Origin of the sequence: Paenibacillus sp. D9, assembly GCF_001188365.1 — a bacterium.
Taxonomy (GTDB): domain Bacteria; phylum Bacillota; class Bacilli; order Paenibacillales; family Paenibacillaceae; genus Paenibacillus_O; species Paenibacillus_O humicus.
The window spans coordinates 4830514-4888184 of sequence record NZ_JZEJ01000001.1 but is presented as its reverse complement, the minus strand read 5'-3'; the positions used below and the strand labels follow the sequence as shown (position 1 = coordinate 4888184).

General features: G+C 58.4%; 48 protein-coding genes (2 of these 48 only partly in view). 6 read left to right on the top strand and 42 right to left on the bottom strand.

Annotated features, from left to right (window positions below):
• From VE23_RS21865 to VE23_RS21850, 4 genes are all read right to left on the bottom strand, one after another.
• Positions 1-587, bottom strand: partial view of a HupE/UreJ family protein gene (locus tag VE23_RS21865; RefSeq protein WP_048749640.1) — the 5' end (the start) only. 631 nt of this gene lie to the left of the window's left edge; the window shows 587 of its 1218 coding nt (coding positions 1-587); it begins with the start codon at positions 585-587; the stop codon falls past the left edge of the window.
• A gap of 85 nt (positions 588-672) precedes the next feature.
• Positions 673-8673 carry an S-layer homology domain-containing protein gene (locus tag VE23_RS21860; protein ID WP_049869107.1) on the bottom strand — a complete coding sequence of 2667 codons (8001 nt, stop codon included), beginning with the start codon at positions 8671-8673 and terminating at the stop codon, positions 673-675.
• A gap of 465 nt (positions 8674-9138) precedes the next feature.
• Positions 9139-10350: an MFS transporter gene (locus VE23_RS21855; protein ID WP_021880590.1), complete on the bottom strand. Its 1212-nt coding sequence runs from the start codon at positions 10348-10350 to the stop codon at positions 9139-9141.
• Positions 10347-10823 carry a MarR family winged helix-turn-helix transcriptional regulator gene (locus VE23_RS21850; protein ID WP_048749129.1) on the bottom strand — a complete coding sequence of 159 codons (477 nt, stop codon included), beginning with the start codon at positions 10821-10823 and terminating at the stop codon, positions 10347-10349. The genes VE23_RS21855 and VE23_RS21850 overlap by 4 nt, the downstream gene beginning before the upstream one ends.
• A 152-nt stretch (positions 10824-10975) precedes the next feature.
• Between VE23_RS21850 and VE23_RS21845 the strand changes: the two genes are divergently transcribed.
• A complete protein-coding gene (locus tag VE23_RS21845) occupies positions 10976-11641 on the top strand; it encodes a DUF2306 domain-containing protein (protein ID WP_048749127.1) in 666 nt (221 codons plus the stop codon).
• A gap of 132 nt (positions 11642-11773) precedes the next feature.
• On the opposite strand, the gene VE23_RS21840 is transcribed toward VE23_RS21845, so the two are convergent.
• The 15 genes from VE23_RS21840 to VE23_RS21770 all read right to left on the bottom strand — a co-directional run bounded on the left by VE23_RS21840 (position 11774) and on the right by VE23_RS21770 (position 27649).
• Positions 11774-12412 (bottom strand): ThuA domain-containing protein, encoded by a 639-nt coding sequence (locus VE23_RS21840; protein ID WP_021880593.1) that lies wholly within the window; start codon positions 12410-12412, stop codon positions 11774-11776.
• 42 nt (positions 12413-12454) lie between these two features.
• On the bottom strand, positions 12455-13180 hold the full coding sequence (locus VE23_RS21835; RefSeq protein WP_049869106.1) for an SDR family oxidoreductase: 726 nt from the start codon (positions 13178-13180) through the stop codon (positions 12455-12457).
• Positions 13181-13383: 203 nt separating this feature from the next.
• Positions 13384-14187: an alpha/beta hydrolase gene (locus VE23_RS21830; protein ID WP_021880595.1), complete on the bottom strand. Its 804-nt coding sequence runs from the start codon at positions 14185-14187 to the stop codon at positions 13384-13386.
• Positions 14188-14288: 101 nt separating this feature from the next.
• Entirely contained in the window at positions 14289-15167 is an 879-nt protein-coding gene (locus tag VE23_RS21825) for a carbohydrate ABC transporter permease (RefSeq protein WP_048749124.1), read from the bottom strand.
• A gap of 13 nt (positions 15168-15180) precedes the next feature.
• The gene (locus VE23_RS21820) at positions 15181-16137 is read right to left on the bottom strand and encodes an ABC transporter permease (RefSeq protein ID WP_084781621.1); all 957 of its coding nucleotides are present in this window, start codon (positions 16135-16137) and stop codon (positions 15181-15183) included.
• Positions 16138-16161: 24 nt separating this feature from the next.
• A complete protein-coding gene (locus VE23_RS21815; protein WP_049869104.1) occupies positions 16162-17799 on the bottom strand; it encodes an extracellular solute-binding protein in 1638 nt (545 codons plus the stop codon).
• A 541-nt stretch (positions 17800-18340) separates the two neighbouring features.
• Complete coding sequence (locus VE23_RS21810) at positions 18341-19300, bottom strand: acetylxylan esterase (protein WP_049869102.1); 960 nt, start codon at positions 19298-19300, stop codon at positions 18341-18343.
• A gap of 125 nt (positions 19301-19425) precedes the next feature.
• Positions 19426-19785: a YidH family protein gene (locus VE23_RS21805; protein ID WP_049869100.1), complete on the bottom strand. Its 360-nt coding sequence runs from the start codon at positions 19783-19785 to the stop codon at positions 19426-19428.
• 77 nt (positions 19786-19862) lie between these two features.
• The gene (locus tag VE23_RS21800) at positions 19863-20723 is read right to left on the bottom strand and encodes a hypothetical protein (protein ID WP_021882170.1); all 861 of its coding nucleotides are present in this window, start codon (positions 20721-20723) and stop codon (positions 19863-19865) included.
• 128 nt (positions 20724-20851) lie between these two features.
• Complete coding sequence (locus VE23_RS21795) at positions 20852-21745, bottom strand: LysR substrate-binding domain-containing protein (protein WP_049869099.1); 894 nt, start codon at positions 21743-21745, stop codon at positions 20852-20854.
• A gap of 76 nt (positions 21746-21821) precedes the next feature.
• Positions 21822-22514 (bottom strand): metallophosphoesterase, encoded by a 693-nt coding sequence (locus tag VE23_RS21790; protein WP_049869097.1) that lies wholly within the window; start codon positions 22512-22514, stop codon positions 21822-21824.
• 5 nt (positions 22515-22519) lie between these two features.
• Complete coding sequence (locus VE23_RS21785) at positions 22520-23653, bottom strand: ABC transporter ATP-binding protein (protein ID WP_049869096.1); 1134 nt, start codon at positions 23651-23653, stop codon at positions 22520-22522.
• On the bottom strand, positions 23650-25341 hold the full coding sequence (locus tag VE23_RS21780) for an ABC transporter permease (protein WP_049869095.1): 1692 nt from the start codon (positions 25339-25341) through the stop codon (positions 23650-23652). The genes VE23_RS21785 and VE23_RS21780 overlap by 4 nt, the downstream gene beginning before the upstream one ends.
• A gap of 4 nt (positions 25342-25345) precedes the next feature.
• Positions 25346-26461: an extracellular solute-binding protein gene (locus tag VE23_RS21775; protein ID WP_049869094.1), complete on the bottom strand. Its 1116-nt coding sequence runs from the start codon at positions 26459-26461 to the stop codon at positions 25346-25348.
• Between the two features lie 267 nt (positions 26462-26728).
• Positions 26729-27649 carry a M15 family metallopeptidase gene (locus VE23_RS21770; RefSeq protein WP_084781620.1) on the bottom strand — a complete coding sequence of 307 codons (921 nt, stop codon included), beginning with the start codon at positions 27647-27649 and terminating at the stop codon, positions 26729-26731.
• Positions 27650-27835: 186 nt separating this feature from the next.
• Between VE23_RS21770 and VE23_RS21765 the strand changes: the two genes are divergently transcribed.
• From VE23_RS21765 to VE23_RS27135, 3 genes are all read left to right on the top strand, one after another.
• The gene (locus VE23_RS21765; RefSeq protein WP_049869093.1) at positions 27836-28321 is read left to right on the top strand and encodes a tetratricopeptide repeat protein; all 486 of its coding nucleotides are present in this window, start codon (positions 27836-27838) and stop codon (positions 28319-28321) included.
• A 36-nt stretch (positions 28322-28357) separates the two neighbouring features.
• Complete coding sequence (locus tag VE23_RS21760; RefSeq protein WP_021880132.1) at positions 28358-28768, top strand: GNAT family N-acetyltransferase; 411 nt, start codon at positions 28358-28360, stop codon at positions 28766-28768.
• Between the two features lie 98 nt (positions 28769-28866).
• Entirely contained in the window at positions 28867-29019 is a 153-nt protein-coding gene (locus VE23_RS27135) for a hypothetical protein (RefSeq protein WP_021880133.1), read from the top strand.
• Positions 29020-29304: 285 nt separating this feature from the next.
• On the opposite strand, the gene VE23_RS21755 is transcribed toward VE23_RS27135, so the two are convergent.
• From VE23_RS21755 to VE23_RS21710, 10 genes are all read right to left on the bottom strand, one after another.
• Positions 29305-29793, bottom strand: a complete 489-nt coding sequence (locus VE23_RS21755; RefSeq protein WP_048745261.1) for a TlpA family protein disulfide reductase — start codon at positions 29791-29793, stop codon at positions 29305-29307.
• A gap of 31 nt (positions 29794-29824) precedes the next feature.
• Positions 29825-30157: a hypothetical protein gene (locus tag VE23_RS21750; protein ID WP_048745262.1), complete on the bottom strand. Its 333-nt coding sequence runs from the start codon at positions 30155-30157 to the stop codon at positions 29825-29827.
• Between the two features lie 85 nt (positions 30158-30242).
• On the bottom strand, positions 30243-31244 hold the full coding sequence (locus VE23_RS21745) for a hypothetical protein (RefSeq protein ID WP_048745263.1): 1002 nt from the start codon (positions 31242-31244) through the stop codon (positions 30243-30245).
• A 16-nt stretch (positions 31245-31260) separates the two neighbouring features.
• Entirely contained in the window at positions 31261-31938 is a 678-nt protein-coding gene (locus tag VE23_RS21740) for a DUF6345 domain-containing protein (RefSeq protein WP_198156200.1), read from the bottom strand.
• 437 nt (positions 31939-32375) lie between these two features.
• Positions 32376-33359: a 3-oxoacyl-[acyl-carrier-protein] synthase III C-terminal domain-containing protein gene (locus VE23_RS21735; RefSeq protein WP_049869092.1), complete on the bottom strand. Its 984-nt coding sequence runs from the start codon at positions 33357-33359 to the stop codon at positions 32376-32378.
• A 25-nt stretch (positions 33360-33384) separates the two neighbouring features.
• Complete coding sequence (locus tag VE23_RS21730) at positions 33385-33726, bottom strand: hypothetical protein (RefSeq protein WP_048745265.1); 342 nt, start codon at positions 33724-33726, stop codon at positions 33385-33387.
• Between the two features lie 36 nt (positions 33727-33762).
• On the bottom strand, positions 33763-35391 hold the full coding sequence (locus VE23_RS21725; protein WP_049869091.1) for a thiamine pyrophosphate-binding protein: 1629 nt from the start codon (positions 35389-35391) through the stop codon (positions 33763-33765).
• Positions 35392-35575: 184 nt separating this feature from the next.
• Positions 35576-36808 (bottom strand): methyl-accepting chemotaxis protein, encoded by a 1233-nt coding sequence (locus VE23_RS21720; protein ID WP_198156199.1) that lies wholly within the window; start codon positions 36806-36808, stop codon positions 35576-35578.
• Between the two features lie 297 nt (positions 36809-37105).
• Positions 37106-38047: an iron-hydroxamate ABC transporter substrate-binding protein gene (locus tag VE23_RS21715; RefSeq protein WP_049869089.1), complete on the bottom strand. Its 942-nt coding sequence runs from the start codon at positions 38045-38047 to the stop codon at positions 37106-37108.
• A gap of 168 nt (positions 38048-38215) precedes the next feature.
• A complete protein-coding gene (locus tag VE23_RS21710) occupies positions 38216-39859 on the bottom strand; it encodes an AraC family transcriptional regulator (protein WP_232317016.1) in 1644 nt (547 codons plus the stop codon).
• 337 nt (positions 39860-40196) lie between these two features.
• Here VE23_RS21710 and VE23_RS21705 point away from each other — a divergent pair, with 337 nt between their 5' ends.
• Entirely contained in the window at positions 40197-41828 is a 1632-nt protein-coding gene (locus VE23_RS21705; protein ID WP_049869087.1) for a sensor domain-containing diguanylate cyclase, read from the top strand.
• 145 nt (positions 41829-41973) lie between these two features.
• Here VE23_RS21705 and VE23_RS21700 read toward each other — a convergent pair whose 3' ends face one another.
• The 7 genes from VE23_RS21700 to VE23_RS21670 form a co-directional block, all read right to left on the bottom strand.
• The gene (locus VE23_RS21700; protein ID WP_049869085.1) at positions 41974-45069 is read right to left on the bottom strand and encodes an S-layer homology domain-containing protein; all 3096 of its coding nucleotides are present in this window, start codon (positions 45067-45069) and stop codon (positions 41974-41976) included.
• A gap of 452 nt (positions 45070-45521) precedes the next feature.
• Complete coding sequence (locus VE23_RS21695; protein WP_021878475.1) at positions 45522-45734, bottom strand: hypothetical protein; 213 nt, start codon at positions 45732-45734, stop codon at positions 45522-45524.
• 35 nt (positions 45735-45769) lie between these two features.
• Positions 45770-47089: an ABC transporter permease gene (locus tag VE23_RS21690; RefSeq protein ID WP_049869084.1), complete on the bottom strand. Its 1320-nt coding sequence runs from the start codon at positions 47087-47089 to the stop codon at positions 45770-45772.
• Positions 47082-47984: an ABC transporter ATP-binding protein gene (locus VE23_RS21685; protein WP_021878473.1), complete on the bottom strand. Its 903-nt coding sequence runs from the start codon at positions 47982-47984 to the stop codon at positions 47082-47084. The genes VE23_RS21690 and VE23_RS21685 overlap by 8 nt, the downstream gene beginning before the upstream one ends.
• Positions 47985-48119: 135 nt before the next feature.
• Positions 48120-49121, bottom strand: coding sequence for an ABC transporter ATP-binding protein (locus VE23_RS21680; RefSeq protein ID WP_084781619.1), 1002 nt, complete (start codon positions 49119-49121; stop codon positions 48120-48122).
• A complete protein-coding gene (locus VE23_RS21675) occupies positions 49118-49507 on the bottom strand; it encodes a GntR family transcriptional regulator (RefSeq protein ID WP_021878471.1) in 390 nt (129 codons plus the stop codon). Before VE23_RS21675 ends, VE23_RS21680 begins: the two co-directional genes overlap by 4 nt.
• 38 nt (positions 49508-49545) lie before the next feature.
• Positions 49546-50262 (bottom strand): hypothetical protein, encoded by a 717-nt coding sequence (locus VE23_RS21670; RefSeq protein WP_049869083.1) that lies wholly within the window; start codon positions 50260-50262, stop codon positions 49546-49548.
• 219 nt (positions 50263-50481) lie between these two features.
• Here VE23_RS21670 and VE23_RS21665 point away from each other — a divergent pair, with 219 nt between their 5' ends.
• Positions 50482-52143, top strand: coding sequence for an alpha-keto acid decarboxylase family protein (locus tag VE23_RS21665; protein ID WP_049869082.1), 1662 nt, complete (start codon positions 50482-50484; stop codon positions 52141-52143).
• Positions 52144-52285: 142 nt separating this feature from the next.
• Here VE23_RS21665 and VE23_RS21660 read toward each other — a convergent pair whose 3' ends face one another.
• The 6 genes from VE23_RS21660 to ctaD form a co-directional block, all read right to left on the bottom strand.
• Entirely contained in the window at positions 52286-53245 is a 960-nt protein-coding gene (locus VE23_RS21660) for a carbohydrate kinase family protein (RefSeq protein WP_049869081.1), read from the bottom strand.
• Positions 53246-53269: 24 nt separating this feature from the next.
• A complete protein-coding gene (locus VE23_RS21655) occupies positions 53270-53734 on the bottom strand; it encodes a DUF420 domain-containing protein (RefSeq protein WP_048745272.1) in 465 nt (154 codons plus the stop codon).
• Positions 53735-53782: 48 nt separating this feature from the next.
• A complete protein-coding gene (gene ctaG, locus VE23_RS21650; protein WP_049869079.1) occupies positions 53783-54688 on the bottom strand; it encodes a cytochrome c oxidase assembly factor CtaG in 906 nt (301 codons plus the stop codon).
• 237 nt (positions 54689-54925) lie between these two features.
• On the bottom strand, positions 54926-55243 hold the full coding sequence (locus VE23_RS21645; RefSeq protein WP_021878465.1) for a cytochrome C oxidase subunit IV family protein: 318 nt from the start codon (positions 55241-55243) through the stop codon (positions 54926-54928).
• A gap of 3 nt (positions 55244-55246) precedes the next feature.
• Positions 55247-55867, bottom strand: a complete 621-nt coding sequence (locus VE23_RS21640) for a cytochrome (ubi)quinol oxidase subunit III (RefSeq protein WP_021878464.1) — start codon at positions 55865-55867, stop codon at positions 55247-55249.
• On the bottom strand, positions 55864-57671 hold the 3' portion of the coding sequence (ctaD, locus tag VE23_RS21635) for a cytochrome c oxidase subunit I (protein ID WP_048745274.1). Its footprint extends 82 nt past the window's final position; 1808 of the gene's 1890 nt are visible here — the last part of the coding sequence; its start codon lies beyond the right edge, outside the window; its stop codon occupies positions 55864-55866. The genes VE23_RS21640 and ctaD overlap by 4 nt, the downstream gene beginning before the upstream one ends.

Sequence of the window (57671 nt, the reverse complement as noted above, 5' to 3'; positions counted from 1 at the left end):
GATCCGTCGTCTGCGGGCGGATGGTCGGGAAGAGAGGCATAATCCGCTTCCGTCAGAAGGAGCGTCCACAGGCGGTCGCCCCCAGACAGCGCGGAGGTGCTCGTCTGCTTGCCGTACTTGATCGTAACCAGGTTCACGTAGTTGGACTTGGTGTCGTTCAGATACAGCTGATCGTCGAGCGAAGCCGGCTGTCCCGAGACCGGAGCCGGGTAGGAGGCGCGGTAGACCGCTTGGGTTCCGCTTCCCTTCCTGTCCAGGGTTAAGACGGCGGGAGCTGCCGGCTTTTGAGCTTCTCCGGCTATTTTCAATGTGATTTTGCTCTCAAGCACTTCCCCGAGCCGAGACTTGACGCTCTCGAATTCGGCCTCGTCCAGCATGCCGTTCTTGTCCTCGTCCCCTCCCGCCAATTCCATGACGGACAGCTCGTCGATGGCGTAGGTGAGAGCAGTCTCCGACTTGCTCAGCTCCAGGGTCGTGTAGCTGGCGCTGTACGCATGGGCGGATACGCCGCCGACCGATGCCAGGCTGACCAGCAGCAAGGCGATAAGGACAAATGGAAGGCGGCGGCGCCTAATGGCTCTTTTCAATGTGGATTCAACTCCCGGAGTCATGGTGTGAATGAAAGAAATGCGATGCTCTTCAGGGAAGAGCATCGCAGATCAAAGGCAGCTGCTACTTCAGCATCAGGTTGTAAAGAAGCTGCGCGGCTTCCGCACGCGTCGAGATTCCCTTCGGCACGAATTGTCCCGAGGATCTTCCCTGGATCAGGCCGAGCGATGCGGCCTGCTTCACCGGGATGACCGCCCATGGAGCCACCTTAGCCAGGTCGGTGAATTCCGCGCCAGCTTGCGGGGACGGAGCCGCAGCCGCTCCATGAAGGATCTCATACGCTTTGATCAGCATCGAGACCATCTCCTCCCGGGTAATCAGGCCGTTCGGATCGAAGACAGCCGCGCTGCGTCCCGAAATGATGCCTGCGGCATAGGCTTTTCCAACCGCATCGGCATACCAGGCGGAGGACGAAACATCCTTGAACGCCGTCTCCTTCGTTGCTTCGAGCTTAAGGGCGTTCACGAGCAGCGAAGCGAACTCCGCACGCGTGATGGAACGTTTCGGCTCGAAGGCCGAGCTGCTCGTTCCTTTGACGATTCCCTTGGCCGCAAGCTCGGCAATCAGGTCATGCGCCCAATAGGACGGCGCCACGTCGGCGAACGACTTCTTCACTTCAAGCACCGCATATTTGCTGAAATGCTTGATTTGAGCGGTGATTTCCCCGTTCTCCGTCTTGCCGCCGATGTACTCCAGCCTGCCGTCGTCCGCTACATAGTAGATGCCGTACAGCTTGCTTCCATCGGTGGCGGGAAGCTTGAAGCGCAGCGTGACCGGCACGTTGAAGCTCGACAATACGGCCGCTTCGCCGTTCGCTGTCCAAGCCGAGAGCGTGAATTCATACATATCGCTGAGTGCCTTGACGTCGGCAGCGGAGTTAACCCCGGCTTTTGCCGCAAGGGCTGCCGCTTCCGAGCCGCTCAGCTTGTTCATTTTCAAGGAAAGGTAGGCCGTCTGGCTGTCCGATGCCTTGATCTTGCTCTCCAGCTGCTTGAGCAGCTCGGCCGGAATCACGAGCTCGAATGCATGTCCGGCTCCTTCAATCGTAAGGCCCTCTGCCTTCAGCTTGGAGGATGAATCCGCCGGAAGCCTGATTTCGGTTGTGTCCGAAGCGACCTGTACGGCAGCCGTGCCGGATGCCAGCTGTTCCGGCTTGACAACGATGATTCCGCTAGGGCTGGCGGTAGGCGCAGGCGTCGCTGTTGGTGCCGTTGTCGGCGTCGCTGTTGGTTTTGGCGTCGGCGTCGCTGACGGTGTTGGCGTCTCTTCCGGCGCCGGCGTTGGTTTTGCCGTCGGTGTCGGCGTCTGCGTTGCCGGCGGCTCCGTCGTCGGCGGCTCCGTCGTTGGCGGCTCCGTCGTTGGCGGCTCCGTCGTCGGCGGCTCTGTCGTTGGCGGCTCCGTCGTCGGCGGCTCTGTCGTCGGCGGCTCTGTCGTTGGCGGCTCCGTCGTCGGCGGCTCCGTCGTCGGCGGCTCCGTCGTGGCCGCATTGACCTTGATCATAGCCGTGGCCTTAAACCCGCCATCGTAAGTCGTAGCCGTAACTGTCGCTTCACCGGCTTTGCGGGCTTGAACGACGCCGTCGTTCACTTCTGCAACCAGATTGTTGCTTGATGTCCATGATACTCCCTGATTCGATGCATCGGCAGGAGCAATGATGGCATGAAGGGTGGCTGTCTCCCCTTCCGTCAGCTCAAGGACGCTCGGCTCCAGCGTTATGCTTGTGACCGGCTGAACGATTTCGACCTCTGTCACGGCGGACAATCCTGAGTCGACCGAGAGCGCGCTGATTGCAACCTTGCCCGCTTTGAGTCCAGTGACGACTCCGTAAGTCACCGTTGCGATCGTTTCATCCGCCGATGACCATTGCAGCTCTTTGTTGGTCGCTTGGACAGGAACGAAGTTCACGGCGAGCTTGCCTGTTTCTCCCGCCCTGATCTTCAAGCCCGGATTTGCGAAATGAATTTCGACTAGCGGTACCGATTCTGCCTTCTTCAATTCCTTGGTATCGCGCACCCGGATCCGGTCGCCCTCGGCATATCGGCCGGACAAGCCCGCAGCTTCAAGGATATCGCCCGGAGCGAGATCCGGAACCGGACCGCTTTGGGTCGCGATGTATCCGTCTACGAAGACGAGCACCGGACCGCTGCCGTCGTCGATGATGAAGGAATTCGCATCCGGCTTGGACAGCACCTTGCCGGTCACCTTCACAAGCTGGCCCTGGTAGCTGTCCGACACGGACTCCGCCGTTCCGACAGCCTTGGGTTCAAGCGGCACGCCGCTTGAAACCTTGACGACGCTCTGCGCGAATGTGCCGAACTCAAGCTCGGTGTTGTTCTCGAAAATTTTGACATGCCCGTATACCCGGACCTTGTCTCCGACGGCCAGCGATCCCGCCGGAACGTCGTTGAAGGCCATAATGCCGCCGGTAGCGTCCTGGACATAGAAGGCATCGAAGAATACTCCCGCTGCAGTCGTAACGGTGCCCTCGACCATAATCGGCGTCTCCTCCGGCAGCGTCCTTGCCGCGCCGATCGGAATCGCCTTCGTCTCGAGACCGGCAAGCCAATTCATGACGGAGACGGAGAGCGGCGCATTGCCTTTCGCATTGTACGTCTCATCCATCTGCTTATCGTTGAATACGTTCATGCCCGATACGACGACCCGGCCTTTGCCGAGCTGTTCGGAGGCGATGAGCGGGATGCTGGAGCCCCCGGTCACATCCGCCAATGCCGGGCCGTTTTTGCCGTTGGACGTCCTTTGGTTGTAGATGACCGTGTCGCTCTTGATGCTGCTCGTATCCTGGAAGGTCGTCTCGTTGCCGCGGACGAGGACCGTGACGCCGTTTCCGTCCGTCAGAGCCTCTTTGCCGGCCTTGGCCAAGCTCGAGCCGCTATAGTAATCCAGCGTCGAGATGAAATCCGTCAGGTAATTGCTTACCGGCGCAGGATGAGCGCGCACGGAGAAGTTGGACGTGAGCGGATTGCTCCAGAAGTTGCCCTCCGGCGTCTCGTCGAAGACGCCGTCGTTGTTCACCCTGACGGCGGAGCTGATTCCCGCCAGGACATCGTTGAGATTCTGGTTCGAGCCGCCGTAGTTGCTCTTCTCCGACAGCCAGACCGATCCCCCGCCGCTTACATAGCGGTTGATGGCGGCAATCTCCGAGCTGCTGTAAGCGGATGCCGGGTGGGAAATATACAGAACGGCCGCATCCTTGAGCACCTCATCGGTGATCGCGGCTGCATTTTCCGCTACCGTATAGCCCTGCTGCCTCATCTTCACGGAGAACAGCTTCATGTTGTCCTTGTACGTGCCGGCGTCCTTCGTCGTGTTCTCGTTGTTCTTGGACGCGTCGATCAGAATCGTCTTGCCGAGCGGGGCCTTGATGGAGAAAATCTGCTCGTACTTGTTCTCTCCCAGATCCCTATCCGTCGACGAGAGGACGACGATGATCTTGTGCTCTCCGGCGACCGGATTGCTCCAGACGACGCTGGCCGTCGTTGAAGCATTGGCCGCAAGCGAGTCGATGCCGGCCTCGCCGATCAGATGGGCGGCATCCGCCTGGTCATAGTAGAACTTCGCCGTGATGTTCTTCACGTCGACCGTGCCCAGGTTGCTGATTCCCGCCTGCAGGTTCGCCGCGTAGCCTCCGATGATGGCGCCGTCGGTCGTCGAGACGCTGTTGACCTTGACGGCTACAGGCTCAACCGGTGTCCAGATCGGGGAGGAATAGATGCGGTCCCCGTCCTTCTGCGTCACGCGAACGACGAACCACTGCTGGCCGCCGACGACATTGATCGTTTTCGGCTTCCAATTGTAGTCGGTCGTGTCGGAAGTCGGCGTATAGGTTTCAAGAACCCGGCCGCCGTTCGTGACCAGCTCGATTTTGGCGATATTGTCGTTGGACTGCGATTTCAGGTAGCTGAATTTCGGATCCTCTTTTTTCTCGAGCAGCGGATCGCTAACCTTGATGTCGAAGTTGAGCGTCTTCGTGTCGGTCGTGGAGCCCATATACCAGCCGCTTGCGGATACATCCAGCTTGGCGCTCGGGTCCTCCGTGAAGTAGACGCGCATCTTCTTCATCGCATCGAGCAGCGATTCCTGGCTCAAGTCCTTGGAGACGATGACCGTCCGCTGCTTGGTCTGGCCCCAGGTCGCGTCATGGTTGTCCTCGCCGTACGTCGGCGCGACATGCCATCCGATATCGAGCGCGCTGAAGAACTTGTTCTCCGCGTTCGCATACGAGTAGTTGCCGGATCCGTTGCCCACTTCGAGCATCGTGAACAGCTTGTCTACTTTTTTGTCGTAAGGAATGAAGTTGTTGAAGGCGTTGGAGCCCATCGCAGGATGGTTGAACTGAGCGACGATGTCGTCATAGCTCACGATCCAGGCGTAATAGTTTTGCAGGCTCTGATATTTGCCGCCGCTGACGACACGGTCGATGAAGTTTGTCGTCCCGAAAACGTTGGAGTGGCCCCAGGTGGTAGCGGTCATCTCGAACGCAGGGAATACGACGAACTGGCCGTCCTTGGTGTACTGGGTAGCCAAATCCTTGGTCAGCTGCCAGTCCGAGCCGCCGGTGCGCTCCGGCATGCCGTTGTGGTCGACCGTATCCTTGCCTACCTGCGAGGCGTCGATATCATGGGAATGGTCGGAGAAGGCGAAGAAATCATAGCCGTACTTCTCGGCGGCTTTGAGTGCGTCTTCCGGTGTTCCGGCCGCGTCATGCGAAATATTGGTATGGTTGTGCGTCGTTCCGTAGTAGTGGTTGCCGCCCGTAAAGCGCTCCGCAACCCGGAACGACCAGCTGGCATCCGAAGGATTGCCCAGCTTGTCCTTGGCGGTTACTCGCACTTCATGGACGCCTTGAGCGAGATCGTCGTCGGGAGTCAGCGCGAGCTTGATCGATCCCTCGGTGAGGGCTGCCTTGGCCGTAAGGTCTTTGCCGTCGATGGCGATCGTCAGGGAGGACAAGTCCACGCCGTTCGGATCCTCCAGCTCAACGGACACGATCGGATGCATCGTCTCGACTTCCTCGTTTTCGCCCGGAACCGGATTGAAGAACGCAGGACCGTCCGTATCCGTACCGACTTCGACCGTGTAAGGCTTGTCTGCGCTTCCTGCGGAAGTCGTATCTCCTCCTCCAGCCGCTTCCATATAGTATTGGAAGCTGTTCGGAGGAACGTTTTCCTTGGCGATCCGGCCGTTGTAGTTGAGTCCGTCAGCCGAGTTCAGTTGGACCGGCGTGAAGGCCTGGCCCTCCGCCGCGCGATAGAATACCGTCACCGACTCTGCGTATTTGGCGGAAGCCTTGAACGTGACGTCGACTCCGGTGTAAGCCTTCAGCAAAGGCGTGTGCTGAAGCTGCAGATCTCCGCGGACGTCTGCCGCGCTGCGGGGCATGAGGTAGTAGCCGCTCGTATAAGGAGAGCCTGCCTTGCTCTGGCCCACGATGCCGGTGAAGGAGTAGGTTTCGCCCAGCTCCACCGTCGTACCGGTCATGTCGATGCCGGATTGGGCCAGGATGCGGACGATCGACGCATTGCCTTCGCCGTCGACGACCGTGACGTTGTAGTCCGGACCCGTTGCCGGGATGTTCGATACTTTGGCTTTGATGCGGACGAGCTTGCCCTCGAGCGGCTCAGCTGCTGCGAAGGAACCGAGGTCCGACGAACGGACCAGCTCGGCGCCTGGAAGCGTGCCGCTTCCTTGATCCGTCATCGACACGGGCACGAATGCGGAAGTGCCCGCCGCGAAGACCAGATAACCGCTGAGCTTCACCTTTTGTCCCGGCACGATCGGGAATGCCGGCGTATCCTTGCCGATGACATTGATGCCGCCGGTGGCATCCTGAATGTAGAAGCTTGTATTTTCCGATCCCAGCGCCTTGTTGGCCGTCGTCACCGTTCCTTGGATCGTCGTGCGGTAGCCGATATGAAGCGGGAGCCCCTTGGCATCGACCGTGCGCGCTGTGCCGATCGGGAGAACGGCAGCGCTTTGATCCGCCGAATCCAGGCGTGTGTAGGCGCTTGAGCTCCCCGCGCCGGCAAATGCCACGTATACCGTGGAAGCCGGGCTCGGCAAGCTCACCGTAAACGAACCGTCAGCCGCGCTTGTAGCTTGTCCCGCTGCAGCCAGGTCGCTGCCGTTCAGCGCATAGACGCTGACAGCCGCCGCTGCCGGCACCGAGCCGGCCGTTCCTTGGACCGACGAGGCGGAAAGGGTCAGCTTGGAGGCATCCGGCGCAGCCATCCATTTCGAGTTGCGGACGGAAATCTCTTCCGGAGCTGCCGTGCTGTTCGGAACGTTCATGACAAAATCGTTGGCATTGTTCCGGGTCCAGTATCCGTTGCCGAGGCCGATCGCGGATCGAGGGTCGGAGCCCGCGTCCGTCTTGCGGAGGACCGTGCCGCTTCCTACGTTGGAAGTAAAGAACGGCGATCCCCAGTTCGGGGTCTTGATGTTGAAGCTCGTCGTGGTGCCGTTGCCGTAAGCGAGCAGATCGACCAGATCGTTGTCCGTATCGCCCGAGACGGCTGTCGTCTTCTGAGCCAGGGCAAGAATGCCGCCCGTGGAGCCGCTCGGATTGAGCGACGACGTCTGATCGGCATCGACCGGCAATGCCGCTCCGGCCGTTCCTGTATTGCCGGCTACGAGATAGTAGCCGTGCGCTTTGATGATTCCCGTCAGCTTCGTAATCGTGCCGAATGCCGTCGAGGAGGACCCTCCGTACATCAAAGCCCATTGGTTGTTGAAGTTGATGTCCTTGTCGGTCGTATTGTACAGCTCGAAAAATTTCGTCTTGTAGAAGGCGCCGCTGTTGCCGCCGTTCAGGTAAGCCTGGCTGATGACGACGTCGCCCGGCTTGTAGCCGAGAGCGCCTCCGGAGCCTTGAATCACGGCTGTGGCAGCGTCGCTCTTCAGCTTGCCCTGCTCCTTGGCCGCGACGAGCACCTTCGTCTTGGAGGATGGATTGGACAGAGTCATGGCGAAGGAGCCGTCCTGGCCTGCCGTTGCCGTACCCGCCTGCGTGCCGTCCTCGAACGCCGCTGTTACGGCGGAGCCGCCCGCCACCGAGCCTGCGGCTCCCGTGAGCGTCGTCGGATTGGCGAAGATGAGCTTGGCGGCATCAGGCGTCGCCGACTTGGCGACCGATACCGCCGTCTTGGCGCTTTCCTGCTTGCCGCTTTCCTGGGCGGTCACCCATACTTTGCTCTTGCCGTCCGCCGTATCGACCGCCGTGCCGAAGGAGCCGTCCCCGGCAGCCTGCAGCTTGATCTGAGGAGTCGATGCCGCCTCATTGTAGTATACATACACATACGAAGTTACAGGTACCGAACCGGGAGCGCCGGTCAGAATGCCTGCATCCGTCAGGCTGATTCCAGAGGCGGAAGGCGCCGCCGTGACCGGAACGCCTGGATTTCCGCCGGAGCCGATCGGCGTGCCGGTGACGCTGACGGCCGCGATCTGGCTTGTTCCCGCCGCCCCTATCGTTGCCCCTCCAACGGAAGCATTCGTCGCCAGTGTCCAGCGAAGATACAACTGGCTCTGATTGTCCGCGCTTGAAGGCAGGGGTACTCCATTCAGAACGCCCTGGGTCCAGTTGTTCGCGACAACTACATCTCCTTGCGCCACGTCGTTCCATGCGGTTTTGTCCAAGCTGTACTGGAGCTTGAAGTCGCGTGGGCCGGTACCTGAGCCGCGCTGAAGAGAGGATACCGAAATGTTGGAGTAGCCTGTCGTTTGCAGGGCAGCCTCCCAATATGCTCCGGGGCCGCTCCACGCATTAGCCGAAACCACTCCGCTGATGCCTGTCGGACCTCCGCTAAAGCCCGTAATTGTCGCGCCGGATAATTGAAGAGCGCTAGTATTCTGAGGCAGGCCGCTTGTAACGGGGATTACGGCGCTGCTGCCAGCCCCGCTTCCTGTTCCCGCCCAATAAGCCAGCGTAACGGCGTCCGCCGCGGCGGCCCGCCCGATCCATCCCGTCGGGACGGCCAGGGAAATGACCATCAGGACAGCAAGCGATTTCGCAATCCATCTACGAAGCTCTCTTGATATTCGCATTCAACTTTCCTCCATTTCGTTATTCAAGCCAGAGATCCCACTATGTACATGAAAGAAAATTCGTCCCCACGCTCCTCCTTATTTCCGAACATTGAACATTTGTAAAATATGGAATGGACGTTTTTTCACCGATAAATCCACTATAAAAGACCTATGTTTCTTTGTAAATAAGTTCTTTAGAACGAAAATATTTATATTGTGTAAAGAAATTTGTCGAACCTAGATTAACAAATGGGAGCGTATGTCAAGGAAAGGATTCTAAATTTTCTGATTTTGACGAAAATAGAACGCAGGATGCTTCATCGCGTCTGCGCAGCTGCGGAAAAATAAATCCATCGTTCGGGCCGCTCCAGCACCTTCATTGCTGAATGACAAGCATTTTGTCTCCAAAAACCGCATGAATGCCTAAAAAAAGCCGGCTCCAGAGAGCCGGCCGGTTCAAATTCATGTTCATTTAAACGATGGCTATTTTGCTGACGCCAATGCGGCGCCCTTTTTCGAGGCCGTCCAATAGATCAGATAGACAATGAGGAAAAGGCCCATGACTCCAGCCGAACAACGATACATCGCCGCATAGCCGAGTGAAGATGCAGCCGCTCCAAGCACCATCGATCCGCATGCGACGCCGAAATCGGTGGAATTATAAAACAGGCTGTTCGCCGAGGCATGCCGCTCGCGGGGAGTCGAGCGCAGCATCCATGCTTGCGCCGATGGCTGAATGGAACCGAAACCGAGTCCGTACAGCAAAGCCGATACGATCAGCAGCCCCATATGCTGCGAGTAGGACAGGAGAGTCAAGCTGGCCATAAGGACGACGGCGCCGGGAATCAGAACGACGGCCGGCCCGTGCCGGTCGAACATCCGCCCCGAGATCGGCCGCACAAGCAGCACGGTCACCGCATTGAAAAGGAAGAACAAGCCAACGTTCGCCAGATGGCGCTCCTCGCCGAAGAGAACGATGTAGCTGAGCACGGATCCGTACGTGACGGCCATGAGCGCATTGAGCGCGGCCGGCATCCAGATGCTTCCGGAGCGCCGCCTGGCGGCCATAGGATCTGGAGCTGCGGAGAGCGCAGCCTTGGCCTTGGACGGCAAGGGCGGAATCGCCCGGAGAGCCAGCAGCAGCGGAATGATAAGCAGCGCGGCAGCGCCCCCGGTCAACGAAAGCGCTCCGAATCCGAAAGATCCCATGACGGACAGCCCGATCATCGGGCCGAGCGACATGGCGATGCTGGTGGACAGGCCGAAATAACCGACGCCCTCGCCAAGCCGGGACGGGGGAATGATCTGCGTCACGATCGTCGGCAGCACCGTGCTCGCCATGCCGAATCCGATTCCGAACAATACACGCAGCAGCAGCAGCATTCCGATGCTGGCAGCTTCGCCGTAGAGAGCGGTCGATGCTGCGGCCAGACCGAGGCCGAAGAATAGAATCGCGTTCCGGCCTACGTGCCGCAGCAGCCATGCCGTACCGAAGCGGGAGGCGATCGCCGCCAGGGCGAACAGGCTCGTCACCAGGCTGATGATGAAGGAGCCTGGATCGAACCGGTCTTTCACATAGGACGGCAAAGGCGAAAGCAGCATTTGAAGGCTGAGGAACAGCAGGAAAGCTCCAAGCGTAAGAACAATAAAAGAGCGGGTCCATAATCGGCCCGCGTTGCCGGCATCTTTCGTCATGAGGTTACCTCCAGTTGTGAATTCGCGTTGCGGATAAGCTGACGGATCAAGCGGCGCAGCATCTCCTGCTCCTCGGCTCGCATCCCTGCCGTAATCCCGGCAACCGCTTCAGCCTCTACGGCAGCCGTCTCGCCGATGAGACGGCGGCCTGCATCGCTCGCATGGATTCTCAAGGAACGGCGATCCCTGTCGTCCGGACGTCTCTCGATAAGGCCCTTGGCTTCGAGATTGTCCAGAATCCGCGTCGTCGTCGGCTTATCCTTGGCGGACCAATCGGCCAGCTCCTTCTGGATCAGCCCTTCCCGCTCGCATACGCGGAACAGCATCGACCACTGCTCGCTCGTAATCTCCCAAGGCTTCAGCCGCTGCTGCAGGAGCAGGCTGATTCTGCGATAAGCGACCCCCATCAGAAAGCCGACGGACTGATCCAATTGTCCTGCTTCTTCCTTATCGTTGAATACCGGGTCCGACATATTAAGCCTCCGCTTCGCAAAAGTAGTTGTTATGACAACTATATGCCCGTTATTCGGATCTGTCAATCTGTAGTCTTTCATTCTGAATGCCGATTATTCATGGTAATATGAAGGAATCCGGCTTACAGCTAGCCATTACGGGAGATGCTTCCTTGTCCAGAACAAAGGTGAAAATCAGTTGGGGACCCGTCCTGCTAGCCGCCATCGCCGCTTGCGTCATCGGATATTCCCTGCTCAAAAACTACGTCTTCGATCCCCGCGCCGGCTTCTTCCTTGGCGTCAAAACCGGCCTGAATCAAGTCGTGCCTGTACCCTCGTGGCTGGGAGCCATGCGCGTGCATGTCGCCTTCGCCTGTCTGGCGGCAGCCTCTGGAGCTCTCAACTTCTCTTCCAGGCTGCGCCGGCGCAGCTTCAAGCTGCATCGAGCCAACGGATATGCCTACTTGATTTCGATTTTAGCCGTATCTCTGACTTCCGGCTATCTTGCGCCTTACGCGACCGGCGGGAAATGGGTGAGCATTCCGTTCAACCTGCTCAACATCGCTTGGCCCGCGCTGGCCGTCATCTCCATTCGCCACGCCCGTCAAGGCAGGTATATGGCGCATCGGGAGTGGATGCTGCGCAGCTATGTTTTCTGCTTCACCAATTCCTGCATCCATTTTTTCGCCTTCGTTCTTTATCGCGGAGCAGGCCTTCCCTACGAGGCCAGCTACATCGCCGGCGTGTATGCTTCCATCGCCTTTCTTGCAGCGGCTGCGGAGCTTTTCATCCGGCTCCGGCGTTCCTCCGTCAACGGCGGCGCCTTGCCCGGGGCCTAGCGAAACGAAAGAAGCCGGAACGCCCCTGGGCGCTCCGGCTTCTTATTCATTTTGATCGCGGACTGTGGATAGTGCGTATTTGAGAACTTCCCTCAGTCATCCAAGGATCCGCGCGTCCATTCATGCTGTTGATCATGCATTCGAAGCCCATGCCGCCGCCTGGACGATCAGCCTGCGGTATTCCGGATGCCGGAACGACTGCCGATGATGTCCGGGCATCAAATAGACGACCTTGCCAAGGCCGAATTCATGCGCCCACGCGGCTGGCCAGCTGCCGCCCTCATGGCTGTATTCCAATAGAATTTGGGCCGGACCTATCGGATCCATCGTGAAGCGGTAAGGCTCCTCGTCCATCGCAAATGCCCGGATTCCCTCCATGACGGGATGAGCCTCCGCATCCTGCTTCACCGAAAACGCCAGCGGACCGTAATCGGGGTGGCCGGTGAAATGGCCGCCGATCAGCTGGGCCAGCTCGGGGTCCGCCTGCAGCGAAATGCCGTTATGGACGACAAGCAGTCCCCCGCCCCCGCTGACGTAACTCAGCAGCGCCGCCACTTGCCCGCGGGACTTCTTCACCCGCCAGAGATCGGAATAGGAGATCAGCAGATCATAGCCTGCCAGCCCCTCCGTCGACAGGCAGCCGTAATCCTCCGTCGCCTCCACTTGCATATCGGTCAACATTCCGCGCAGCTCCTGCTCAGCCGGCTCCAGCGGATGATAGGCCGCGTGGGCCTGGTCGCCGAGAAGCAGCGCCTTTGCCGTTCTGGTCATGTGGTCGCCTCCCTTGCTTTTTTCCGAACATGCCCGGTTCCATCAAGTCCAGCTCATCTCGCGCCCGGCGTAATCCCGGAAATCGGGGTGCTTGCGCTCTTCCCGATCTTCCAGGTAGCGCTGGATCGTGCCTGCGATCTGCTCCGCCGCTTCCGCCGTCGTGAGATCGCCTTCCGTGCCGAGGACTCCGCCCATATAACTCTTCATCCATCCCGGGTGAAGCACAAGCACCTTGCCGCCATGTCCCTTGAGCTCGTTATGGACGATGTTGGACTGGATGTTGAGAGCGGCCTTGGACATGCAGTAGCCGTACCAGCCTTCGCGCCAGGCTTGATTGATCTGGCCGGCCTCCGAGGAGATGTTCACCACAAGCTTGTCCGCTCCCTTCAGCAGCAGACCGCTCAGCGCCTGGACGATCCGCAGCGGACCGACCGCGTTGACAGCGTACATCCTGTTGAGATGCTCGTAGCTGATGTCGCCGAAAATGGATCCTTCCTTGTCGCCGCTGATGCCGGCATTGTTGACGATCAAGTCGAGGCTGTCCGTCTTCCCGGACACGGCCGCTGCGGCCTTCTCTACGCTGGCGGGATCCGAGACGTCCAATTCCAGGACATGAAGACGGTCCCTCCTTCCTTCGGGAACGCCGTCCAGCGCCTCCCAATCCGGCATATACCTGCCGGCGAACACCGTGTAACCCCTTTCAAGCAGCTCCAGCGTCAAATCGAAGCCAAGCCCTCTGTCGGCTCCCGTTACAAAGGCATGTTTCATTTCCACATTCCTCCTTGTCCCTTCATCTTACCTGCGTCGGGCGGGCGGCGCCATCCATAATATTACTCTGCGCATCAGGATGCCGCTCTCCAATCGGCTATCTCCTGTGCTTTCCGACGTTTTCAGCCCAATTTAGACGACTTTTTCGGCTATCTCCAGCTCTCGTCTCTTTTCCTTCTGTCCACGGGTCCGTTCCGTCCGCCTTAACGGGCGCCTCGCCGCAGCGGCAGCCAATCCAGCACATCCCGGATCGCGGCGTCCCAGTAGCTCCATTCATGGCCGGCATCCGCCGTCTCCACGCAGGTCAAGTCGATGCGGCCCTCGAACTGGCGGCGGAAATCGCGGTTCAGCCCGATATTGAAGTCGTTTGTCCCGCAGCCTTGGTAAAACCTCGGCAATCGAGTCCCCGCAGCCAGATGCTGCTCCAGCACATGAGCCAAGTCGTCCGGACTGCCGTCATACTCCTCCGCCGAGCCGAAGGTCAGCATCGCCATCCGCAGCACAGCGGCGTTGCCGATCGGCGACTCTCCCGTCAGCCGTGTCCGCTGGCTGAGGCTGCCGGACAGGCTCGCCACGGCAGCGAACCGCTCCGGACAACGGATGCCGAGCTTGAAGGCGCCATATCCGCCCATCGACAAGCCGGCAGCGAACCTATCCTCCCTCCGGTCCGACAGGCGGAAGAGGCTGCCCGCCACCGCCGGCAGCTCCTCGGACAGAAAAGTGAAGTAAGGCAGCCCCATTTTCTGGTCGGAGTAGAAGCTCAAATGAACCGAAGGCATGATGACGGCAATGCCCTTCTCCTGCGCATAGCGCTCGATCGAGGTGAACCGCTGCCAGTTCGTATGGTTGTCCGTCGCTCCGTGCAGCAGATAGAGCACCGGATACGGAGGGCCCTGCTCCAGCCCGCCCCTCGTCCCGATCGACGTTGCCTGCTGCGGAAAGACAGCGGTGAATGAGCTGGATAAGCTCAGCGTTTCCGAGAAAAATTCGACTTGGGCCAGCGGCATGCGCTTCGCCTCCTTCGCTTAATCGGATCTGTGCGCGGCTGCATCTCCTCCGAACGAAAATCAGCCCCCGGCCAAAAGCTCCAGGGGCGGTTCCGTTCTCGTCAGCCTTTGATGGAGCCGATCAAGGCCCCTTTCACGAAATGCTTTTGCAGGAAAGGATAAACAGCCAGAATCGGAGCGCTGGATACGAGGATGGAAGCCATTTTCACCGTGAACGGATTGACCTGCTGCTGGACGGCGACCGAAATTCCGGCCTGGGAGATCGCCTGCGACGTGTTGCTGATGAGATCCTTGAGCACCATCTGCAGCTGCCACATGTCCTTCTCCGTCGCATACAGCACGGAGGAGAAGAAGTCGTTCCAGTACCCGACTGCGATGAACAGGCCGACCGTCGCCAGCACCGGCTTGGAGAGCGGCAGGACGATCCGGAAGAACACCGTCAGGTCGTTCGCCCCGTCGATCTTGGCCGCCTCCTCCAGCTCGTCGGGAATGCCCCGGAAGAAGCTGATCATGACGAAAATGTTCCAGGCGCCGATCGCGCCGGGCAGGATGAACGCCCCGTACGAATCGATCAGGCCGAGCATTTTGACGAGCAGGTAAGAGGGCACCAGTCCGCCGCTGAACAGCATCGTGAACAGGATGAGCAGGGAGAAGAACTTGCCGCCGCGCAGCCGCTTCTTGGAGACGGCGTAAGCCATCCCTGCGGAGAAGAATGTGCCGATAAGCGTGCCGGCGGCCGTCGTGATGATCGTCACCTTGAAGCCCGACAGGATCGAGACGTTCTGGAAGACCGCCTGATACGCGGTCGACGAGAAGCCGGCAGGCAGCAGAAACAGGCCGCCGCTCGCCGTCAGATCCGGATCGCTGACCGAAGCCATGACCATGTACCAGAACGGATAGATCATCAGCGCCATCAGCAGAATGAAAAAGGCGATGTTGGCGGCATTGAAGGCGCGCTCGCCTCCCGATATCGGCGTCATGGCCGATTCCTCCTTACCATAGGCCTTCCTGGCCGCTTTTTTTGACGATCGCGTTCACGCTCAGAATCAATGCCATCGCGACCGCCGACTTGAACAGTCCCGCCGCCGTCGCGTAGCTGTAGTTCGCTTCCTGGATGCCGACCCGGTACACGTACGTATCGATAATGTCCGCGACGTCGTAGACGAGCGGGCTGTACAGGAGGAAAATCTGCTGGAAGCCGGCCTCCAGAATGTTGGCGAGGCTCAGAATGAGCAGGATGAGGATGACAGGACGGATCGCCGGCAGCGTGACATGCCATGTCTGCTTGAGCTTGCTGGCGCCGTCGATGCGGGCCGCCTCGTACAGATCCGCGTTGACGCCGGCGATTGCGGCCAGGTAGATGATCGTGCCCCAGCCGACCTCCTTGTAGACGTCGCTGATGACGAGCACCGAGCGGAAATACCGGACGTCGCCGAGGAAGTCGACCGGCATGCCGCCGAAGCGCTGGATGATCATGTTGAGCAGGCCGTCCACCGGATTGAGGAACGTAATGAGAATGCCGGAGAAAATGACCCACGAGATGAAGTGGGGCAAATAAACGACCGACTGGGCGAAGCGCTTGAACAGCTTGCTGCGCAGCTCGTTCAGCAGCAGCGCAAGAATGATCGGCAGCGTGAAGGACGCAGCCAGCTTGTAGAGGCTGATGATGATCGTGTTGCCCAGAATCTCCCCGAAGTCCGGGGAGTGGAACAGGCGGGTGAACTGGTCGAAGCCGACCCATTCGCTGCCGGAGATGCCTTTGTAGATGTTGTACTCCTGAAACGCGATGACGACGCCGTACATCGGCATGTACTTGAACACCAGCACCAGCAGCAGGCCCGGCAGCAGCAGCAGGTACAGATACCGGTCCCGCGCGATATCCTTCAGCAGCGTGCCGCGTGCCGCCCGCTTCCGCTCGCCGGCCAAGACGGCCGGTTTCGTAACAGCCATGAGCCGCTCCTCCTCCCGTGCGGGTTATTTATAAGGCGTGATGTTCTCTTCATACCATTTGTCGTACTCGACGCGCTCGGCCTGCTCCTTGTCGAACATTCCCGCCGCCTCTTCGTCGACCTTCTTGCCGCCGAGCTTCTCGTACTGGGCCGGCCACTTGTCGAAGGCGTCCAGCGGCGTCTTGCCGGTGATGATGCCCCAGAACAGCTCGTCGCGCACCTTCTTGATGTCGGCGGAGTAGCGGTCCCACTCCGGACGCTCGATGGCCTTGAAGACGACGATCTTGTCGCGCATCGGCTGGGAGGTCGCGATCTTGTCCTCGAACATCCTGGTCACCTCCGGCGTGTTCTTGATGTTCGCCGCGTCCTTGCGCTGGACATACCAGCCGAAGTTGCCGAGTCCCAGCCTGCTTCCTTCCTCCGGCTGGATCGTCGGCGTGAAGATGCCGTTCTCCATCTTGTAATGCTCGCCTTCGTTGCCGAAGGTGATCTTCTTGAACACCTCCGGAGTCGCCATCGTGTTCAGCACCTGGACGGCGCTGTCGGCGTCCGTCGCGTCCGTCACGACCAGGTAGCACCAGCCGATGCCGGGATCCGGCAGGTCGGAGCTGAAGCCGTCCGGCCCTTTCATCGGAGGGACGGAGATGTATTCGCCCGTCGGATTGAGCTTCTTGAAGCTCATGTTGACGGAGTTGCCCGGGTTGAAATAATCGACCCAGCGGTAGAACGAGCCGACCTTGCCGGAGGCGTAGATGTCGTTGACCTTGTTGTCGTCGTTGTTGGCGCTCGTCGTCATGCGCGGATCCATGACGCCTTCCTTGTACAGCTTGTTCAGCAGCCCAAGCACATCCTTGACCTTCGGATCCAGCGCCCCGAACTTGATGGAGCCGTCCGGCTGCTTGACGAAGTTCTCGACATCGAGACCGTTCGCGTAGAAGAACGGGGCCAGGGAACGGTAATAGTTGTCGCCGGAAATGCCGTAGGTGTCCTTCTTGCCGTTGCCGTCCGGATCTCCGTTCGCGAATGCCCGGATCACCTCGACGTATTCGTCCAGCGTCGCCGGCACCTGCAGCCCGAGCTTGTCGAGCCAGTCCTTGCGCAGAATCGTCGTCATGTAGCTCGCCTCCGGCACGTCGCCGGGAATGCGGAAGATCTTGCCGCTCTTGTCCCAGTGGTAGAACAGCGTGTCCTTGCGGTAGTAATCGAGAATTTGCTTGCCGTATTTCTGCAGGGAAGGAGTCACGTCCTGTGCGATGCCCGCATCGACCCATTTCGCATATTCCTTCGTGTCGCCCGTCCACAGGATGCCGGGACGCGTGTCCTTGGCGCTCATGAGCAGATTGATCTTGGTGTTCAGCTCCGACCAGTCGGGCAGGAAGATCGGCTGTACATCGACCGGACGCCCCATGCTTTTCGCGAGCTCTTCCTCCAGAGCCTTCTCCGCCCAGGAATCCGGGGTTTTAGGACCGGCCATGAGCGCCATCTTGATTTTATACGGCTCCTTGGAGGCTTCCTTCGCTCCGCCGCCCGAATTCGAAGCTTCGGTGTTGGCCGCTCCGCCGTTGCCGGCCGCGGAATCGCCGTTTCCGTTCCCGCCGGAGCAGGCCGCCGTAAGCACGGCCATCGCCAGAGATACCGAGAGAAGCATTGTCGTCCTTTTCATGCTTGTTTCCCCCATTTAGATGTGATGGTCTTTCCCTGCCATCAGGCAAGACTCTCCAAGCCGCTCTCCGGCGTCCCGGAAGAATAACCCGCGGCTGGATATGAACACGCTTACAAATTACAGCTTGATTATAATCCCGCTTCATTCTTCTTGTAAACAACAAAATTAAATTTTATATAAAATGTTTCATTTTGTTTATACGACCGATTTTCCTACTTTAACACTAGAATCATCTTCCCGGAGGGATGATGGAGAGGAGGGATCGGACCGCTATACAGCTCTGTTTTGATCTCTTAACTTTTGATTTTCCAAGTCATTTAATAGCCATGTTTACAGGAAAGTTGAAATTGTTTCTGAAATAGATGAATTTTCCAAAAAAAAGGCCGCATCCGGCATGAATCCGGATGCGGCTGCTTGCGGGGCTGCGGTCGAGGCTCTTCCTGCATGGAGCGGAAAGAAAGCACCCCATGTCGGAGCGGATCTCTTTCTGCTTTCTCCCGCTTGGGCGGCAGGCAAAAAGCATGTACGTTATGGCTAGGTCCTACAGCTTCAGCATGAACTGCACGATGTCGTCATGCAGGCCGGGCAGTCCTTCATGCCCGTAATCCGGATAGATCTCCACGGACTTGGGCGAGGCGATCTTGTTGTAGGCGGCGAACTGGGTCGACGGCGGGCAGATGGAATCCATCAGGCCGACGCCGAGCAGCACCTCGGCGGTAATGCGCGAAGCGAGATGCTGGATATCGATGTAGCCGAGGCGCGTGAAGATTTCCTCCTGGCGCTGATGCCGGGGATCGAAGCGGCGGAAGTAGCCCCGCAGCTCCTCGTACGCGTCCTTGGCCTGATCCATTTCCCATACCCTCTGATAATCGCTCAGGAACGGATAGACCGGAGCGGCGCGCTTGATGCGCGGCTCCAGCGCGGCGCAGGCGATCGTCAAGGCGCCGCCCTGCGACCAGCCGGTCGCGCCGACGCGCTCCGGATCGACCTCCGGCATGCCCATGGCGATGCCGGCAAGCTGGGCCGTGTCGAGGAAGATGTGCCGGAACAGCAGATCATCCGGCTCGCCGTCGAGGCCGCGGATGATATGGCCCTGCAAGGTGTTGCCCTTCACTCCGCCGACGTCCTCCGAGGAGCCCCCTTGGCCGCGGACGTCCAGGGAGAAGAAGGAGAATCCGAGCGCCGCGTAGCCGAGCTTATCCGCCCAGTCTCCGGATTGGCCGGAATAGCCGTGGAAATGCAGCAGCGCCGGATGCGGCTGCGGGATGTTTTTGGGCCGCACGTATTTGGCATGGATGCGGGCTCCCTTCACCCCGGTGAAATACAGGTCGAAGCATTCCGCATGCGGCACCTGAAAGGCTGCCGGCACGAGCTCCACTTGAGGATCAACCGCTTTCATCTCTTCCAGCGCTCGCTCCCAATAGGCGTCAAAATCGGCCGGACGCGGGTTGCGCCCCTCGTACCGGCGCAGCTCCTCGAGCGGCATGTCGAGCATCGGCATCGTCGAAAACCTCTTTCGTTTGGTTAGTTAGGCGGCCAATAACCGTCTTTCCTTTCCTTTTATCACGGCATGCCGGACCCGTCAACCCTCGCTTGGCGCCCCGCGCCGCCCGCTCTGGCAGAGCCTCACAGAACCATCAGGAAGACGAGGACGATCAGCAGCAGGCTGATCAGCCCGAGCGTGACGGAGACGATCCAGACGAGCAGAATCGGAGAGCGGAACCGCTCCTCGTTGATCCCTCTGCGCTTCTGGAAATAATCCCTGGCCGCCAGCAGCAGGACGACGGCTCCCATGATGACCGAGCCGATGCCCCCGGCGGAAGCGATGAGACGGCCCGAACGGCCGAGCACCTCCGTCTGCAGCACGAGTCCTGCGGCTATGAAGCCGAGGCCGATCATGGCGATGCTCGTCCTCACCCAGGCGAGAAAGGTCCGTTCGTTGGCCAGATGCTGCTGGGTGTACTTCGCTTCCTGTTCTATCGTCATCTCTCCTTTCCCCCATCATACCCCGGACACGGGAAGCGCAAAAAGGCCTTCCCGCAGGAAGGCCTTGAAATCCGCGTCTAATAACGTTCCAGAATCAACTGGGTCTTGAGCGAATCCTGAGGCACGAGCCAGCCCTTGCCCTGCACGAAGGCAATCAGCTTGTCCCGCTCCGCCGCGGCCTCGCCAGCGTCGTCCGTCTTGAAGGAAACTTCCACGATCGTCTCCGTTCCCGTTCCGGAGGCGCTTCGGATCGGCCAGATTTCCAGATCCGTCTCCAGTCCGTCGAAGGCGCCCGTATACTTGCTTACAGCCACCGGTCCATGCGCTCTTGCAGCCGACAGCTTCCCTTTGCCCCAGCCGGAGGCGCTCCAATTTTCCAGCTTGCCGGGGATTTCATCCACCGCCATGCCGAGCGCTTTGCTTTCTGCCGGCAGAGCCGTGCCGCTGTAGCCCGAGGCGCTTTTCTTTTTCTCCGTGGAAATGCTCAGCGTCTGCTTGCTGTAGTTCCAGTCGATCTCGGCCTCGTAATTGTCGTCCGAGGAAGTGAAGCCCTCCAGCCTGGCCTGCTCCAGCGCCGCATTGATATTGCCGTTCACGATGGGATAACGCTTCTTGTAGCTGATCTCGAAGTTCGATTTGTCGGCTTTCTTGCGGAAGCGCACATCCCATCCCTTCGAATTCAAATCGAGGGACCCGGTGTCGAAATACTCCACGCCGATGCTCTGCGCGGAACCGAGCCCGAAGGCGCTTGCCAGCGCCGGGGACGGCTTGCCGTCGCTGCCGAGCGCGGCTGCCGGACTGAGCAGCAGCTTCACTTCGTAACCCGGAACCATGACGGAGCTTGCCGCTTGGGCCCGCTCGCCCGATTGCATGCCGATTGTCGCGATCAAGCCCCCGGCCAATACCGCCGCAGCCGCTTTTTTCCATACGCTTTTCATCTCATCCGCTCCCCTGCCTGATTTTGCCTTCCGGCTTCTTAACTGTAGCTCCGGCTTGTCCCGGCAACATCAAGGAGATTCGGAGAGTGCGTTAAATACGGAATTAAAAGTTGAATGCCGCTCAAGGTTTATTGAATACGGCTCCAGCCCGACAGCAGCTCCATCATGCTTTGCAGCTGGCCGGACGGATGGCGGTCGCGGTTGCTGGCGCAGCTGATCGTGCGCCGGTAGCGGAACTCCGGAATCGGCCTTGCCAGCAGCAAGCCTCTCGCCACCTCTCCTTGGACCGCCAGTCCCGATACGAACGATACATGACCGCCCTGAATGACCGCCTGCTTGATCGCTTCCAGCGAATCCAGCTCCAGATGCTGCTCCAGGCGGATTCCATGCTGCTCCAGCCAGCGGTCCGTCAGCTCGCGCGTACTGGAATGCCGTCCGTGCAGGACGAAGTCGGCGGTCGCCAGCAGACCCGGGTTCAGCTCAGGGCTGGCGGCCAAGTAATGGCTCGTAGCATGCGCCAGCACGAGCTCGTCGTCGCAGAGCTCATGCACGTCAAGCATCGGCAGGCGGAACGGCTCCGCCGACAGGACGCCGAGATCGATCTCGTGGCTCAGCAGCATCTCCTTGATGACGGAGGATGGCTTGACGGCCAGCGTGACCGTCACCTTGGGATGACGGCGGGCGAACTCCTTGAGCAGGCGCGGCAGCATGTAGGTCGCCGGAACATAGCTGGCCCCGATGCGGAGGGTCCCCCTCCCCGGAGTCCCGTATTCCTGGGCTGTCCGCCTCGCCTCCGCGGCGAGGCTGTTGATTTTTCCCGCATAATGCAGCAAGGCGCGCCCCGCCTCCGTCAGAATCACCTTGTCCATCCGCGGCTCGAACAGCTTCACGCCGTATTCCTGCTCCAGCGACTTCATATGGTAGGTGACCGTCGGCTGCTTGAGGCCAAGCACTTCGGCCACGGCGGTTACTTTGCGGTGCTTGTCGAGCAGCTCGACAATCTGGAACTTCAGAAGGTTCATTCCCTTGTCCCGCCTTCCTTATCCTGGTTGAAAAAGAGAGCCTCCCGGCCGTACTCCTGCCATTCGTGCCGTCCGGTCATCCCCAAGCGCTGATCCGGATGCCGGCCTGCCTCTCTTCGGGACGAGTCGGACAAGAATAGTCCTTCCGTCTCGTCAGATCGACGAGCGTCAGCCGCAGCCCGTGCTTGGCCCCGGTGTCGATGCCGAGCTTGCCGGGGCCATGCCACAGCTCTCCCGGCGGCGCTCCGATCTTGTGCGTCGGCGTGTGGCCGAACACGACATGAGCCGGCGGCAGCCCTGCGCCGCCTGTCTCCCCAGTCCCGAAGGGCTGCATCGGCGGCGCATCGGCGGCGCCCCAGAACTCCTCCCGGATGCCGATCAGATCCGGCTCCGTCTGCCGCTCCAGAGGCAGGCCGGGACGGATGCCGGCATGCACGAACAGCCAGCCGCCTTCGGCCGCATGGAGCGGAAGGCTCTGGAGAAATTGCAGCTGCGCGGAGCTTGCGGAATCCAGGCTCCCGCGGCTCGCCAGTTCCCGCTCCAGATGCCGCTGCAGATGCCGCTCCATGTTGCCGGCAAGCGCGACGGCGCCGCCGGAGGCCAGCTCCATGACGTCGTTCAGGGAGCTCCATGTATGCGGCTCGTAATCGATATAATCGCCAAGCAGAAAGAGCCTGTCCCTGCCCGGCTCGTATGCGGCCGCTTCCAGCAGCAAGCGAGCTTCGGCGGTGAAGCCATGGATGTCGGATAGTGCCAGTATTCGGGACATGATGGTCAGTTTGCCTCCTGCTGTGGATAAAGGTAGAGATCGTTCGGGGATATCGTCAGCATGCCCTCGTCTCCGGCCGCCAGCGGCCGATGATGCAGGAACGTCAGCGGCTGTCCGTCGGCCGTGCGGGCCAGCACTCTCCAGCCCTTGCCTTCGAAGACGCTGTGCATGACATGCACGGGCAAGCGGTTCGGCTCCATGCCCGGCTCCAGCGAAGCCGCGGCCTCGGCAGCGGCCGCATCGCCGGAGGACGAGCCGTCCCGCGGCAGAAAGTCCGCCGCATCCGGGCGGAAGAGCAGCAGCGCAGCCCCTTCGGCGCCCGCCGTTCCCGGCGCTCCCGGCCACACACCGGCCAGCTCCGCTCCGCCTGCGGCAACCCTTCCGCCGCTCCGGCCCATGGCCCGCAGCCGGTTGCCCGCGCCAAGCAGCTTGGCGGCGGAGGCGGAAGCCGGCAGGCGCCAGCATTGCTGCGGCGTGCCGGTCTGGTCGATCGCGCCCTCGCGCATGATGACCAGGCGGTCGGCCATGGAGAACGCCTCTTCCGGATCATGGGTGACATGGAATACGGTCGTTCCCAGCTTCTTGAACAGGTACGCCATCTCCGTGCGCATCTCGACTCGCAGCTGCATGTCGAGGTTCGAGAGCGGCTCGTCGAGCAGCATCAGATCCGGCTTCGTCGCAAGCGCCCGCGCGATGGCGACGCGCTGCTGCTGGCCGCCGGACAGCTGGGGCGGCAGGCGCTGCTCCAAGCCTTCCAGCCTCAGGAGCGCGGCCAGCTCCGCCACGGAAGCTTTGATCGCGGTCTGGTCCTGCTTGCCCCGGCGCATGCCGTAGGCGATATTTTCAAACACCGTCATATGGGGCCACAGGGCATAGTCTTGGAACACCATGTTGATGCCGCGCTTCTCCGGCGCCAGCATGCCGGACCGGGAGGCGGCCACCTTGCCGCGCAGCAGGATCTCGCCGCGGTCGGGCTGCTGAAGGCCGGCGATCAGCTGCAGCAGCGTCGACTTGCCGCAGCCGGACGGGCCGAGCACGCTGATGATTTCCCCTGCCTGCACAGTCAGGTCGACGCCCCCAAGCACCTCCTGCTTGCCGTACGATTTGCCTACTTGCCTGATCTCGAGTATCGATGTCATGAAGTCGTTCTCCTTGAACTTCGGCGCGTCCCTCTGGCCAGCAGGTCCACGCTCAGAATGATCAGGACGACGAGCCCGGCTCCCGTCAGCGTCGCCGCCGACGCGTAGCCGAACCGGAGGTCCTCGAAGGCTTTGTTGATGACGACCGGAAGCGTCATGTAGTTGGGCGGGTACAGCACGGAGGACAGCGCCAGATCGAAGACGCTGGAGCCGAACGCCGTCAGTCCGGCAGACAGGAGCGCGCCCTTCACGAGCGGCGCCAGCACCGTGCGCAGACGGCGGGAGAAGCCGGCTCCCTGCAGCTGCGCCGCGGCCAGCAGCCGCTCCGGCACCTGGGCCATCGCTCCCGCCATGATGCGGGTAATGACCGGGATGGCTCCGGCGACGCCGCCGAGCGCCAGAATCCACGGCGTGCCGTACAGAAGCAGTCCGATAGGCTGCAGCCAGGCCTGGTTCCAGATGAAGATGTAGCCGATGCCGAGCACGATGCCGGGCACTGCCAGCGAGACGAGAGACAGGACGTCGATCGTTTTTTTCAGCTTGAAGCGGGTATAGTTCAGGACATATGCCGTCAGGAAGCCGACGACAAGTCCGATGGCCGCCGCGCCGAGCGCGATTTCGAGGGAATGGGCCAGCCCTTGCGCCAGCCGCCCGCCATCCCGGAACAGAGCGCGGTAATGCTCCAGGGTGAACCCTCCGCCGGCGGAGTCGCCCTGCAGCGACATCAGCAGATTGGAGCCGAGCGGGATGCCGATGGCGACCGCGAGGAAGGCGGCATTGCCCAGCGCCAGCAGAGCGCCGCCCTTCGCCGGACGGCGGGGCTCGGACTTGACCGCGCGGGAGGAGAGGAAGTCGAAGCGCGACTTGCGCATGGCGTACAGCTGGACGCTCATCGCGAGCGCGATCAGCAGCACGAGATAGAACGACAGCGCCCCGGCCATGTCGAAGCGGATCGGCGATGTATACAGCGCGGAATAAATGGAATAGGGCAGCGTCGGGAAGCGGAACACCGCTGCGATGGAGGCAGGCAGGCCGAAGTCGCCGACCGTGTCCATGAACACCAGCATCGCTCCCGAACAGATGGCAGGCAGCAGCAGCGGCAGCTCCACGGTGCGCAGCACCGTCCATGGGGACGCGCCCGACAGCCGCGCCGCGTCGCTCAGCCTCTCGACCCTCCATTCCAGCGCCGCCTTCACCGTCAGATAGGCGAGCGGGAACTTGCTCAGCGTCATGACGGCGATCAGCCCGGCAGGCTGGAACACCATTCGGGTCGCTCCGTTCCAGCCCAGCCACTGGGAAGCGAGGCCGTCCGGAGCCGCGAACATGACCCACCCCTGAGCCAGAATGAAGGAAGGGGTGATCAGCAGCAGCCATACCGATACGTCCAGCAGCCTGGCCGTCCGGAATGCCCAGCGGGAACGGGCAAAAGCCAGCGCTCCGCCGAGGAGTGTGGCCAGAACCGTCGTGCCCAGGCCGAGCAGGACCGAGTTTTTGAGCGAGGCGTACCATAGCGGCCGTCTGAAGATGTCGAGCAGCAGGGAAAGATCGCCTATCTTCAAGGTGCCGAAGAAAATGCCGGGAAAGAGCACCTGGACGACGACCGCGAGCAGCGGCAGCAGGATGAGGACGAACAGGACGGCCAGCATCAGCCAGCCCGTCCTGTTGCCTTGACTCGGTATGAACTTCATCCCTTTATTTCACCGCTTTGTCCGCGAACCACTGCTTGATCTCGCCTTCCTTCTCGCCGGCCCAGGCCGCTTCGGCCACGACAAGCTTGGCATCCGCCGCGCGGTCGGCCTTGGCGTTCACTCCTTTGGCGGACGGCTCGAAGTAGCTCTCCTCGCCCTTGTCGATCAGCTCCTGCTGCGTTTTCGGATCGAGCAGGAATTCGACGAACGCCTTGGCCGCTTCCAGATGCTTCGTCTCTTTCTGGATGGCGGCGACGCGCACCGACGCGGGAGCTCCTTCGGCAGGCCAGATGATGTCGACCGGCTCGCCTTTGTTCTTCAGCGCGTAGGCGTTGCTTTCCTGAAGGGCAGCCGCTTTGATCTCTCCGCCGGTCAGCGCTTTGGCGACGTTCGGGTTCTTCGGATACACATGCATGCCGTTTTTGAACAGGCTGTCGAAATACCCTTTCGCGGCGTCCATGCCTTGGTTCTGGAAGAACCAGGAGACGAACGGATAGGCAGGAGCGGCGACAGCAGGGTCGGCCATGCCCAGCGTATTCTTGAACTTCGCGTCAGTCAGATCGGCCCATGTCTTCGGAGCCGTGTCCTTCGTGAAGGCTTTCGTATTGTAGGCGATGACTGCGGCGGCGTGGGCGCCGGTCGGATAGTAGGCTCCGCTCGCCGGAACGAGCCCGCTGGCGAAGTCCGTCAGGTTGCCGATGTCGGCCGGCGTCCAGCCCTCCAGCAGGCGGCCGGATTTGCCGAGCTGGTCGATCATCGGCATGGAATCCATCCAGACGACATCCCAATGCGGATTGCCCTTCTCCGCTTCGATGCGGGATGCGAGCTCCGCTCCGTTGCCGGATACGAGCTCCAGCTTGTAGCCGGTCGCCTGCTCGAACATCGGCTGGATGATCTCGTCGAAGTCGTTCAGGTAGACGACGAGCGGCTCGTCCGACTTGGACGGCTCCGTCGAAGCTTCCGGAGCGGCCGAGGCTTCCGTGTTGGCCGGAGCCTGTCCTTCTGCAGCCGGGCCGGCTGCATTCTGGGACGCATTCTGGGCTCCGCATGCGGATAAGGCGAGGGAGAGCGACAGGGCGAGAAGGGCGGTAACGCGCTTGCGGCGGACAATGGTTGTCATCGAACATCCTCCTGATCAATGTCTTGATGCTCTAAGCATATAAGACCTGTGTCAGGTAGCCGTCAACGGCAAGAAAAGGTTTCATTAAATAAATTCGATAAAATTGGATGGGATCATAGATTTTTTTGTTTCCCCGAAAATAAATAAAGCGATCCCCACCACCGGTTGGTCAAGCCGGGCATGGGAATCGCTTCGTTTCCACTGCGTCAGTTCCTGCGTTAAATGAATGCCTGCAGCGTCGGGAAAATCGCCGCATCGAACCTCTCGTCACTCAATGTCGAAATCGAAATATTTCTTGGGAAACGGCTCCTTTTCGAGCGTATAATGCCACCATTCCTTGCTGTAGGGGTGGAAGCCGCGCTTCTCCATCGCTTTCTTGAGAACGGCCCGGTTAGCCGCTTGGACGGCTCCGATCTGCTTCGTAGCGTGGCTCGAGATTTCCCCGAAAAAATCGAAAGGACTGCCCATGTCGGTCGGCTTGCCTGTCTTCAGGCTGTAGGTCGTGAGATCGATCGTGCTGCCCCTGGAATGCCCCGAACGGGAGGATACGAAACCAAGCTTGAACACGTCGGCCTTGTCCACTTGTGGATAAAAGACGTCCTTCATGACGGTATCGTCCCCATCCTTGGACCAGGACATGAACTGCTGGACAGCCTTGACCGGGCGGTAGGCATCGTAGACCAGCAGTCCGAGTCCTTTCACGGCAAGATCGTCGCTGACCGCCTTCAACGCTTGGGCCGCCTGCTCGGACAGGATGGCGTATGGCGCCTTATAGCCGTCCAGCCTTCTTCCCACGAAATTGTAGTCGGTGTAATAGCGGATATCGGATTTGAGCGTCGGGATGACTTCATCCAAGTAAACGAAGCCCTCCGGCAGCCGATGCTTTTTCTCTGCCACTGGCTTCACTCCTTGCTTGGCGGGCGCGGCCTTGCCGGCGGGGGAAGGCTGCGGGCTGACACTCGATGGCTGCGGCGCGCTCGAATCCACCGGAACAGAGGCAGTCGGGGCCGGGGTACGGGCAGCCGCTGCCGCCTCATGCCCGGCTTCGTCCGCTCCGTTCTTCAGCCCCGCGGGGCTGGCGCTGCCGGAGGAATCCACGGCATCGGCCGGGGCGGCGCAAGCCGTCAGCTGGATGGCCAGACATGCGGCCGGCAAGCATGCCAGCAGCTTCTTTCCTTTCGAATGCATGGAGCTCCTCCTCTGTCTTCTTTCCCGGTGCTTACGTCCGGCTGCGCTTTTTTTGCCGAATTCGTATACACCGATTGTATACGACTCCGCCGAAAATGTAACGTCCCGATCAGGCGCGCAAGCTTGGTTCCCGTCAAGTCAAGCCCTATAATAGTGGAGAGGAAACGGACCAAGGAGAGATGCCTTATGCCTCATGATTGGGATAAACGGGTGGCGCTGCTGTGGGGCTCCGCAGACGCCTTGAGCAGAGAGGAACTCGTCGCCCGAATGGAACGGCTCGCTTCCGAGCTTCCCGAGGACAGTCCTGAAGCGGCCTTCGAACGCGCCGCCTCCCTGGAGCACGCCGGGCAGTCCGATCTTGCCGTGCCGCTGTACCGGCGCGCCCTATCGGGAGGATTGAAGGGAGAGCGCAGGAGGCTTGCCGTCATTCAGCTCGCAAGCCTGCTGCGCGGCATCGGCGCGCTGCCGGAGGCGATCGCCCTGCTCTCTACCGAGCAGCGGCGCGGGTCCGATCATCTGGACGACGCCGTCCAGGCTTTCCTGGCCCTATGCCTGGCCGATGCCGGCGAAGAGCGCCAGGCGGCGTCGATCGCGCTCGCCGCGCTCGCCGGCCATCTGCCCCGGTATCGGCACAAGATAGAATCCTCCGCCAAGGATCTGCTTAAGGGCTGATCCGTATCTACGAAAAATTGAAAGGGGAAATGAACCCTGAATCCATCCGTCCACCATGCAGCTCCCGCCCCGGAAGAATACATCCGTCTCCGAAAGGCCGCAGGATTGAGCGCCAAAAGTCCGGAAGGAGCTGCGATCGGACTTCGGAACTCGATCTACTGCGTATCTCTCCGGCATGAAGACCGGCTGATCGGAATGGGCCGGATCATCGGCGACGGCGGCTGTTTCTATCAGATCGTCGACATCGCGGTAGAGCCCTCTTATCAAGGGAAAGGACTCGGCAAGCTCGTGATGGCTCATTTGACGGAGTATCTGGACAACCATGCGCCGAAGGGCTCCTACGTAAGCCTCATTGCCGATGTGCCCGCTGACCGCTTGTACAAGCAATACGGCTTTGCCTATACGGAGCCCGCTTCCGTCGGCATGTACAGGAAGTACTCCCTGTAATGCGAAGGCTCGTTCCCAGCCTGCCGCTTCAGGCTGGGAGCAGAACCGATTGATCAGGGATGCATACACTAGGATAAATGGCCTAGGGAGGGACAGAAATGAACCAGCTTGCCCAGATCGATGATGCTAAATACACCCTGATCGGCAGATTGTTTACACTGGGAGGATCCGTTTTTTTCTTTATCGGATCTTTGATTGTCGCCATTCTGGCGTACAAATCGTACCAGGACCTTCTCCAGCCCCAAGCCTGAACAAAGACGCCCCCGAATAATGCTCATGCGGGCTTGATCCCGTGCTGCCGAAGTCCTCTCCTACCTTTGAGGGCTTTTATTGCTTTAGGGGCCTTGGCCGGATGTTCCCTTCTCCCTGCAAGCTCTTAGAAGAGAAGCAGCCCCTCTAACCAGGCCGATTAGAGGGGCTGCCGCTTCGCTTCATGGACGGGACAAGCGCTTGACCGCTACAGTCGCCGAGCTTCGTTCATCGAGCCCTATTTCCGAGGAAATATTGAAATCCCTCCGATTTGGGACCCGCTTCTCTTATCGGGATAAATAGGCTTCAAGCAAACCTTCCACTTCCGTTTTTTCCAAAGGGCCATAAATAAAATGCTTCTTCCCGTCTTGATCGACCAGTATCGTCGTCGGAATGGACTTAAGCTTGAAGTACTCCTCTGCCTCGCCTTTTTCATCAAAATAAACCGGCGTTTTCATCTTCATTTTCAGCTGGAAGTTGACCGCTTCATAGACCGTATCCTGCCGGGTTGCATGGACGGCATAGAAATCGACTTCCTTTTTGTATGTCTGGAACAGCTTGTCCAGGACAGGAATCTCCTTTTGGCAAGGAACGCACCAGGAAGCCCATATGTTGATCAGCTTTACTTTTCCGTCCGATAGATTCAGGTTATGCTCGCCTCCCGCCCTATCTTTCAGCAGGATCTCATCCGCAGCCTCTTCGGAGGAACTGGAAGCATCGTATACGGCATAAATAGCCAACACAAGGACAGCTGCCAGCAAGCCTCCCTGAATCATGCGCTGCCGCTTCCCTCGGCCTCCGTCTGCGCTACTTCTTGAGAATGAGCTCAGCCGCATACTCGTCTCCGCCAACCTTTTTGATTTCCTTCAGCACAAAAACGGTATTCATCAGCTTGATTTCATCACCGGGCTGGTAGTGCTTGTTCCGCTCGTCTTCAACGAGCACGAGGGAATCGATAGCAGCAGTGGTTTTGTTTTCTTCGTACGTCCACTTGACCTTCCCGTTCTCCGATACGCCCGGCAGCGGAACCAAGATACGGGCAGGGAGCGTCGATTGCCATGGGTTCAAGCGCCATAATGCCGCGGCAGCGAGCAGGAGCACAACTGCCCCTGCCATGCCTAACTTCCACTTTGATTTCAAGTTCCATCCTCCTGTGCCAAAAAAGGTGACCGCCGCTGGAATTCCGTTCCCCCTTTAGCGGTACCGTCATCATTCGATTCAAACCTTATTTCCCCTCTTTTTCCTTATAACTTACAGCTGGCGGAACGTCTGCATCCATGGCTTTAATAGAACCGCTGCTGACTGCCGGGACAACTCCGGAAAAGCTTACTTTCTTTCCTTCATAATCATAGGTTCCTTCAAAAACATATACGGGCTGCAAATAAGGCTGCTGATCCAATCTGGCCGGATCTTCGTAATAAGCCAGCTCCACCTTATCGAGAACGACGTTTTTTGCGTCCTCCGAGATATTGTGGACACCTTTGGACGTCTGCAGGTCTTGAGCGGCCTCCCGGACTGATTTCAGGCCGTAGCTCGTAAAGGCCTCCACTTCCTTGTGATATTTTCTCGCCGATACGATTTGCCCGTTATCTCCAACCTCTACCATGATCCGTGAAACACCGAGAACTGGCAATTGATCGATCTTTTGGTAGAAATGAACTGTTTTCGTCGATACATAGTCTCCTGCTTCCGTTTCGGAATTGACATCTCCAGGAACGATCGTATTGGCCGTCACTCCCGCAGGCTCGAAAGTTTCAGGCAGCCATCCGAACTTCTCGAGAAATTCCTCTGCAGATGCAACGGCTTCCTCATCGCTCGGTATGTTCTTCGCCACTTCGGATGGATAAGTCTTATCCTGGTAGTACATCTTTCCAGTATCTTTTTCTATTTCCACTAATACCGTTTCATTTTCGAATGAATACGAATTCAGTTGAGCATTCTGTTTGGGAGCCGCTTTCTCGAAGCTTGGATCGAATTGAGCTGCTTTTTTTCTGGCGTCTTCAAGGGTAATATTGAACTTCTTGAATTTATACACCTGCTGTTTTTCCGGGAGCTCGGAACTGTCCATGGATTCAAGCGACAGCTTGAAGTCGTTCGCCACGCTCTGCCCCATCCCCGGAATGAACAATTCGGGCAGCTTTTCTTCGCTCTTGCCTTCAACGGACAACGAATATCCTGCAAAAGCGAGAACGCCAAGCGCGGTTGCCGAAATGATGAGCTTTTTCATCGATGGTTTTCCCTCCTTAAGGATTTATAGTAATTTCTTTTGTCCAAGTGGTAAACGAACTTGCATTGCTGCCGTTGAAGGAAAGGCCTGCGCCCGTAGAGCTGTCCCATTTGTCTCCCCCGAGGGAAGTAGGGCCTACAACTCTTGCGATAACCTTTCCAGTCGGATTTGTTTCGCCGTACTTGAGAGCCGGCTGATAGTAAGCCGCCGCATCGAAGAAGGAGTCCTTGAGAGTCCATCCAGCGCCGATCCTGGCCGCATACCTGCCCCCTTCGCGAGAGTCGAGGTACATAATGCTCGCAAAACCCATCATGAGCCGCATTCCTTTGAACATATTCAGAATCTTGGTATCGTTGGCCGTCGAACCCAGATTCCGCAGGAAGTTGCATTGGTACATCGTTGCCCACCTCAATCCGTTGCTCCCCCATCTGATTTCGTCCCACTGCGCGTTTGCCGCATCATCAGAGTGGCTTGAGTGAAATTGGGTGGAGGAATTCAAGGTATAGAAATGCGAGGCTGCTCCCTTTCCATTGCCGATGGCATTCGCATCCAGTCCATGTCCCGCAAAAGCGAAAAATTGCTTGGAGTCTGCAAAGGAACCCGTCAAATCGCTGGACCAGGATTGATTATCCCTATAAACGGTGCCTGTGTCGGCAAGATTGTTGCCTACCATGCCATCATGCAAGGCTTGCACATATTCTCCTCCGGCACGATCGCCGTACGCGCAGCTGCCCGTTCTCTGATAGGCGCTTTGTCCGCTGTACCCATGCGTCCATTTCGCATCGGCAACTCCGGTCGCCCAAGATGATCCCATCGATACAGCCAGCAGAGCCGGGATGACTATCTTCTTTTTCACAATTGCACCTCTCATTTCTTTTATTTGGAATTTAAAGCAATTTTATCCTATCAATCTTTTTTGTTCATGGAAATAGTAAAAAATTACTAATTTCTATTTAGGAGAAAAAAATCATTTCACATTAATATTATTTCTGTATAAATATCTTTTTTATAAATTAAATGATGCTGTCACTTCATCTCTGGCCATAGCGGATTCATCCTGTACGACAAATCAAAAAGCTGTCCCCCTGCCTTTCGGCAAGGAGACAGCTTTTTTAAGACAAGAATAACGAATCAGTATTCCATCAGCATGGATACGTTCTGCCAGCCAGCGCCGACCGTCCAGAACACCAGATAGTCGCCGCGCTTGATCTTGCCGTCCCGCAGAGCGTCATGCAGGGCAAGGAACGGGCTGTTGCTGGCGGTGTAGCCGTATTTGTCCCCGACATAAGCGACCTTGGAGCCGTCGATGCCGAGCCGCTCCGAGACGAGCTTCACGTTGCCGACCGAGAATTGGGAGAACAGATAAGCGCCAACCTCCACGTCCCGGATTCCGTTGCTTTCCATCAGCTCGCGCAGGGAATCGACCGCGGAATCGACGCATACGGAGTCGTCGAACGGAGTGAATCGGACCTGGGCTTCGGCAGCGTCCCCGCGATACAGGTTCGAGAGGCCATTGGCAGGGAACAGGGAATTGTCGATGACCGCCGTGTCCGTCTGATAGAGCGAATCGATGAAGCCGCCGCTTCCTTCCTGGGATTCGAGAATGACGGCAGCCGCGGAATCGGCGAAGTTGGAATGGTACACCGGCTCCTGAGGGCTGTGGACGGAGAAGTGATCCGCTCCGACGACGAGCGCCCGCTTGATGCGGGGATTGCTCAGCATCGTGCGGCTCGCCTGCTCGACCGCCACCAGCATGCCTGCGCAGTTCGCGTTGATGTCGTAGCACATCGTCTGCTTGCTGCCGCCAAGTCCGCTATGGAGCTTGAGAGCGTTGCTCGGAAGCAGATACTCCGGCGTCTGGGAGGAGAAGATGATGAGATCGAGGTCCTCGGCAGCCAACCCGGCGGCGGCAAGCGCCTTGCAGGATGCCTCCAGCGCCATCGTGTACGTATTTTCTTCCGGGCTGTCGATGACAAACCGCTTGTCGCGGCCAAGCGCCTTCAGCAAGCCCGACACTTCGACGCCGGACTGGCGGAAGCGCTCGATATAGTACTCATTGTCCACTTCGTGGGAAGGATGGTAGATTTCCAGGCTGCGGATTCGGACGGCTGTCATTGGCTTTGCCTCCTCTGGATCGGATTTAGACTTCGGTGATTTCGCAGTTTTCCAGGCCTACTCCGCGAGCGACGCGTCCGAGCTGCATTTTGAGCACCGGATTTTTGGCAAGCAGGAGAGAAACCTTTTTGAAGCCGTCTTCCTTGTACAGCGCAAAGCAGCCTTCAAGAATCGGCAGCGAGCTTGGAGCCGAGACATTGAGCAGCGTGCAGTCGATGCGGATTTCGTACTCGGACGTATCGATCGTCGCGATGGTGGCCTTGTACGCCTCCACGGATTTCATGCCGTCCTCCGGAGAGAACGTTCCTTCTACCTGCGCGTTGAAAATCTTGTTCGTTTTATCCAGATCAATATTGAAGCTACCCATTTCGGTATCCTTCTTTCTTGGCGAGTTTAGTTGAATTCAGTTGACGACGAGCGCTTTGAGCCGGTCCAGAATCGGAGCAGGCTCGGTTCCATCGGTAATGACCTCGATGAGGCACGGACCGTCCAGGTTTTCGAGGAAGGATGGAATCGACGCCATCTCCTCGATGCTGCCGACCGACATGGACCGTACTCCGGCGGCTTCCATCATGGCCGCGATGGAGATGCGCTCCTGCTTGTAATCCGGAATGGAGCGGCTGAAGAGGAACTGCTGGCCCCTCTCCACATAAGACAGCATCGCGTTGTTGATGATGAAGTAAACGACGGGAATCCGATATTCCTTGGCGGTCAGAATATCCATCCCGTTCATGAAGAAGCACCCATCCCCTGCGATGACGGCGACCGGCCGGGACGGATCGGCGAGGGCCAGTCCGGGCGCTCCCGAGATTGCCGAGCCCATCGCTCCGTAATCGAGGTTGATTTCGAAGTCTCCCCCGTCCGGGACATGGATGTACTTCAGCGCGAAGTTGGTGAACTCCCCGATATCGCATACATAGCGGGTATCCGACGGCATGGTGCGCTTCAGGTTTTCCAGGAACAGCCGCAGAGACATGCCGGTATGGTTGAGCTCGTAAGGCGCGTTGACGGTCTCCACCCGAATGTACCGGATGGATGCGGCCGGAACAGCCTCCAGAAGATAAGGAAGAACCTCCTTCAGATCGCCGCATACGGCTGCGTCCGTATGGAACACCTTGCCGAGCTCGGAAGGATCGCGGTCCACATGGACGACCTTCCGTCCGGCGACAAGCACGTCGTTGAAGTTGCAGGTCGAGGCTTCCCCGAGGCTGCTGCCCAGCACAAGCACGCAGTCGGGTTCGGCGGAATTCACATACCGGCTGGCTGCCTCCGTGCTGGAGAACCCGTAGTTGCCCAGATTCAAAGGAAAATCTCCCGAAACGATTCCCTTGCCGGCCGGCGTCGTAATTACGGGCCACTGCAGCTTCTCGCTGAGCTGCCTGATGCCGTCGCCGAAGCCACGCCCGCCGCGGCCGACCATGATCAGCCCCTTGCTTGCGGAGCGGATCAGCTCAGCCGCATGCTCCAGCGAAGCAGGGTCCGGCAGAGGAGCTGAGAACTCGGCTGCAGCCGGCGCTTCGGGAATAGGAACGTCCAGATCCAAGCGCTGGATGTCGATAGGAATGCACAGGTACACCGGACCGCAAGGAGGAGTCAGAGCGATCCGTACCGCCTTGTCCAGCTCCTCCAGCACATCCTGCTCGCGCAGCACCGTCGCGCTGTACTTGGTGACACCCTTCACCATCTGTTCTCCATCGAGCTCCTGGATGGCTCCTTTGCCCATCTGCCAGCGGTTGATGCCGCCAGCGATGACCAGCATCGGGGCTTTGGCCCGCTTCGCGTCCGCAATGCCGTTCATCATGTTGCTGACGCCTACAGCTCCCGCTCCGGCGCATACGGACAGCCTTCCCGAAGTGCTGGAATAACGGGCCGCCGTATAGGCCGATCCCGCCTCGTTCTTCGCGATGACGGGCTTGATGCCCACGTCGATGAGCGAATCATAGATCGGTCCGATGATGCCGGCCGGAATTCCAAACAGATACTCGACTCCTGCAGACTTCAAATAACGCAGCATGGCTTCTGCGAGTTTCATCGAATCCACTCTCCGATTCTATAAATCTTCTCTGTAAAAAGCGGCTAGGCGTTTCCGTTGGCGGCTTGCGCCGGAGCAGGCTCATGCAGGCCTCCGATGGAGGCCGCGATCGCCGGACCGGCGGCCCCTTGCTCTTCCATGAAAGGAACGGCCTTCTTCGGCAAGTGTTGAATGCTGCCCATTTTCATCTGTTTGCTTCAGGATCAGCCGCATGGCGGGATGCTTCTTCTTGGATGGCCAGCACCTGCTGCCTCAGCAGACGTGCCGAATCGAGCGACTGCGACATGGCGTCCAGCTGCTCCTCCGCGGACATGGAGATTTCCTTGGAACCGGCCAGCGCCACTTCCGTGCTCTCCGACGTTCCGCGGACGGAGGTCAAAATTTCTTCCGTGCTTGCGTTGATCTGCTGCGTGACGCTGGATATTTCCTGAACCTTTTCGGATACGCTTCCCGTCAGGCCGACGATCTCATGGAAAGCCTGTCCGGCCGAGTTCACGCTGCTCACCCCGGACTGCAGCTCCGCGTTGAAACGGGTCATCGCTTCGGAGGAACGCCGGAAATAGCTTCGAATATCCGCAGCCGTCTTGGCGATATCCCGGGCCGAAGAGGAGGACTGCTCGGCCAGCTGGCGAATCTCGCTGGCAACGACCGAAAAGCCCCTGCCGAATTCGCCCGCATGGGCAGCCTCGATCGCCGCGTTCAGGGAAAGCAGATTGATCTGGCTGGAAATCTGGCTCACGACATGGGCGATCTTCTCGATCTCCTCGTTCAAGCCGCTCATTCCCGACAATGCTTCCGAGGAAGCCGCCGCATGCTCGGAGACGACATTCATCTGGGATACCGCATTGTCGATGACCGCGGCTCCCTGGTCGGCGGTCTCCGCTACGACAGCCGTCTCCTCTGCAAGCGACATCGAGGAGTTCGCGATATGCTCCATCCCCTTCGTGACTTCCTCCAGCATGGCCATATTGTTTCTGGATTCCACTGCGATGGACTCGTTGCCGAGCGAGATCTGCTCGATGGAAGCCGTTATTCCTTCCACCAGGTCTTTGCAGAACTCATTGTCCCGGACGAGCGAACCGGAAGCGGCAGCCGCTTCCTTGGCCAAGGACAGGATGCGCTCCGTGCTCTGGGACTGCTCCTGTTCCTGCAGCGCAGAAGTCGCAGCCTCGGCCTCGCCTGCTGCCGGCTCCAGGCCGAAGTGGCGGCGAATCTTCGGCGAGAGCGCCGTCAATGCAGCCGCTCCCGCAAGAACCAGGACAAAGGTCAGCATTCCGCCCCATGCGGCGCTGCGGCCGCTTGCGCCCGCAAGCGACAGCACGGCGAAATGGACGATACCCGATGCCGCTCCGATCAGTGCGGCCGACCCGGCAAACGCAAGCGCCAGAGGCCTTCCGGCCGTAAACGGATTGTTCATGATCATGCCCGCTTTCTTTACTGACTATGGTTGCCTGTTTGCTCCCCGCCTGAATGCTAGGTTGCTTGTTGAGCTTTCGTTGATGACGACGCTCCTTTCCGCTCCCGGCGGATCGACTGCAAACATTACACATATCGGAATATAACGATGCATTCTTTAACTTCATGGCAAATTTGAACGATTTTTGTCGAAATCCGCTTTTTTTCCATGCCGCCGCCCCGAATTTCTCATGCGGAGCCGAACCAAAAAAAACCGGCCGGAAGGGCCGGTTCGGAACTAGAAATCATGGTGCCGGGCTTAGCCGAGAAAATGCTTGATAAAAAAGTCCAGCTGATATTCCATGCTCAGAGGATCGTTGAAATAAAACGCTTTTGCGTCCGCTTCAAAGACATGCTGATTTTGGACAGCGGGAATGTTCTTGTACGTTTCCGTCGTCTGGAACGAATTGTCTTCATCGGCGTTTTTGCTGAAAATGACATAGTCGCCGACATAATCGCTCAAGACTTCATTCGATACGGCGAAGTAGCCGTCCCTGCTCGTCGCTTCCTTGACCTTCTCCGGCATATGCAGGCCGAATTGCTGATAGAGGATTTCGGTTCCGCGGCCAAAGTTGTCTCCATAGACATAGAGCTGCTTGTTGAACGTCTCGATGACCGAGACCGTCGCATCGGCGCCGATCTTCGCCTTGATCTCTTCTCCGGCTTTCTTCGTACGGGCATCGAAGTCGTCTACCCAGGCTTGGGCTTCCTTTTCTTTGTTCAGCAGCTTGCCGATTTCCAGCTGCTGCTGCTTGAAGTCTACCTTTCCGTACGTATAGGTGACCGTAGGGGCGATTTCCTTGAATTTATGGATGTTTTTAATATCGGAGAGCCCGATGATGAGATCCGGGTTCAGCTCCACAATCTTTTCAAGGCTTTCTTCGTCTACAGCTTCCACCCCGTCCAGCTTGCCGGCGAAATTCGGGTTGTCCATGGACATCTGGTCCACGCCGACCAGCGGTACGCCGAGAATCATGACGTTGCCCGTCAGGAACCGGGTAAGCACGACGACGCGCTGCGGATGAGTCGGAACCTCGACAGGTCCGCTCTCGGATTGATAAGTAAAGGTTGCCGCTTCCGATGCGGGCGGCGCTGCGGGAGCCGGGGAGCTTCCGGCGTCGGCATCGCTGGCTTGATTGCCGCCGCAGGCGCTCAGCAGAACAACAAAGGCAAGGACAAATAGAACGGAAAGCTTTTTCATGACATGACTCTCTCCCTTTAGATGCGATCTCTACACAGCCAATTAATGATTATGAAAATCATTCTCATTTACATGAGTTATTATAGAGATGCATTGGTTTTCGAGCCATGCCTTTTTGTTGGGAAATGGGCTTGGACTATTGATTGCCGGCAACGAAAACAGCTTGGACTATTGATTGCCCGTAAAAAGCGCCTCCGCCCGCCGAAGCTGCAATCGAATCGATACCGGATTGTACGGCACCCAGTCATCCTTCTCCAGAAAGTGAACGCGATTGCGGCGTACAGCGGGAAGCTCCTCCCAATAGGAAGAGCCCAGCACCGCTTCGGAATGCGCCGTCGACCCTTTGACATCCGGAAACACGATGACCATAATCCGGTCGCCCGCATAGTCCGCAAGCTGCGAAATTTCAATAGAGATGGAATGGAATTGTTCCCCGAGGCAATTCATCTCCTGCTTGATCTTGGCTGGCGGCTGCAGACCAAGCGAGCTGTAGAGGACATATCCGACATTGCGGGCTCCGTATACGAGCAGTTTATCCGGCTTGACCACCACTATCGTGATCGTCTCGCCAGCCGCTCCGCTATGCTGTATCCGTGCACGGGCTGCCTGTTCCTCCTCCTCGAATTCAGCCAGCCATCGCTCCGCCTGCTCGGCTCGCCTGATTACCTGGGCGATAAGACGGAGATGCTCCTTCCACCCGACCCCCATCCATGGAATCTCCGCAATCGGGGCGGCGACACGCAGCTGGGCGGCATGCAGCCCATGCTCGTCCAGATGCCGGCTGTCGGCAATGATCAGCTCGATGTCATGGGCGAGCAAAGCCGACCTCACCTGCTCGACGGAGCTGTCGGCATGAATGAACAGCATCGCTTGCGGCTGCTGAACCCCTTCCGCGTTCACGTATTCGCTGTTGTCGGATATGAGGACGGCCGGCTCCAGCCCGAGGAGCAGCAGGTGGCTGGCGTATGGAGTCAGCATGACGGCTGCTCGCCGCAAAGGCATCCGATTGTAGGCAGAGGGCGGCATTCCCGTCTGCTGCTTGAACCGCCGGCTGAAATAGAACTCGTCCTTGTAGCCGACCTTGAGCGCGATCTCTCTCAGCGTGCCCGAGCCGCTCAGGAGCAGCTCCTTGGCCCGATGAACGCGAAGGCGCGACAAGTATTCATTGAAGGAGAAGCCGGTCAGCTGCTTGAACAGAATGGAATAATGGGACGAGCTCACTCCGGCGATTTCGGCCAAGGCGTCTCGCGTCATCCTGCCGCTGTATTGATTCTCCAAATAAGCCAGGCTTCGTTCCATGGACGGCTGCAGGCTTGCCGCCTCCCTGGAATGCTGCCGCTCGAGCAGCATGAGAACGAGCTGGTGGAAGACGATCTGATTGCGGACATGGCGGGCTTCGCTTTCCGGAGAACGATGGACGTACAGCTCCTCTACAAGGGCAGCCATCTCCGGCTCGCAGGGAAAGAAGCGAACCTCTGAATTGGAGGCGATATCGCTTTTGCGCATCATTCCCTCTGCAAGCTGCTTCGGCTCCATGGAGCCGATGGAGAGGGTATAGGCATGGAGCGGCTGCAGACGGTCCGCAATCAGAGCGGCCTCGCTGCATGGTGGAAGCAGAATGATGCTCCCTTCCGCAATTTCGCCGCTGCGATCGCCGGCCTTGAAGATGCCTTTGCCGCCGGCGATGGCGACCAATGCGGTAGAGCTTTGCCCGATCGGCAGATTCGCGCTGCCATAGAGCGATTGGATGCTGTCGAATGTATAGAACGGAAACCGGGACTCCACCCATTCCGGGACCACAACTTTATCCACCCCAATGCCTCCATATGAAAAAAGTGTAAACAAGCCCATCTCTTGCTTCTACTATGCCCGCTTGGACGACCGATGTGCAGACGGACGGAGAAGCGGAATCCTGCCGGCTCGGAGCCTACCTTGGAAAAGCATGCGCTATAATGTCCATTGTACCTAACCGATATAAGGAAGGAGAAGATGAAGCTGCCGAATCGGCGGGGCTGTCATCGCCTGTCTTGTTCGTTTTCCTGAGCTCGCTCTCTCTTCGAGGACATGCCTGATGATTGAAACTGCGGTGCTGCAGGTCCATCGTATCCCTTACGACAGCATACGCCAAGAAAGGAACGTAATCCTACCGATGTCTTATTCGCTTCGATCCATTTTCGCCGTCTTGCTCGCCGCCGTAATCATTCTGCTGACCGGAGCGCTGAGCTGGTCGATCGGCAGCAAAACAACCATTGAAATCGAATCCCAGATCGGCCAGTCCCTATCGGAAACATCCTATCAGATGGCGGATAAACTGGATTCCTTCATGTGGTCACGCTCGGGTGAGCTCGATGTGCTGAGCAAGCTGGAAGCGTTGCAGCATCCCGGCTCCCCGGAGCAAATCCGAGCTTTGCTGGATCAATTGAAATTAAGCCTGCCTTCATTTACCTGGGTAGGCTATCTGGACCCGAAGGGAACGGTCATCGCATCCACCGACGGGATTTTGACGGGCAGCAACATCGCTCAGCGTCCTGTTTTTCAGGAAGGGATAAAAGGGAAGTTCATCGGAGACGTCCATGAGGCGGTCCTGCTGGGCAAGCTTCTTCCCAATCCGACCGGAGAGCCGATGCAGTTTGTCGACATCAGCCTGCCGATCTACGACAAGGCCTTGAACGTTCAAGGGGTGCTGGCGGCTCATCTCAGCTGGGCCTGGGCCCGCGAGATCGAAGCCTCTATTTTGCATCCCTTGCAAGAACATAAAGAAAAAGTAGATATTCTGGTTGTCAGCCGAAACAACGATACGGTTCTCATCGGCCCCTCCTCCATGGTGGGCAAGCCGCTGGTGCTGAACAGCTTGTCGGAAGCTCAAGCCGGCAAGAACGGCTATTCGAAGGAACGCTGGAGCGACGGCAAAACCTATTTGACGGGGTACGCGCTTGGAGACGGGCATCAGAACTACAAGGGACTCGGATGGACCGTCATCATCAGGCAGCCGATCGACATCGCCTACGCTCCCGTAGATGATATCCGGCATTTCATTATTGGGATCGGGGTATTGACCGCCCTCGTGTTCGCGATAGCGGGGTGGTTCACCGCCGGCATGGCCGCTCGCCCGTTGAAACGGATTACGGTTGCCGCCGAGCGCTTGCTCCGGGGCGAGCATTCGGCGATTCCGATCCATAAAGGCATCCGCGACATTGAAATTCTGTCGAAAACCCTCCATCACCTGGTCACGGACCTGACGAAGACCGAGCTTGCGCTCGATGAGATGGAAAATCAGGCTCATCAGGACAAGCTTACGGGACTTCCCAACCGCCGCGCGCTGGATTCGTATCTGGACCACGCGGTCGCCGCTGCCCGCAGCGGCAAGGTTCTGACCTTTCTCTACATGGATTTGGACGGCTTCAAGCTGGTCAACGACCAGTACGGCCATCAAGTCGGCGATCTGCTCCTGCAGCAGACAGCGGCTAGAATCCGTTCCTGCATGCGTGCTGGAGAGCTTGCGGTCCGCCTGGGAGGCGACGAGTTCCTGGCCGTGTTCTACACCTCCGCAAACGATTCCGAAGCCGGCGGCACCGCGCTGGCGCACCGGATTATCCAGGCCATCAATGAACCCTTGCTGATTGATGGCCATTCCATTGAAATCGGCTGCAGCGTAGGCGCAGCCCGATGGCCGGATGACGACCCGGATCCGATCTCGGTCATCCGCAAAGCCGACGAGGCTCTGTATCGCTCGAAGCGCGAAGGCAAGAACAGAGTGACCTTCGCAGGCAAGGAAGGCTAGCCTTTTGAAAACGGAGAGAAGCCGCATACCGATCCGGTATGCGGCTTCTCTCTATTTCCGTCCTGCGGCCGAGCTCCGTGCTGAACAGCTGAAGGAGCACGATCATGCAGCCTGCTATTCATCTTGTTATTCGGCCATTAACCTCTTAATTGCCGAACAGTACATCTTTGTCTCTTCCCGAAACCGTTATGGTTTTATCAGAGGAGCTCGGAACGAGCTTGAATTGATTCTCGTTTACTTTTACGGCGATAGCGGCTACGGATGCCGCGTTCAGCTGATTATTCAGATCACTGACCAAGGCAGCCATGTCGGCATAATTCCAATCCAGCATAATCGTTGCCGTTGCTGCGCCGTCGCCGATGGTGAACGTACGGTTTTTGGAGCTGTCCTCGTCCGTCCCGGTGTAATGATTGTTTTGGAAGAAGAAGGACCAATCATTTCCGCCCAATGTAATCGAAGCGGAAGATCCGGTTTTGAAGGTAGTGATGAAGAAGGTGTCTTCAAACCCCATCCCGCCTAAGGTCCGGTTACCAAGGTCGATTCCATGCGCATTGCAGTAGTCCTGGATAAAGCTGTCTACCGCCGAGCCTACCACCTGTCCTGTAGTGAATCCGTTCAACGGAATGTTCCAGGTCAGGTCAACCGGAATGGTGATCTTCCCGTCGCTTATCGTGAAATGCTTCGGGTTCGCTTGGAAATTTGTTGACGTTATCGTTTTGCTTTCTCCCCTGGCTTGAGCAGCATAAACGGTAGAGAAATCAAAAGTGGTCAACACTTTGCTTGTAAGGGTCTCGAGGCCAGCAATAACCGCCTCTGCTTCCGTCAAGCGCGTGATATCTCCTACAATCGCCTTCTGGGTTGCGGTCAGAGCTTCATAGGCCGTTCGTGCTTGAGCTGCTGCTGCTTTGTCGGCCAGAGTGACAGCCTCTTTTGCCGGCAAGGCGGCAATTTGCGCTTTCACCACATTGGCCGCTGCCTGGTCTGCTGCTGCCTGCGCTTCCAGCGCCGCGATAGCCGCCTCCGCTTCCGTCAAGCGCGTGATAGCTCCTGCAAGCGCCTTCTGGGTTGCGGTCAGAGCTTCATAGGCCGTGCGTGCTTGAACTGCTGCTGCTTTGTCGCCCAGAGTGACAGCCTCTTTTGCCGGCAAGGCGGCGATTTGCGCTTTCACCGCATTGGCCGCTGCCTGGTCTGCTGCTGCTTGCGCTTCCAGCGCCGCAATAGCCGCCTCCGCTTCCGTCAAGCGCGTGATAGCTCCTACAAGCGCCTTCTGGGTTGCGGTCAGAGCTTCATAGGCCGTGCGTGCTGCAACTGCTGCTGCTTTGTCGCCCAGAGTGACAGCCTCTTTTGCCGGCAAGGCGGCGATTTGCGCTTTCACCGCATTGGCCGCTGCCTGGTCGGCTGCTGCTTGCGCTTCCAGCGCCGCGATAGCCGCCTCCGCTTCCGTCAAGCGGTTGATGTCTCCTACAAGCGCCTTCTGGGTTGCGGTCAGAGCTTCATAGGCCGTTCGTGCTTGAGCTGCAGCCGCTTTGTTCGCCAGAGTGACAGCCTCTTTTGCCGGCAAAGCGGCGATTTGGGCTTTCACAGAATCCGCAGCTGCCTGATCTGCTGCTGCCTGTGTTTCCAGCGCCGCAATAGCCGACTCCGCTTCCGTCAAGCGCGTGATAGCTCCTACAAGCGCCTTTTGGGTTGCGGTCAGAGCTTCATAGGCCGTTCGTGCTTGAGATGCTGCTGCTTTGTTCGCCAGAGTGACAGCCTCTTTTGCCGGCAAGGCGGCAATTTGCGCTTTCACCACATTGGCCGCTGCCTGGTCTGCTGCTGCTTGCGCTTCCAGCACCGTAATAGCCGACTCCGCTTCCGTCAAGCGCGTGATGTCTCCTACTAGCGCCTTCTGGGCTGCGGTCAGAGCTTCATAGGCCGTTCGCGCTTGAGCTGCTGCCGCTTTGTTCGCCAGAGTGACAGCCTCTTTTGCCGGCAAGGCGGCGATTTGCGCTTTCACCACATTGGCCGCTGCCTGGTCTGCTGCTGCTTGCGCTTCCAGCGCCGCGATAGCCGCCTCCGCTTCCGTCAGGCGCGTGATAGCTCCTACAAGCGCCTTTTGGTTTGCGGTCAGAGCTTCATAGGCCGTACGCGCTTGACTTGCAGCTGCTTTGTCGGCCAGAGTGATCCCCTCTTTTGATGGCAAGGCGGCGATCTGGGCTTTCACCAGATCGGCTGCTGCCTGGTCTGCTGCTGCTTGCGCTTCCAGCGCCGCAATAGCCGCCTCTGCATCCGTCAAGCGGTCGATATCTCCTACAAGTATCTTCTGAGTTGCAGTCAGAGCTTCATAGGCCGTTCGTGCTTGAGCTGCAGCTGCTTTGTCGGCCAGAGTGATGGCCTCTTTTGCCGGCAAGGCGGCGATTTGGGCTTTCACCAGATCGGCCGCTGCCTGGTCGGCTGGATCTGGTGTTGGCGTTGGCGTTGGTGTTGGTGTTGGTGTTGGCGTTGGTGTTGGTGTTGTTGGTGCCGGTGTTGGTGTCGATGTCGGTGTCGGTGTTGGTGTCGGCGTTGGTGTCGGTGTTGGCGTTGGTGTCGGTGTTGGTGTTGGTATCGGCGTTGGTGTCGCAGATGGCTTTGGCTGTTCTTCCAGGCGGGTCAGCAACTTGGAAGTGACCAGGGCTGCATCCTGGCGGCTTGCTTCATTGACCGGCCTGAACGTGCCGTCGGGATTTCCCGCGATGAGGCCGAGTTCAACTGCAGCGCCAACCGCGTCTTTTGCCCAGCTGGAAATGGAAGCCGCATCAGAGAAAGGTAAATGCTGGCCTTTTCCGCTGCTGTCGACACCCAGCGCATTAATAAATGTAACTGCCATCTGCTCACGGGTGAGGCTCAGGCTGGCGCCAAAGGCCCCATTGCCCATGCCTTTAAACAAACCTGCCTTTACCGCTGCTTCTACAGCGGCAAAAGCATAATTGCCGTTCGGGACGTCTTTGAAGGTAGCCTTTGATGGGGGACTGCCAAGATCCAGCTTGAGAGCTTTTGCCAGTATAATGGCAAAGTCCTGCCGCTTTATCGTGCCGGACGGGTCGAATTTGCCGTCGCCGATACCGTTGATGATCCCCATTTCGGCAAGCTTATTAATGGCGTCTTTGGCATAGCTGCCTGTAATATCGGTCAAAGATTCTTGTGCGGAAGCGTGGGGTACCAGAACGCTGAGCAACGCGGCCGTCGACAGGATAGACAATGATTTGGCTTTAAAACTCATTTTTATCTTGATCTCCTCAAATGGTTATTTCCCAGAAAATAAGGTTTCGCAGCAGATGAATATAGCACACTTAAACTATTGTATTTATCGGTAAATCTTTAAGCAAGATAAATGATTTTGATCGAAAAGGCGTGCAGATATCCCTTTTTATCACGGAGATGACACCCGCCGGAAGGCAGCTATCGGAATTTCTCCGCAACAAAGGCACTTTTTTTGCAGCTATGCCGTTCAACAGCGGGCATCCACACCGTCTCATGAAGCGGAGGATTCGCTTCTCCCGTGTCTTACCGGCTGTAAACTGTACATGCTCGAAGGGAGTAGAACAACAAAAAAACCGGCCTCTGAGGCCGGTTATATCGTGTTGATTTCGGTATTCCGCTCTCTTTCGTTCACAAGAACCTGTGCTCTGGCATCAATCCGGAAGCCCGGATCAATCTATCGACCCCAACGAGTTATTGTCCTCGCCGAATTTTTCCGAATTGATGAAGGCTTGCTCCGGCTACGACCGCGCCGACAATGCCTGCCGCCAGCTTGACTCCCAGCTTCAGCGAAGATCCGTCGGCATCCATCGTGGCGGCCAGCAGGCACAGCATGGAGGAGAAGAATAGAAGATAGCCCAATTGGCTGCTCTTCTCGCTTCTTTTTTGTCCGTTCGTATTTGCCATGCTCTTCATTCCCCTCCCGTGTTCGATCCCTGAAGCTAGATTTTATAAGCCTTCATCGCCTTGCGCAGCTCCTTGATGCTCGGACGCTTGCCGTAGAGCAGGACGCCGGTACGGTAGATCTTGGCGGACAGCCAGCCGAACACGTAGATGCTGACCAGCATGATGCCGAGCGAGACGAGCACCTCCCATGTCGCCACATGGCCTACGCCTACTCTCAGAACCATGACATACGGCGAGAAGAACGGGATGAACGAAGTCACCTTGACCAGCATGCTGTCGGGATTCGCCAGATTGAAGATGCCCAGATAGAACCCGGCGAGAGACACGAACGTCAGCGGCATGACCGCCTGGCCGAGATCCTCGGTACGGCTGACCAGGGAGCCGACGGCCGCGTACAGCGTTGCGAACAGGAAATAGCCGGTCAGGTAGAACAGGAGAGCGAAGAGGAGAAGGTCCGGACTGACGTCGCTGAGATGGATATCCAGATTGCCGAGCGCCTCCCTGTTGGTCGGGATCTGGATGTTGATGAGGACTGCCGCCACATAGATCGCGATCTGGAGCAGGCCGACCAGGAACATGCCGAAGATTTTGCCGAACATGCTGTTCAGCGGAGACACGCTCGTAATCAGCACCTCCATGATGCGGGAGCTCTTCTCGGTCGTCACTTCGCTCGCGATGACCTGGCCCGTCGCCATGATCGACATGAAGAGCAGGAACAGGACCGCATAGACCATGCCCATGTTGACGCCCTGCTGGGAAGCCGTGCGGCCGGCATCCTCGGCGGTTCCATCCGTCGATATCTGCAGCGCCTTCACGTCGACCGGCGCATACAGCAGCGTCTTCTGCTCAGCCGTAAGGCCGGCGGCATTCGCCTTGACGATCTGCAGCGCGGTTTTCAATTCATCGACCGCGGAATTGTCGAGCATCTTCTCGGATTTGAAAAGAGCGGAGTAGAAGCCGGTCTCCTTGCTCGGCTCCAGCAGCATGTAGCCGCTGATCTTCCCGTCGGTCAACGCTTTCTTGAGAGCGGCCTCCGCCGAAGCCGCATTCGCTCCTCCATCGATCTTCTCCAGCTTGAGCTTCCGCTGGCCTGCCGGCTGGGAGTCGAAATATTCCTTGACCCAATCGCCGACGAGAGTCGGGGTCACGCTGCTTTGCGCCAGGTCGCTCTGCATGGAGGCGTACCCGATCGTCTTCGGGCTGTCCGAGCCCCCGGATTTGAACAGCGAGATGATGTAGGGAAGATTGATGGCCAGCGATAGAATAAGGACCAGGATGAGCGTCGTGATAAGGAAGGCTTTGCCTTTGACCTTGTTGCGGAACGTAAAGCCGGTGACCGTCCAGAACTCATTCATGTTTTTCACCTACCGTTTTTATAAAGATTTCGTTCAAAGTCGGTTCCATGATCTCAAAGCGGGTGACGTCGCTCTGCTGCATCGCATGACGCAATACCGCGCGCCCGGAAGCCTCGTCCGCGATACGCAGCTCGTAGGCATGCTCATGCCGCTTGACGCCGAGAACGCCTGGCAGCTCCTCCAGTCCGGAGACCTCTCCGTCCGCTGCCAGCATGACTCTCTCCTTCGGAAAACGGTTCTTGATCTCCTTGAGGCTGCCCTTGAGCACCTCGTTCGATCGATGCAAAATCGTAATGTTGCGGCAAAGCTCCTCGACATGCTCCATCCGATGCGTCGAGAACAGAATCGATGCTCCCTGATCGCGGAGCTCCTTGACGGTCGACTTCAGCAGCTCCACGTTGACCGGATCGAGTCCGCTGAACGCTTCGTCCAGAATCATCAGCTTCGGCCTATGGATGATCGTCGCGATGAACTGGATCTTCTGCTGGTTGCCCTTGGACAGCTCTTCCACGCGCTTGTCATAATACTCCGGCACTCCGAAGCGTTCCAGCCACGTCTTGAGGCTTTTGTCGGCGTCCGCCGCCGACATTCCCTTCAGCCGGGCAAGGTAGACCAGCTGCTCGCTGACCTTGACCTTCGGATAGAGGCCTCGCTCCTCCGGCAGGTAGCCGATGTCCCTGAGCTGCTGCTTCGTGTACGGCTTGCCGTTGTACAGAATCCGGCCCTCGTCGGGAAAGATCAGCCCGAGCACCATCCGCATCGTCGTCGTTTTGCCCGCGCCGTTGGCGCCGAGCAAGCCGTAGATTTCTCCGCGGTCCACCTCCAGGCTGATGCCGTTGACGGCGGTTTTGTCTGCATATTGCTTGACGACTCGTTCCACAATGAGCGGTTTCACTTCTTGTTTCCCCCTGTTCGTCTTGAAATGCTGTCCAGACGTTTGCCTTTTTCGGCATCGCCTGCAATCTAGGCTTCGCTTTGCGGGTTGATTTCCTGTTGCTCATGCTTGGATCCGATTTGTGTTCCTTATCGCTTAACGCTTCTGCCGGATCAGGTCATCCAGAATATCGTCCAGCTCCAGCGCTTTCTGGCCGCTGATGAGATATCCTTGCTGGCGGCACCACTGCTCCGCTTCCCAAGCTCTGGAGGTGACCACGCGGCAGGTGCCTCCTCCCGCCTCCTCGACCCGTACGATTCCGGGCATCGCAGCGGCGGCGCTGGCGACGTCGCCCGGCGAAGCGCCTTCTGGGGAGGATAGGTAAAAGGTATGCCAGGATCCCAGCAATTCATCCTTCTCGTACATGCCGATGATCCGGCCCGAATCCATGATGGCGATATAATCGGCCAGCCGCTTCACCTCGTCGATGATATGCGTAGCCATGACGATCGTCCGGCTGCCTCCGTCCATGTACCGGTGGAGCTCGTCGACCATCGTGCGCCAGGCCAGCGGATCCAGGCCCGATGAAGGCTCGTCGAGCAGCAGCAGCTCCGGACCGTGCGCCATGGCGAGAGCCAATTCGTATTTCCGGCGCATGCCTTTGGACATTTTCCCCAGGCGCAGCGAAGGATCCACCTCGAATTGCCTCAGCATTCTCTCGAATTCGTTGCGATCCCATCCGGGATACCATTGACGGACGAAGTCCGCCTTGGCCGTGCCGCGCAGCCTGCCGTCGAGCTTGTCGTCTTCTTCCGGGACGTAGCCGATCCTGCGCTTGAGCTCCGTATCGTCCGTTCCTTTGCCGACCGCTTCGCCCAGCATCATGATCTCCCCTGCATCGGGGCGAGCCTGATCAAGCAGCAGTCGGAAGGTGGAGCTTTTGCCGCAGCCGTTGGGACCGACAATCGCGGTCACATAGCCTGCCGGAAGCTCCAGATCCAGGGGACCGAGCCGGAACCGGCTGCGGTTCAGCAGCACGCCCGAGAAGCTTGCGGCCGGTACGCTTCCAACGACGTCCGGCTGTGTTCCTCTATCCGCTGTCACCTTCGCATTCTGAACAGCTGTACTCACCCGGTTTCCCTCCGATCGGTTCGTCATGTCATCTTCCTCCGCTTCAGCTCTTCGCGCAGCATGCTCTCCAGCTCGGCACGGCCGAGGCCTGCGCTTGCTCCGGCGTCCACCGCAGCCGAGACGGCCGCCTCTACCGCCTCCAGCCGCTGCCTGGCGCCGGCTTCGACATCGACCTTGGCGACGAAGGTGCCTGTTCCCTGCTTCGTACGGAGCAAGCCCTCCGCCTCCAAATCCTGATACACCCTGCGGATCGTGATAAGGCTGCATTGCAGATTCTGGGCAAGCTCGCGGTTGGAGGGCAGCAGCGTATTCTCCTCCAGCTGGCCGCTCATGATCAGCGACCTGAGCTGGGATTCAATCTGGTGGTACAGCGGCTCGGCGCTATGCTCGTTGATATGAATGGGTAGCCGCACGGCTGCACCCCCCTAAATAGAAAACGTTCAAGCCGGGTTTACCCCAGCAGGTTGCGGCGGCTGAGCCGCCTGGCCATCGGCCCGATGATACCCGCGAAAAACACCGCTGCTGCTGCAAGCATGATTGCTGCCAAGGTCCAGTCGCCCGCCTGCACAGCCTTCAGCTGATGGATAACCAGCGCATATCGGTTGAAAGCCAGGAAAATCGCGACGCCTAGTATCAGAAACATGATGATGATGCAGGACCAGAAGTAGGCTTTCCCTGTAAACCCGAGCTCCAGAAAAGCATAATAGCAGCCGATCGCGATGCCGTAGCCTAACCATTGCAGGCTGAAGTTCAAAAATTGCAGCGGAGTCAGGAAATCGTGATAAACAAGGACATATTGCGTTCCGAAATAAATCAGCAGCGAAGGTGCGAGGATGGTAACCATCGTCAGGATGCGTCCGACGGCGATCTGGCGGTAGCTGATCGGCAGCAGTCTGAATCGGGCCAATTTGCGTGCGACCTTGGCTTGCTTCCAGTTGCCGATGGTCGTCATGTTCATGAAAAATCCCAGGACCGGTATGATGGCCAGCATGATGAAGTCGATCGCCCATGAGCTCGAATCGACAAGCTCGAGATCACGGAGCTGCGTGATCAATGGCGTTGTCGTCACGATGAAGTAGAACAGCATCGCGATGTTGAACAACCACCCGTACCCGATCGACATCCAATCGTATTTGACTAGCAGCTTGGCGCCTTGCCAGGTGCTCAAGAGCGTTCCTCCCCCCACACAGTGTATATACTGTGTATATCTTTATATACACTATACACACCGATTCCAATTTTAGTCAATACCTAATTTTGGAACAGGTCTCATTTCCCCGACTCGTTCCAAAATTGGTCCCATTTCGCTTTGCTGTCGTCCAGCCACATACAAAACCATCAGGATGACAAACTAACCTTTATCTAAACCTATAGGGAGGAATAGGATTTGAATCAGCCAACATTAGGGGCGTTCCTGTTCAGCTGCCTGAGCCGAGCCGGGATATCCAACGTATTCGGGGTTCCAGGCGATTATAATTTCAGCATTCTGGACGAGCTTGGCCGCCATCCCGAGCTGAGCTTCATCGGCTGCAGGAACGAGCTGAACGCCGGTTATGCCGCCGATGCTTTCGCCCGCTTGAAGGGCATATCCGCCCTGCTCACCACCTTCGGGGTCGGCGAGCTCAGCGCCTGCAACGCCATCGCCGGCTCGAACAGCGAATCCGTTCCGGTGGTGCACATCGTCGGCGCTCCGCCTTCTATGGACCAGTCCGCTCATAAACTCATGCATCATTCCCTGATGGATGGGAATTTCGATACGTTCCGGAAGGTCTATGAATCCTTGACCGCCTATGCTGCGGCTATTACCCTTGAAAACGCCTCTTATGAAATTCCTAAAGCACTGCACATGGCCCAGACTCAAAAAAAGCCCGTTTATTTGACCCTTCCAAACGACCTGATAACCAAGCCGATTCATGCGCATGCAGAATCTTGGCCCGCACCGGCAACAACGGCTTCCTCCCTCGCAGAGGCGGCGGCCCATGCGGGCCGGCTGCTGAAGGGGAGCAGCCGTACGGTGCTGCTGACCGATGTGAAGGTGCTGCGATACGGCTTGGAGAATGCCGTCCGGCTTCTGGCGGAAAAGCTTCATCTTCCCGCAGCATCGATGGTGTACGGCAAAGGCTCGTTCGACGAGACCCATCCCAATTATATCGGCATGTACTCCGCGGGTTGCGGCGAGGAATCCGTCCGCCGTGCCGTAGAGAATGCGGATTGCGTCATTGCTGTCGGTCTCGTCTGGGCCGACACCAACACGGCCAGCTTCACGGCCAAGCTGGACTTTGCGAAGACGATTCAAATCAACCCGGACAACGTCCGGATCGGAGAGGCCATGTATGCCGGCATCCAAGCCCCGGATATGATGGATGCTCTCATGCAGCTCCAGATCGTACAGGCCGCTCCCGTTCCCGCTGCGGCCTTTCCCTATGATCTTCCGCAGGGACAGCCGGATGATGACCTGGCGGCAGCCAACTACTATCCGCTGTTCCAGCAATTCATCCAGGACGGAGATGTCGTCGTCGTGGAGACCGGCACCTTGTTCGACGGGATGTCCCAGTTGAAGCTGCCCCGAAACGTCACCTACGTGGCCCAGGGGGGATGGCAAGCCATCGGCTATGCCACTCCGGCCGCCTTCGGAGCCTGCATCGCCGCGCCGGACCGGAGGGTGCTGCTGTTCACGGGCGATGGCTCCATCCATCTGACGGCGCAGGAGATAAGCTCCATGCTGGAGCATCAGTGCAAGCCGATCCTGTTCATTCTGAACAACGGCCTGTATGTTGTGGAGAATTATTTGAATGTCGATGCGGTCAATCCCGGCTATAATGTCATTCCCAAATGGGACTTCTCCAAGCTGCCGGAAGCATTCGGCGGAGACGCCTTCACCGCGACCGCCAGAACCGTCGCCGAGCTCCGAGATGCCATGCGGCAGGCAGCAGCGGAATGCCGTTCCAGGCTGTGCATGATCGAGCTCATACCCGGCAATCCCATGGATGCTCCGCCTTTCCTTGTGAAATCCAGGGCCATTCTCGAAGCGCAAAAAAAGAACCGTTGATCAAGAAAAAAAACCAGATCGTCCGGAAAGCTCCGGACAGTCTGGTTTTTTTGCAGGCATGAAAGCGGGATCGTTGCCCGCCGCCTCGATTTATTCGGCTGCAGGCCTCTTCTTGGCTGACGGCGATGCCTTGCGGCAACCTTCATTTCGCGGCAAGCAGGTCGTTGACCTCTGCGGCCGTCGGCAGCGCGGCGATCGCGCCAGGACGCGTCGTCGTAATCGCTGCGGCTGCATTGGCGAACGCGAGCAGCTCTCTCGCCGTCTGCGCCTCGATGCCGCCGAGAAAGTCCGGTTGGCGCTGAACGCCGTACAGCAGCGAGCCGATGAAGGCATCGCCTGCGCCTGTCGTGTCGATGACGCTTACGGCATGGCCCGGAACCCCGACGCGGAAGTCCTTGGACAGCCACGTCGCTCCCGCCGCGCCGCGGGTATAGATGACATGCCTGACATCGCCGGCGAACAGAGACTCCAGCGCCTCTTCCTCTTCGGAGATGCCGGTAATGAACGTCAGCTCCTCGTCCGAAATCTTCACGAGATGGGCCATCGGGAGGAACTCCAGAATGGCCTGGCGGCATTGTTCCGGGCTTTTCCACAGCGGCAGCCTTACATTGGGATCGAAGCTGACGATTCCCCCGGCTTCGCGGCATCTGGAAATCGCTTCCCTGTGCGCGTATTTGACCGGCGCCTCGATAAGGTCTACCGAGCAGAAATGCAGGAGATCTCCCGGCTCGAACCAATCTCCGATCTCGTCTTTCTCCAGCAGCATGTCCGCGCTCGGATTGCGGTAAAAGCTGAAATCGCGGTTGCCGTCCGCCTTCAGGCTGACAAAAGCCATCGCCGTATTCGCTTCCCTCGTCCTGAGCACCCTGGTGACGTCCACGCCGGCTTCCGCAAGCGTCTCGACCAGGAAGTCGCCGAAGGCATCCTCGCCAAGCTTGCCGATGAATGCGCTGCTGCCGCCTAGCCGCGACACCGCGCTGGCGACATTGGCGGGTGCCCCTCCCGCCGCTCGGCTGAATCCGCCGACTGCCTTCAGCTCCACGCCTCTCTGCTCCGGAATCCAGTCAATAAGGGCTTCCCCGATCGTAAATACCGTCGACATCCGTATCCTCCTCGATTCTGTGGCTTACCAGCCGAAAATAACGTGAAATACCGGCTTCGTGTGCCCGCCCGGATACATAAGGTACAGCAGGATGTATACGGCGGTTCCCGTAATGGCCGTAATGAACCAGATGACCGATGTGAAGCGCCCGATCCGCCGATGGCGCGCGAACTTCTGCTTGTAGCCGAGCACGATCGTCGTAATGCCGAAGACGGCTGCCACGGTGGCAAGCACGATATGGAACAGCAGGAACACGAGATAGTACGGCTTGAGGCTGTCCGGACCGCCCCAGTCGGTGTTGCCGATGACAAGCGTTCTGGACGTATAGATGATGAAGAAGATCAGGGCGGCGACCGCCCCGGCAAGCATCATTTTTTTGTGCGATTCCAGGCGGCGCTTGATGGCCAGATTCCAGCCGATTGCGACCAGAATCGCGCTCAGTACGATGAAAAAGGTGCTGATGGTCGGAAAAATCGTGTACTTGTCCAAGCTGATCCCCACTCCAATCCGAAAATAACCGCGAAGCAATCGCGAGGTTTAAACCGTTCCCGCCGGTCCCGTTCCGCGCAGGTCGCCATCCGACTCCGCATTTTCCTGACGGTACCATTGCGAGAAAATGTAAGCCAGAATGCAGCCGTACATGATTTCCTGAACCAGCTTCATCAGGATGCCGCCCAGCTGCTGATCCTCTGCAGGAGCCATCAAATTGAAGAAGGCTGGCCCCTGGAACTGGCTGAGCAGCTGCTGGGTGTTGCCGGCGACGCAGTAATTCATCGCCTTCGCCCATACGTTCGGATCGTTGTAGACGGCATACATCGGCTCGCCTGCGAAAATAATGAGCGCGCAGGCCGGAGTCAGCAGCACGCCGCTGGCGAATACGTACGCCATCTTCCGCAAGCCGTTGAGCCGGCTCCATTCCGGCACCGGGCAGGTGATCTGCCACCACATCATCATCGCTGTGACGAGCAGCACGAAATAGTAGAACTCATGCAGCAGATAGTTGGTCATGATGTAATCATGCGCTGCAGGGATGTGATAGAAGGAGAACAGCACATTGAACAGCACCAGCGTGAAGATCGGGTTCATGGACTTGCTGAACCGCTTCCAGAAAGGCTTGCCGAATGTGAATCTCCATACATAAGCCGGAATGCCCAAAATGATGAGCGGCGGAGCGATCAAATAGGAAATGGACATATTGGCCATATGAAAAGTGAACATGAGATGGCCCAGCAGATTCATCGGTCCGCCCTGGGCTATGTACAGCAGCACGATTCCCGAGACGGCCATGAGCTGCTGCCATGGCGTTGCCCGCCGTTCATTCGGGAAATGCTTCAGCCTCCAAGGGCCGATGAGATAGAAATATCCGATCAGCAAAGCGATCGTCAGAAACAGCAGCCAGGGACTCCAGAGAGCGCGGAAGCTGAAATATTCAAGTCCGAGCATGAAGCGGTCTCCTTTCTTTCGGCCGCGTTGCGGCCCGCTGCATCCGGCCATGAGCAGCATGGCAGCGGACACGGATAAGCTAAGCTTACTTGATTGGGGACGTCAAAGCAAAAGGCAATATTGAGAACTTCTTCCTCGTCGGGCGCCGGACGGCAGGACCGTCCAAACACATGGAAAACAACAAAAGAGGAGGTCGGTTAAGACTCTCCCCTTTCGTTCTGGTATAGATGAACCGGATTACCACCAGGTCCAGAATTCCGCCATGATGACGATCGTGAACACAACGAACACGCCGGTAAGGATGCCTACGATCGGGAACAGATGTCCCCGGTCCTTCATATGCATCCAGAAGCCCATCTGGATGATGACCTGCATGATCGCCATGATGATGAGCAGGATGTAGATGAAGGAGGTGTTGATTTCGCCGCCGATGACGGTAGCGAAAGCAACGAGCGTAAGCAGCATCGAGAAGACATAAGCAATGATATGCTTCTTGGGACCTTCATGCTTGTGGCGCTTGGCCGGCTCTTCGGAATGGGTCGTATGGTTGGACATTCGTTACCCCACCTTTCCCATCAAATAAACGACGGTGAAGATGAATACCCAGACGACGTCGATAAAGTGCCAGTACATGCCGGCGACATATACCTTCGGCGCGGTGACGACGGTCAGGCCCTTGCGGTAAACCTGGCCGATCAGCAGCGAGATCCACACGACGCCGAGCGCGACGTGGGCTCCGTGGAAGCCGACCAGCGTATAGAAGGAGGAACTGAAGGCGCTGGTGCTGAACTGATGGCCTTCATGCGTGTACTCGATGAACTCGTAAACCTCGAGGCCGAGGAAGGCAAGGCCGAGCACGACGGTTACGATGAGCCAGTTCTGCATCGCCTTCACTTGGCCGCGGTGCATCGCCTGGATGGCGAATACGCTCGTCAAGCTGGATGTCAGCAGGATGACGGTAGCAATCGCCACCGTGGCCAGCTTGAACAGCTCTTGAGAAGTCGGGTTGCCGTCGCCGACCTGATCGCGAAGCGCCAGGAAGGCGGAGAAGAGAGTGCCGAACAGTACCGTCTCTCCTCCAAGGAACAGCCAGAATCCGAGAACCTTGTTGCGTCCTTCGAGGGTCGCGCGTTCCGGTTCATGAGGCAGCTTGCCGTCTAGATGCGAATGTGCGCTCATGCCTTAACCCCCTTGCCCGTAATTTCTTCCGGCTCGATGTGGAAGCCGTGATCGTCCTTGAGCGAGCGGACGACCATGCATCCCAGCGTAATCGCGAGGCCTAGGCCAGCCACGATATGGTTGCCGAAGATGTTGGAGACAAATGCATTGTTCCAGTCGTTCTTCGCGTACAGGAACCCGAAGCCGGCGATGAACAGGCCGACGGACATCAGGAACGGAAGGATCGATGGGCTCGGCATGTGGATCGGGCCGATCGGCTCCGCAGGCGACATGCCTTCGTTGCCGTCCATCTTCTCTTTCCATAGAGCGTCGTACCCGCGGACGAGCGGAGTCTGGGCGAAGTTGTATTCAGGAGCCGGGGACGGGATCGACCATTCCAGCGTGCGGCCGTCCTCCCACGGATCGTTGCCTGCGTTTTTCGGCTTGGCAGCCGTAACGATGATGTTGATGATGAAGAAGATCGTGCCGAGGCCCATCAGGAAGGCGCCGATCGTACTGATCAGGTTCATCGTGTTGAAGCCCAGTCCGTCCAGGTACGTCCAGATCCGGCGCGGCATGCCCATGAGGCCGAGGAAATGCTGCACGAAGAACGTCAGATGGAAGCCGATGAAGAACGTCCAGAACGTCAGCTTGCCGATGAACTCGTTCAGCGCGCGGCCGAACATCTTCGGCCACCAGTAGTGCAGGCCGGCGAACAGGCCGAGCACGAGGCCGCCTACGATGACGTAGTGGAAGTGGGCAACGACGAAGTAGCTGTCATGATACTGGAAGTCGGCCGGAGCCGCGGCCAGCATGACGCCGGTCACCCCGCCCATGACGAACGTCGGAACGAAGCCGACGGCGAACAGGTTGGCGGAGGTGAAGCGGATCGAGCCGCCCCACATCGTGAAGATCCAGTTGAAGATCTTGATTCCGGTCGGAACCGCGATCAGCATCGTTGCGATGGAGAACAGCGCGTTCGCTACCGGTCCCAGGCCTACCGTGAACATATGGTGGGCCCATACCATGAAGCCGAGGAAGCCGATCAGGACGGTGGCGAATACCATCGAGCTGTAACCGAACAGCCGCTTGCGCGAGAAGGTGCTGATGACTTCGGAGATGACCCCGAAAGCCGGGAGAATCAGGATGTAAACCTCCGGGTGGCCGAAGATCCAGAAGATATGCTCCCATAGGACGGTGTTGCCGCCGCCCGCCACTTCGAAGAAGTTGGCTTCGAACAGCCGGTCGAACATAAGCGCGACCAGGCCGACGGTAAGGGCCGGGAAAGCGAACAGGATCAGGGCTGAGGTGATGAATGCCGTCCAGGTGAACATCGGCATTCTCATGAAGCTCATGCCCGGAGCGCGCATGTTGATGATCGTGACCAGGAAGTTGATGCCGCCGATCAGGGTGCCGATACCGGCGATCTGAAGGCCGAGAACGTAGAAGTCGACGCCTTTGTCTACATTATATGTAGGGCTGGCGAGCGGAACGTAGGATGTCCAGCCCGCATCCGGAACGGTGCCGGCCAGCCAGCTGATGTTGAGCAGCAGGCCGCCGAAGAAGAACGTCCAGAAGCCGAGGGAGTTGACGAACGGGAAGGCGACGTCGCGCGCGCCGATCTGCAGCGGCACGATCGCGTTCATGAGCGCGAAGATGACAGGCATCGCCGCGAGGAAGATCATCGTCGTGCCGTGCATCGTCAGCAGCTCGTTGTACGTGTCCGCGCCGACGAAGTTGTTGAGCGGCTTCCAGAGCTGAACCCGGATCAGCAGCGCCTCGAGGCCGCCGATCAGGAAGAAGAATCCGCCGGCAATCAAATACA

Coding starts and splice junctions, on each gene's coding strand:
- VE23_RS21860 (WP_049869107.1), bottom strand. CDS start 8,673: ATGCGAATATCAAGAGAGCTTCGTAGATGGATTGCGAAATCGCTTGCT.
- VE23_RS21855 (WP_021880590.1), bottom strand. CDS start 10,350: ATGACGAAAGATGCCGGCAACGCGGGCCGATTATGGACCCGCTCTTTT.
- VE23_RS21850 (WP_048749129.1), bottom strand. CDS start 10,823: ATGTCGGACCCGGTATTCAACGATAAGGAAGAAGCAGGACAATTGGAT.
- VE23_RS21840 (WP_021880593.1), bottom strand. CDS start 12,412: ATGACCAGAACGGCAAAGGCGCTGCTTCTCGGCGACCAGGCCCACGCG.
- VE23_RS21835 (WP_049869106.1), bottom strand. CDS start 13,180: ATGAAACATGCCTTTGTAACGGGAGCCGACAGAGGGCTTGGCTTCGAT.
- VE23_RS21830 (WP_021880595.1), bottom strand. CDS start 14,187: ATGCCGCTGGCCCAAGTCGAATTTTTCTCGGAAACGCTGAGCTTATCC.
- VE23_RS21825 (WP_048749124.1), bottom strand. CDS start 15,167: ATGACGCCGATATCGGGAGGCGAGCGCGCCTTCAATGCCGCCAACATC.
- VE23_RS21820 (WP_084781621.1), bottom strand. CDS start 16,137: ATGGCTGTTACGAAACCGGCCGTCTTGGCCGGCGAGCGGAAGCGGGCG.
- VE23_RS21815 (WP_049869104.1), bottom strand. CDS start 17,799: ATGAAAAGGACGACAATGCTTCTCTCGGTATCTCTGGCGATGGCCGTG.
- VE23_RS21810 (WP_049869102.1), bottom strand. CDS start 19,300: ATGCCGATGCTCGACATGCCGCTCGAGGAGCTGCGCCGGTACGAGGGG.
- VE23_RS21805 (WP_049869100.1), bottom strand. CDS start 19,785: ATGACGATAGAACAGGAAGCGAAGTACACCCAGCAGCATCTGGCCAAC.
- VE23_RS21800 (WP_021882170.1), bottom strand. CDS start 20,723: ATGAAAAGCGTATGGAAAAAAGCGGCTGCGGCGGTATTGGCCGGGGGC.
- VE23_RS21795 (WP_049869099.1), bottom strand. CDS start 21,745: ATGAACCTTCTGAAGTTCCAGATTGTCGAGCTGCTCGACAAGCACCGC.
- VE23_RS21790 (WP_049869097.1), bottom strand. CDS start 22,514: ATGTCCCGAATACTGGCACTATCCGACATCCATGGCTTCACCGCCGAA.
- VE23_RS21785 (WP_049869096.1), bottom strand. CDS start 23,653: ATGACATCGATACTCGAGATCAGGCAAGTAGGCAAATCGTACGGCAAG.
- VE23_RS21780 (WP_049869095.1), bottom strand. CDS start 25,341: ATGAAGTTCATACCGAGTCAAGGCAACAGGACGGGCTGGCTGATGCTG.
- VE23_RS21775 (WP_049869094.1), bottom strand. CDS start 26,461: ATGACAACCATTGTCCGCCGCAAGCGCGTTACCGCCCTTCTCGCCCTG.
- VE23_RS21770 (WP_084781620.1), bottom strand. CDS start 27,649: ATGCATTCGAAAGGAAAGAAGCTGCTGGCATGCTTGCCGGCCGCATGT.
- VE23_RS21765 (WP_049869093.1), top strand. CDS start 27,836: ATGCCTCATGATTGGGATAAACGGGTGGCGCTGCTGTGGGGCTCCGCA.
- VE23_RS27135 (WP_021880133.1), top strand. CDS start 28,867: ATGAACCAGCTTGCCCAGATCGATGATGCTAAATACACCCTGATCGGC.
- VE23_RS21755 (WP_048745261.1), bottom strand. CDS start 29,793: ATGATTCAGGGAGGCTTGCTGGCAGCTGTCCTTGTGTTGGCTATTTAT.
- VE23_RS21745 (WP_048745263.1), bottom strand. CDS start 31,244: ATGAAAAAGCTCATCATTTCGGCAACCGCGCTTGGCGTTCTCGCTTTT.
- VE23_RS21735 (WP_049869092.1), bottom strand. CDS start 33,359: ATGACAGCCGTCCGAATCCGCAGCCTGGAAATCTACCATCCTTCCCAC.
- VE23_RS21730 (WP_048745265.1), bottom strand. CDS start 33,726: ATGGGTAGCTTCAATATTGATCTGGATAAAACGAACAAGATTTTCAAC.
- VE23_RS21725 (WP_049869091.1), bottom strand. CDS start 35,391: ATGAAACTCGCAGAAGCCATGCTGCGTTATTTGAAGTCTGCAGGAGTC.
- VE23_RS21720 (WP_198156199.1), bottom strand. CDS start 36,808: ATGAACAATCCGTTTACGGCCGGAAGGCCTCTGGCGCTTGCGTTTGCC.
- VE23_RS21715 (WP_049869089.1), bottom strand. CDS start 38,047: ATGAAAAAGCTTTCCGTTCTATTTGTCCTTGCCTTTGTTGTTCTGCTG.
- VE23_RS21705 (WP_049869087.1), top strand. CDS start 40,197: ATGTCTTATTCGCTTCGATCCATTTTCGCCGTCTTGCTCGCCGCCGTA.
- VE23_RS21700 (WP_049869085.1), bottom strand. CDS start 45,069: ATGAGTTTTAAAGCCAAATCATTGTCTATCCTGTCGACGGCCGCGTTG.
- VE23_RS21695 (WP_021878475.1), bottom strand. CDS start 45,734: ATGGCAAATACGAACGGACAAAAAAGAAGCGAGAAGAGCAGCCAATTG.
- VE23_RS21690 (WP_049869084.1), bottom strand. CDS start 47,089: ATGAATGAGTTCTGGACGGTCACCGGCTTTACGTTCCGCAACAAGGTC.
- VE23_RS21680 (WP_084781619.1), bottom strand. CDS start 49,121: ATGACGAACCGATCGGAGGGAAACCGGGTGAGTACAGCTGTTCAGAAT.
- VE23_RS21660 (WP_049869081.1), bottom strand. CDS start 53,245: ATGTCGACGGTATTTACGATCGGGGAAGCCCTTATTGACTGGATTCCG.
- ctaG (WP_049869079.1), bottom strand. CDS start 54,688: ATGCTCGGACTTGAATATTTCAGCTTCCGCGCTCTCTGGAGTCCCTGG.
- VE23_RS21645 (WP_021878465.1), bottom strand. CDS start 55,243: ATGTCCAACCATACGACCCATTCCGAAGAGCCGGCCAAGCGCCACAAG.
- VE23_RS21640 (WP_021878464.1), bottom strand. CDS start 55,867: ATGAGCGCACATTCGCATCTAGACGGCAAGCTGCCTCATGAACCGGAA.